General features: G+C 42.7%; 52 protein-coding genes, 4 tRNA genes and 1 pseudogene (1 of these 57 running past the window's edge). 13 read left to right on the top strand and 44 right to left on the bottom strand.

The annotated features are described in order from the left end of the window. Positions 1 to 1,040, bottom strand: partial view of a PTS transporter subunit EIIC gene (locus tag AC6CHU_RS11040; RefSeq protein WP_251283880.1) — the 5' portion only. Its footprint begins 544 nt before the window's first position; the window shows 1,040 of its 1,584 coding nt (coding positions 1-1,040); the start codon lies at positions 1,038 to 1,040; the stop codon falls past the left edge of the window. A 476-nt stretch (positions 1,041 to 1,516) separates the two neighbouring features. Between AC6CHU_RS11040 and AC6CHU_RS11035 the strand changes: the two genes are divergently transcribed. Beyond that, positions 1,517 to 1,837: a heme oxygenase gene (locus AC6CHU_RS11035; protein ID WP_251283881.1), complete on the top strand. Its 321-nt coding sequence runs from the start codon at positions 1,517 to 1,519 to the stop codon at positions 1,835 to 1,837. Between the two features lie 192 nt (positions 1,838 to 2,029). On the opposite strand, the gene AC6CHU_RS11030 is transcribed toward AC6CHU_RS11035, so the two are convergent. Beyond that, positions 2,030 to 2,800 carry a class I SAM-dependent methyltransferase gene (locus AC6CHU_RS11030; protein ID WP_251283882.1) on the bottom strand — a complete coding sequence of 257 codons (771 nt, stop codon included), beginning with the start codon at positions 2,798 to 2,800 and terminating at the stop codon, positions 2,030 to 2,032. 52 nt (positions 2,801 to 2,852) lie between these two features. Then, positions 2,853 to 3,230 (bottom strand): MarR family winged helix-turn-helix transcriptional regulator, encoded by a 378-nt coding sequence (locus tag AC6CHU_RS11025; protein WP_498121633.1) that lies wholly within the window; start codon positions 3,228 to 3,230, stop codon positions 2,853 to 2,855. Between the two features lie 202 nt (positions 3,231 to 3,432). On the opposite strand from AC6CHU_RS11025, the gene AC6CHU_RS11020 reads away from it, so the two are divergent. After that, the gene (locus AC6CHU_RS11020; protein WP_251283884.1) at positions 3,433 to 3,975 is read left to right on the top strand and encodes a hypothetical protein; all 543 of its coding nucleotides are present in this window, start codon (positions 3,433 to 3,435) and stop codon (positions 3,973 to 3,975) included. 734 nt (positions 3,976 to 4,709) lie between these two features. Then, on the top strand, positions 4,710 to 6,119 hold the full coding sequence (locus AC6CHU_RS11015) for a PQQ-dependent sugar dehydrogenase (RefSeq protein ID WP_498121631.1): 1,410 nt from the start codon (positions 4,710 to 4,712) through the stop codon (positions 6,117 to 6,119). Between the two features lie 33 nt (positions 6,120 to 6,152). Here the strand turns inward: AC6CHU_RS11015 and AC6CHU_RS11010 are convergent, their stop codons facing one another. Further along, the gene (locus AC6CHU_RS11010) at positions 6,153 to 7,739 is read right to left on the bottom strand and encodes an acetolactate synthase large subunit (protein WP_498121629.1); all 1,587 of its coding nucleotides are present in this window, start codon (positions 7,737 to 7,739) and stop codon (positions 6,153 to 6,155) included. 155 nt (positions 7,740 to 7,894) lie between these two features. Here AC6CHU_RS11010 and AC6CHU_RS11005 point away from each other — a divergent pair, with 155 nt between their 5' ends. Then, positions 7,895 to 8,443, top strand: a complete 549-nt coding sequence (locus tag AC6CHU_RS11005; protein WP_498121627.1) for a hypothetical protein — start codon at positions 7,895 to 7,897, stop codon at positions 8,441 to 8,443. A gap of 150 nt (positions 8,444 to 8,593) precedes the next feature. Here AC6CHU_RS11005 and AC6CHU_RS11000 read toward each other — a convergent pair. The 29 genes and pseudogenes from AC6CHU_RS11000 to AC6CHU_RS10860 form a co-directional block, all read right to left on the bottom strand. Beyond that, positions 8,594 to 8,921: pseudogene (locus AC6CHU_RS11000) on the bottom strand (tRNA-Val4); the annotation flags it as partial. Between the two features lie 21 nt (positions 8,922 to 8,942). Further along, positions 8,943 to 9,080: an EndoU domain-containing protein gene (locus AC6CHU_RS10995; protein WP_311315922.1), complete on the bottom strand. Its 138-nt coding sequence runs from the start codon at positions 9,078 to 9,080 to the stop codon at positions 8,943 to 8,945. 219 nt (positions 9,081 to 9,299) lie between these two features. Further along, a complete protein-coding gene (locus tag AC6CHU_RS10990; RefSeq protein WP_251283890.1) occupies positions 9,300 to 9,728 on the bottom strand; it encodes an SMI1/KNR4 family protein in 429 nt (142 codons plus the stop codon). Between the two features lies 1 nt (position 9,729). Then, a complete protein-coding gene (locus AC6CHU_RS10985; RefSeq protein WP_251283891.1) occupies positions 9,730 to 10,221 on the bottom strand; it encodes an HNH/ENDO VII family nuclease in 492 nt (163 codons plus the stop codon). A gap of 351 nt (positions 10,222 to 10,572) precedes the next feature. Further along, complete coding sequence (gene rlmH, locus AC6CHU_RS10980) at positions 10,573 to 11,052, bottom strand: 23S rRNA (pseudouridine(1915)-N(3))-methyltransferase RlmH (RefSeq protein ID WP_159863605.1); 480 nt, start codon at positions 11,050 to 11,052, stop codon at positions 10,573 to 10,575. A gap of 80 nt (positions 11,053 to 11,132) precedes the next feature. Further along, positions 11,133 to 11,294 (bottom strand): CxxH/CxxC protein, encoded by a 162-nt coding sequence (locus AC6CHU_RS10975; RefSeq protein ID WP_082804532.1) that lies wholly within the window; start codon positions 11,292 to 11,294, stop codon positions 11,133 to 11,135. 192 nt (positions 11,295 to 11,486) lie between these two features. Continuing rightward, on the bottom strand, positions 11,487 to 12,713 hold the full coding sequence (locus tag AC6CHU_RS10970) for a S1C family serine protease (RefSeq protein ID WP_159863606.1): 1,227 nt from the start codon (positions 12,711 to 12,713) through the stop codon (positions 11,487 to 11,489). Positions 12,714 to 12,953: 240 nt separating this feature from the next. Beyond that, positions 12,954 to 13,748: an exodeoxyribonuclease YycJ gene (gene yycJ, locus AC6CHU_RS10965; protein WP_159863607.1), complete on the bottom strand. Its 795-nt coding sequence runs from the start codon at positions 13,746 to 13,748 to the stop codon at positions 12,954 to 12,956. Positions 13,749 to 13,755: 7 nt separating this feature from the next. Further along, positions 13,756 to 14,568, bottom strand: a complete 813-nt coding sequence (locus tag AC6CHU_RS10960) for a two-component system regulatory protein YycI (protein ID WP_159863608.1) — start codon at positions 14,566 to 14,568, stop codon at positions 13,756 to 13,758. Beyond that, positions 14,555 to 15,895: a YycH family regulatory protein gene (locus tag AC6CHU_RS10955; protein WP_159863609.1), complete on the bottom strand. Its 1,341-nt coding sequence runs from the start codon at positions 15,893 to 15,895 to the stop codon at positions 14,555 to 14,557. Before AC6CHU_RS10955 ends, AC6CHU_RS10960 begins: the two co-directional genes overlap by 14 nt. Beyond that, positions 15,892 to 17,724 (bottom strand): cell wall metabolism sensor histidine kinase WalK, encoded by a 1,833-nt coding sequence (gene walK / locus AC6CHU_RS10950; RefSeq protein ID WP_159863610.1) that lies wholly within the window; start codon positions 17,722 to 17,724, stop codon positions 15,892 to 15,894. Before walK ends, AC6CHU_RS10955 begins: the two co-directional genes overlap by 4 nt. Positions 17,725 to 17,732: 8 nt before the next feature. Next, positions 17,733 to 18,440, bottom strand: coding sequence for a response regulator YycF (yycF, locus tag AC6CHU_RS10945; RefSeq protein WP_048010220.1), 708 nt, complete (start codon positions 18,438 to 18,440; stop codon positions 17,733 to 17,735). A gap of 244 nt (positions 18,441 to 18,684) precedes the next feature. After that, positions 18,685 to 20,163, bottom strand: a complete 1,479-nt coding sequence (locus AC6CHU_RS10940; protein WP_159863611.1) for a peptidoglycan DD-metalloendopeptidase family protein — start codon at positions 20,161 to 20,163, stop codon at positions 18,685 to 18,687. Positions 20,164 to 20,529: 366 nt separating this feature from the next. Beyond that, a tRNA-Phe gene (locus AC6CHU_RS10935) sits at positions 20,530 to 20,602 on the bottom strand. Positions 20,603 to 20,924: 322 nt separating this feature from the next. Further along, a tRNA-Asp gene (locus AC6CHU_RS10930) sits at positions 20,925 to 21,001 on the bottom strand. A gap of 61 nt (positions 21,002 to 21,062) precedes the next feature. Beyond that, positions 21,063 to 21,134 (bottom strand) — tRNA-Glu (locus tag AC6CHU_RS10925). A 14-nt stretch (positions 21,135 to 21,148) separates the two neighbouring features. After that, a tRNA-Lys gene (locus tag AC6CHU_RS10920) sits at positions 21,149 to 21,224 on the bottom strand. A gap of 584 nt (positions 21,225 to 21,808) precedes the next feature. Beyond that, a complete protein-coding gene (locus AC6CHU_RS10915; protein WP_159863612.1) occupies positions 21,809 to 23,101 on the bottom strand; it encodes an adenylosuccinate synthase in 1,293 nt (430 codons plus the stop codon). 261 nt (positions 23,102 to 23,362) lie between these two features. Further along, complete coding sequence (gene dnaB / locus AC6CHU_RS10910; RefSeq protein ID WP_159863613.1) at positions 23,363 to 24,727, bottom strand: replicative DNA helicase; 1,365 nt, start codon at positions 24,725 to 24,727, stop codon at positions 23,363 to 23,365. A 188-nt stretch (positions 24,728 to 24,915) separates the two neighbouring features. Next, positions 24,916 to 25,362 (bottom strand): 50S ribosomal protein L9, encoded by a 447-nt coding sequence (gene rplI / locus AC6CHU_RS10905; RefSeq protein WP_159863614.1) that lies wholly within the window; start codon positions 25,360 to 25,362, stop codon positions 24,916 to 24,918. After that, complete coding sequence (locus AC6CHU_RS10900; protein WP_159863615.1) at positions 25,359 to 27,332, bottom strand: DHH family phosphoesterase; 1,974 nt, start codon at positions 27,330 to 27,332, stop codon at positions 25,359 to 25,361. The genes rplI and AC6CHU_RS10900 overlap by 4 nt, the downstream gene beginning before the upstream one ends. A gap of 31 nt (positions 27,333 to 27,363) precedes the next feature. Then, positions 27,364 to 28,299, bottom strand: coding sequence for a YybS family protein (locus AC6CHU_RS10895; protein WP_159863616.1), 936 nt, complete (start codon positions 28,297 to 28,299; stop codon positions 27,364 to 27,366). Positions 28,300 to 28,499: 200 nt separating this feature from the next. After that, positions 28,500 to 28,739 carry a 30S ribosomal protein S18 gene (gene rpsR / locus AC6CHU_RS10890; RefSeq protein WP_159863617.1) on the bottom strand — a complete coding sequence of 80 codons (240 nt, stop codon included), beginning with the start codon at positions 28,737 to 28,739 and terminating at the stop codon, positions 28,500 to 28,502. Between the two features lie 58 nt (positions 28,740 to 28,797). Then, the gene (gene ssb, locus AC6CHU_RS10885; RefSeq protein ID WP_009332473.1) at positions 28,798 to 29,307 is read right to left on the bottom strand and encodes a single-stranded DNA-binding protein; all 510 of its coding nucleotides are present in this window, start codon (positions 29,305 to 29,307) and stop codon (positions 28,798 to 28,800) included. A 35-nt stretch (positions 29,308 to 29,342) separates the two neighbouring features. Next, the gene (gene rpsF, locus AC6CHU_RS10880; RefSeq protein WP_159863618.1) at positions 29,343 to 29,630 is read right to left on the bottom strand and encodes a 30S ribosomal protein S6; all 288 of its coding nucleotides are present in this window, start codon (positions 29,628 to 29,630) and stop codon (positions 29,343 to 29,345) included. A gap of 222 nt (positions 29,631 to 29,852) precedes the next feature. Continuing rightward, the gene (gene ychF / locus AC6CHU_RS10875; RefSeq protein WP_159863619.1) at positions 29,853 to 30,953 is read right to left on the bottom strand and encodes a redox-regulated ATPase YchF; all 1,101 of its coding nucleotides are present in this window, start codon (positions 30,951 to 30,953) and stop codon (positions 29,853 to 29,855) included. A 163-nt stretch (positions 30,954 to 31,116) separates the two neighbouring features. Beyond that, positions 31,117 to 33,111 (bottom strand): molybdopterin-dependent oxidoreductase, encoded by a 1,995-nt coding sequence (locus tag AC6CHU_RS10870; RefSeq protein ID WP_498121622.1) that lies wholly within the window; start codon positions 33,109 to 33,111, stop codon positions 31,117 to 31,119. 27 nt (positions 33,112 to 33,138) lie between these two features. Continuing rightward, complete coding sequence (locus AC6CHU_RS10865; RefSeq protein WP_159863621.1) at positions 33,139 to 33,336, bottom strand: DUF951 domain-containing protein; 198 nt, start codon at positions 33,334 to 33,336, stop codon at positions 33,139 to 33,141. Positions 33,337 to 33,338: 2 nt separating this feature from the next. Beyond that, positions 33,339 to 34,229: a mechanosensitive ion channel family protein gene (locus AC6CHU_RS10860; protein WP_159863622.1), complete on the bottom strand. Its 891-nt coding sequence runs from the start codon at positions 34,227 to 34,229 to the stop codon at positions 33,339 to 33,341. Positions 34,230 to 34,586: 357 nt separating this feature from the next. On the opposite strand from AC6CHU_RS10860, the gene yyaC reads away from it, so the two are divergent. Then, positions 34,587 to 35,216 (top strand): spore protease YyaC, encoded by a 630-nt coding sequence (gene yyaC / locus AC6CHU_RS10855; protein WP_159863623.1) that lies wholly within the window; start codon positions 34,587 to 34,589, stop codon positions 35,214 to 35,216. Between the two features lie 345 nt (positions 35,217 to 35,561). Here the strand turns inward: yyaC and AC6CHU_RS10850 are convergent, their stop codons facing one another. The 11 genes from AC6CHU_RS10850 to rpmH form a co-directional block, all read right to left on the bottom strand. After that, complete coding sequence (locus AC6CHU_RS10850; protein ID WP_159863624.1) at positions 35,562 to 36,275, bottom strand: DUF554 domain-containing protein; 714 nt, start codon at positions 36,273 to 36,275, stop codon at positions 35,562 to 35,564. 118 nt (positions 36,276 to 36,393) lie between these two features. Next, on the bottom strand, positions 36,394 to 37,239 hold the full coding sequence (locus AC6CHU_RS10845) for a ParB/RepB/Spo0J family partition protein (protein ID WP_159863625.1): 846 nt from the start codon (positions 37,237 to 37,239) through the stop codon (positions 36,394 to 36,396). Continuing rightward, complete coding sequence (locus tag AC6CHU_RS10840) at positions 37,232 to 37,993, bottom strand: AAA family ATPase (RefSeq protein ID WP_159863626.1); 762 nt, start codon at positions 37,991 to 37,993, stop codon at positions 37,232 to 37,234. The genes AC6CHU_RS10845 and AC6CHU_RS10840 overlap by 8 nt, the downstream gene beginning before the upstream one ends. Before the next feature lie 212 nt (positions 37,994 to 38,205). Beyond that, positions 38,206 to 39,087: a nucleoid occlusion protein gene (gene noc / locus AC6CHU_RS10835; protein WP_076262924.1), complete on the bottom strand. Its 882-nt coding sequence runs from the start codon at positions 39,085 to 39,087 to the stop codon at positions 38,206 to 38,208. Between the two features lie 140 nt (positions 39,088 to 39,227). Continuing rightward, positions 39,228 to 39,944 carry a 16S rRNA (guanine(527)-N(7))-methyltransferase RsmG gene (gene rsmG / locus AC6CHU_RS10830; protein ID WP_251283894.1) on the bottom strand — a complete coding sequence of 239 codons (717 nt, stop codon included), beginning with the start codon at positions 39,942 to 39,944 and terminating at the stop codon, positions 39,228 to 39,230. A 42-nt stretch (positions 39,945 to 39,986) separates the two neighbouring features. Next, the gene (gene mnmG, locus AC6CHU_RS10825; protein ID WP_498121617.1) at positions 39,987 to 41,876 is read right to left on the bottom strand and encodes a tRNA uridine-5-carboxymethylaminomethyl(34) synthesis enzyme MnmG; all 1,890 of its coding nucleotides are present in this window, start codon (positions 41,874 to 41,876) and stop codon (positions 39,987 to 39,989) included. A gap of 75 nt (positions 41,877 to 41,951) precedes the next feature. Continuing rightward, positions 41,952 to 43,337 carry a tRNA uridine-5-carboxymethylaminomethyl(34) synthesis GTPase MnmE gene (mnmE, locus tag AC6CHU_RS10820; RefSeq protein WP_159863629.1) on the bottom strand — a complete coding sequence of 462 codons (1,386 nt, stop codon included), beginning with the start codon at positions 43,335 to 43,337 and terminating at the stop codon, positions 41,952 to 41,954. A gap of 338 nt (positions 43,338 to 43,675) precedes the next feature. Then, positions 43,676 to 44,302: an RNA-binding cell elongation regulator Jag/EloR gene (gene jag / locus AC6CHU_RS10815; protein ID WP_159863630.1), complete on the bottom strand. Its 627-nt coding sequence runs from the start codon at positions 44,300 to 44,302 to the stop codon at positions 43,676 to 43,678. Then, a complete protein-coding gene (spoIIIJ, locus tag AC6CHU_RS10810) occupies positions 44,299 to 45,084 on the bottom strand; it encodes a YidC family membrane integrase SpoIIIJ (protein WP_159863631.1) in 786 nt (261 codons plus the stop codon). The genes jag and spoIIIJ overlap by 4 nt, the downstream gene beginning before the upstream one ends. Positions 45,085 to 45,222: 138 nt before the next feature. Next, on the bottom strand, positions 45,223 to 45,591 hold the full coding sequence (rnpA, locus tag AC6CHU_RS10805; protein ID WP_159863632.1) for a ribonuclease P protein component: 369 nt from the start codon (positions 45,589 to 45,591) through the stop codon (positions 45,223 to 45,225). Positions 45,592 to 45,727: 136 nt separating this feature from the next. Next, positions 45,728 to 45,862, bottom strand: coding sequence for a 50S ribosomal protein L34 (gene rpmH / locus AC6CHU_RS10800; RefSeq protein WP_019382473.1), 135 nt, complete (start codon positions 45,860 to 45,862; stop codon positions 45,728 to 45,730). A gap of 1,045 nt (positions 45,863 to 46,907) precedes the next feature. Here rpmH and dnaA point away from each other — a divergent pair. From dnaA to AC6CHU_RS10760, 8 genes are all read left to right on the top strand, one after another. After that, a complete protein-coding gene (gene dnaA / locus AC6CHU_RS10795) occupies positions 46,908 to 48,254 on the top strand; it encodes a chromosomal replication initiator protein DnaA (RefSeq protein ID WP_159863633.1) in 1,347 nt (448 codons plus the stop codon). 175 nt (positions 48,255 to 48,429) lie between these two features. Next, entirely contained in the window at positions 48,430 to 49,566 is a 1,137-nt protein-coding gene (gene dnaN / locus AC6CHU_RS10790) for a DNA polymerase III subunit beta (protein ID WP_251283896.1), read from the top strand. Positions 49,567 to 49,881: 315 nt separating this feature from the next. Then, positions 49,882 to 50,091 (top strand): ribosome maturation protein RlbA, encoded by a 210-nt coding sequence (gene rlbA, locus AC6CHU_RS10785; protein ID WP_159863644.1) that lies wholly within the window; start codon positions 49,882 to 49,884, stop codon positions 50,089 to 50,091. A 41-nt stretch (positions 50,092 to 50,132) separates the two neighbouring features. Next, the gene (recF, locus tag AC6CHU_RS10780) at positions 50,133 to 51,251 is read left to right on the top strand and encodes a DNA replication/repair protein RecF (protein ID WP_159863635.1); all 1,119 of its coding nucleotides are present in this window, start codon (positions 50,133 to 50,135) and stop codon (positions 51,249 to 51,251) included. Positions 51,252 to 51,260: 9 nt separating this feature from the next. Then, positions 51,261 to 51,509 carry an extracellular matrix regulator RemB gene (remB, locus tag AC6CHU_RS10775; protein ID WP_159863636.1) on the top strand — a complete coding sequence of 83 codons (249 nt, stop codon included), beginning with the start codon at positions 51,261 to 51,263 and terminating at the stop codon, positions 51,507 to 51,509. Positions 51,510 to 51,628: 119 nt separating this feature from the next. Next, the gene (gyrB, locus tag AC6CHU_RS10770; protein ID WP_159863637.1) at positions 51,629 to 53,551 is read left to right on the top strand and encodes a DNA topoisomerase (ATP-hydrolyzing) subunit B; all 1,923 of its coding nucleotides are present in this window, start codon (positions 51,629 to 51,631) and stop codon (positions 53,549 to 53,551) included. A 138-nt stretch (positions 53,552 to 53,689) separates the two neighbouring features. Beyond that, a complete protein-coding gene (gene gyrA / locus AC6CHU_RS10765) occupies positions 53,690 to 56,215 on the top strand; it encodes a DNA gyrase subunit A (protein ID WP_159863638.1) in 2,526 nt (841 codons plus the stop codon). A gap of 105 nt (positions 56,216 to 56,320) precedes the next feature. Further along, the gene (locus AC6CHU_RS10760; RefSeq protein WP_251283897.1) at positions 56,321 to 57,391 is read left to right on the top strand and encodes an HD-GYP domain-containing protein; all 1,071 of its coding nucleotides are present in this window, start codon (positions 56,321 to 56,323) and stop codon (positions 57,389 to 57,391) included. Positions 57,392 to 57,671 lie beyond the last annotated feature (280 nt).

The raw sequence follows: 57,671 nt of genomic DNA, 5'->3' as shown, positions 1-57,671 counted from the left end.
AATAATGGTGCGATAAATACGAAAGTGAATTCTAATGGTTCGGTTACATTCCCTAATAGAGCAGTTAATACCATTGTCACCAGCATCGATTTAACATATGGTTTATTATCCTTATGTGCCGCTTTATACATAGCAAATGCAATGGCCGGGAATAAAAACATTGTGACCAGCATTTGCTGCTGTGCCATAAACCTGGTTAACTGAGGCATCATGCTCCAATATTCGCTGTCAGGCCCTTGATTAAAGAGAACTTCGGTCAGAGCAGGAAGAACCCCCACATAAGTTTTTCCATCTATAACATAGGTTCCGCCAGCTTCTGTAAATCGAAATAAAGCATTCCACACATGGTGTAGCCCAAACGGAATAAATAACCTCTCACCCGCAGCTGTAAAAAATGGCCCTGCAACACTTAAGAATACGACTGATAATTTCATTAACACTCCGACCATGAATTCCCAAATGAACGGAAGCAAAAGGCCTACTGCCGTCATAATTCCTATCGTGATAATAGGCACTGATTTTTTCCCGGAAAAGAAGGCCAATGCCGTTGGCAGCTCTAAATTAATATATTTGTCAGTTGCCCAGGCAGCCACCAGACCTGTGATGATTCCTCCAGCAGCACTAATATTCATTGTTTGAATTCCTAAAACGCTAATTTGCCCATACTGGGTCATAACCTCAGGATCTGCCATTTTTCCTGTTATGGTCAGCCATACATTCATCGCAACAATTAAGGTTAAATACCCAGCAGTTGCGGCAAAAACGGAGATCCCCTTGTCTTTTTTGCTCATGCCATAAGCTACACCCATCGCAAATAGTAGAGGAATATTATCAAAGATTATACTGGCAATCGTACGAATACTGACTAAAGCAGTATGGATTCCTTCATTCCCTAGAAACGGGAATCTTTCGATCATATATGATTGAACTAAAGCGCCACTTATACCCAAAATCATCCCAATTGGTGCTAATACCCCAATAGGCAGGAGAAGGGTTCTGCCAAATGTCTGAATTGAGCTGCTGACTTTTCTCTTACTCACCGAGCTGCCTCCTTTAAATTTTATATGGCAATCTTAACAAGAGGGAATGACATTTGAAAGCGCTTTTGATTATTACTTCATGACTTAGGTCACCAAATCTGACTTAGGTCATTTTTAGGCATTTAACCTCCTATCGGCTTAGAAACCAAAACTTTATTGGATTAACTAAAGGTTGCGTAAAAAGAAGCGAATTAACCAAGTTTTTTGAGTTCCAAGCGCGACTCAAATTTTGTTATCCTGCTTATTAAAGTTAATATTATTCATTCAACTTCCAATTAGTCACGTTTGACTAATCAACTATAAAATAATATAATTTTATTAAATTAGTCACACATGACTAATCAAGCAAATCTAAAGGAGTATTTCATTGTATCAGGCTTTGAACAGTGATTTTCTCTTTCCGTGGAACAAAGGGAGTTTGTACTTTTCTTCATTAGCAGTTCTCATTAAAAAATTTTAAGCAGGGGGAATATGAAATGATTATCGTAACAAACCGAATTAAGTTGAAGTCAGGATTTGCAGAAAAAATGGCGCCCATGTTTACAAGACCAGGTGCCCTGCAGAAAATGGATGGCTTTGTAAAAGTCGAAGTATTAGTGACTAAAAATCTTCCTGAATATGACGAACTCAATGTAAATATGTATTGGGACACAATGGAAGACTTTACTCAATGGAAAAACAGCGATGCTTTCAAAGAAGCCCATACAGGCCCAGGTAATGGAGGTCAGGATTCACCTCTTATGGGAAGCGAAATCATTATTTCTGAAGTGGCTTCAACTTTAGAGGCCATTAAATAAGAACTTGTATTAGGGGTTTTTCATTCGTTCACTTTTGCGCTATGCCCCTTCTTCTGGGCTCTAACTGGTATAATGACCATAGCCCTGATGAAAAGAATCTAATTAAATCTGCACCCCTAAAAAGGAGCCAAAATAAGCAATGGATTACTTGCTATTTTTGGCTCTTATACTTTAGCGTATTATGCAGACAAACTATTTTCTGCCGCTCAACATCATTGCATTTCCCAATACCTTTTTATTCAATAAGAGTTTTGGCAATTGAATTACTTCCGAAAGGCTGCATCTATTTAATTCTGATATACCATGCTCCTTTAAGGCTTTCAAAAGCTCCTCTTCATCCCCAAATATCTTCTCATCCTTAAACAAGTCCAAGAAAACAAATTGACCGCCAGGCTTTAGCACTCTTAGTGCCTCTGTCATCACTTCTATTTTATTTTTTCTATCTTTTACTTCATGAAATGTCAGGCAGCTGACAATGATATCAAATTCACCATCATGAAGAGGGAGTTCTGCAGCGCTGGCTTTTGTGAACTGAACCCTATCATGAACGCCTTCTATTTCAGCATTCAGCTGGCATTGCGTTTTCGAGTATTCCCAATTCCCGCCCCAATAATCAATCCCAGTTAAAGAAGACTCAGGAAATTTCTTTGCGAGTTTAATGATCAGCGAACCACTGCCAGTTCCTATATCCAGTACCTTTTCTTCGCCCACCCCATTGAGCTGGGCAACCATTACATCATGTATCTTTGACTGATAATTTCCCCCAAATGCTGCAAATTGATAAACAGAGTAAGAAAGGATGAATGCTATATAAATAAAAGGCAGGGATAGGATCCCTGAAAGAACTCGAAGATATGAATTAACAGGCAGTAATGTAACTAAGAGGAGAATGAGTGAAATACCCAAGAATATAAAAAGTTTGTGAATTCGAATCCACGTCTGATATTTAGGATATGATTTCAAGTTATCCGCCGTCCTATACTAATCTATTTTTACCTATGAGTAAATTCCCCTGTTATTTCTCTTTTATTTTTTCCATTTCCCGTTTAAATACTTCTATGCTTTTGCTCATATAATCATTGATGATTTTAAACTCTTCAGGAGTATAATTTGAGGTGACTTTCCCCATTTCCTGCCCAAACGAGTGAAAATAAGGGCCTATTTCAAAGGCAACCTTTTCAAAATTTGCTTTAATGTTTACTTTTCTCCTATCATTACTATCTCTTTCCCTATAGACAAAGTCTTTTTTTTCAAGCCGGTCGACAACCGTAGTCACCATTCCTGTTGACAAACCCGTAATAGATGCTATCTGTCCAGCAGTGAGTCCTTCGAATGGAATGATCCCCAAGACTTTATAATCGGTTAAATTTAAGCCCGCTTTTTCTGCGATCATTTGGTGAAACATGATTAAGGCCAAGCTGAACTCTTGTCCCAAATTAGTTGGTTCCTGTTCTCGCGAATCATGATTTGCAGTTGACAATTTCATCAGACCCTTCTAATATAAAATTAACTCTAAATTAGAGATACTTTATTTTGGAGATACTTTATTTTTGAGTATAAATAAATTATAAGAAAATAATGAGGAGGTGACAATAATGCCAGAGGATTATATAAATATCTTTTCCTATAGCATTCTGCTGCCTATGAAGGAAGGATTTCAAGTATTTGTTTGGTCCAATAAATTTTATTTTACCCACCATTTGCTTTTACTTCTTTCAATACCCCTTTCAATTACGCGATTCTACCAGGTAATAAATAAACGAAGCATCAAATATTATGGGCTTCTCGAAATAGGAGTGTGGTTATTTAGACTGCTGCAATATTCATTAATCGTGTTTATTGGCAATGACTTGTCTATGGAGAATATATTTTCTAAACATGTGTGGAGTAACATCATTCAGGGCTTCCATTTTATTGATTCAGATCAACTAATCTGGGATCTTATTGGATATGCCATCATCTTTGGAATGTATAACATTCTATTGCTTCTAGTTATATCGAAAAAATGGACAAAAAAAGCATTTCCTCATCATACCCACAGGGAGACTATTCACTCCGCAATAATATTAGGCTTTAATAATTTATTCCTGATCCCTGTTGGAGTAATTTATCTATTAAACATTATTAAAATTATCTAATTACCTTAAAGAAAGGACCTGATATTATTAGACCCTTAGAATTTTGGCGCTTTGGAAAAATAGGGATAGAAACTTTCCTATCCTCTATTCTCTTTTTCTACAGCCATTTAGCTTTAGTGATAGTTTCGCTTATTCCCTCTATCATCCGTGCATATCAAATGTGGACTTCAGATACACACTTTTGGTTAGAAGGGATTGTTGGAATTACGAGGGCCTTTCTCTTCCTGCTGATTATCAGCATCATGACAGGGGCTAATATAAGAGAACTCCAACATAAGAGTTTTTGGGAAAAGCTCGCCAATTCGTGTTCCAATACTTTTAATAAGAACTGGCCATATGGTTTTATTGCTCAAATCACAGCCTTCATCGTTCTGTTATATGGATTAGGAAATGGAATAATCATCATAATCAGCGCACTTTTTATACCCTTCATCACATGGATGGGCATAAGCCCGCAGGATCCTAATGCCGCCTATAATGCCTGTGTATACTTTCTAAAAAACCTGAGTGTTATTCCTCTGGCTATGGTTTATATACTCAACATATGCGGAGTAAGATCCACGAACTAGTAATGTGAAAGCTCCGTCAATTAACAAAAAAATGCGGACTTCACTGTTTCCACCAAGAAATTGAGCAATGCCCTTTCCCCTTCACCTCGGAATAGGTCGGTAATAACAGATCACGTCGATTCATAATATTTTTATAAGAAGGTAAATACAAGGAGCGTGAAGCTGTTGAAAAAAGTAAGGGTTCGTTTACGGCCCATTGTCAGCAGGATTAATTTGCCTACCGTTTTAAGAACAGCTAAACTTCCGGGAGACTCTGTTGAAAGATTGTTTATTGCAACCCAGGTGGGGGAGATCTTTTACATAGGAAACGGAGATATTCGAACTTTTTTAGATATTCGGCCGAACGTAATCGAACTGGGAGCTTCAGGTGGGGGGTATGATGAACGGGGATTGCTGGGGCTGGCATTTCACCCGGATTTTTATTATAACGGTTTGTTTTATCTTCATTATTCCGTAAAGGGGACACAAGGACCTGGTGCATTGCAGGATTCCTTTAAACCTGACCCGTGTGATCCTAAAACGTTAAACCTGAGGTGGGAAAATAGAAAAACTCAATTTGATCATATTGATACAGTTGAAGAATGGATTTTACAATCAAACGGTCCCCAAAAACGGCGGACCTTGCTTAACTTAAGAAGACCTTTTGCCAATCATAATGGGGTCAATAGCTTAAACTTTTCACCTGAATCGGGAAAACTTGTTTTAACAACCGGTGATGGCGGATCAGGCTATGATCCTTTTAATTTAAGTCAGGATCTTATGGAGATTGCAGGTAAAATCATTGAAATTGACGTATCTCAGAATATTTTTATCGCTAACCCACCCGCTGTCACACGTTTTGATGAGCTGCCTGTTCTTATTCAGGAGTCCCTTTCGGTAATGGCCAAAGGGGTTCGCAATATTCCTGGCATTTCATTTCAAAGAATTAATTATCAATATATAAAATACGCAGGAAATGTCGGACAGGATTTAGTAGAATCCATTTTTTCATTTATTCATTATAAACCCATACCTGTTACCCAGCTCACTCAAGCTTCTTTACAGAACACTGAACCTAACCAAAGGGCATTGATTAACTTTGGCTGGCGGGGATGGGAAGGTGCACTTCCCACTTCGTTTATAAGGGGCTGCGCTAATGATTCAAGTCTGGATGAGAAAACACTGGCTTTTTACAATGAAGCCATCAAAACTTCAGTGCTTCGTCTTCCGCCATTAACCTGTTATTATCACCAGGATCCCAGACCCGATAAGTTTGAAGGAACTGCCCTTACAGGAGTCGTGCCTTATATGGGGTATGATATCCCTGATTTAACGGGAGCTGTTTTGTTTACCGATCTTGTTCGAAAAGGAGCTCAGCCTCCTGCTAGAGGAGTTTTAGCTTATACCAGAGTAAGAACAGATGGCGTACTGAATGATTACAGTATGATTGATATCGATGATCCATTTGGCTCCCAGCCTGCTTTTTATGTTAGTCTGGGATCTAATCAGGATCAAACCAGATTATTTTTAGGGATAAATGGTTCTATGAGGGTGACTGACTTTAACCAAGGGACTGTTTTTGAAATTGTTCCATAGTCCTGAAAAAAAGGGGAGCTAATCGTCCCCTTCTTATCCATCCATTTGAACATCAATCAAGGTTATGTCACTTGTCTGCTTTATAGCTTCCTCTAATACGTGTTGTAATTCATTCAATTTCTTTGGCCGTATGCCCTTCACGCCAAAACTGCTAGCCAATTGTACAAAATCAGGGTTGCCAAAAGCAGTTCCAAAGCTGCTATTGAATTTTGCCTGCATCATTTGTTTTTCTAATTGTAATTCACCGTTATTTAACACAATGATGACAAACGATAGGCCTAATCGTTTAGCGGTTTCCAATTCGGTTATATTCATCAGGGCCCCTCCATCTCCAGTGATACAAATCACCGGTGCATCCGGGCAAGCTAATTTGGCACCAATGGCACCTGGAATGGCAACTCCCATTGAGGCTAATCCATTGGATATAATCAGCCGGCCTGCTTGTTTAGGCTGGAAAGTGCGGGCAATAGATATCTTGTGGGCACCTACATCAGAAAGGATTATGGTTTGTTCTGTTGAGATTGTTTCAATAACCTTTAAGACATTACTTATCGTTAAAAATTGATTTTTTTGGAAATGTGTATCAATTTGGTAAGCAGATTTAATCTGTTCTTTTACATTCCCGGCCGGAACCCATGGCTTTGACGGAATATCCAGTTTATTGAGTTCCTGTAAAGTCTGATACAAATCACCAGCCAATTCTCCTTTTAAAGGATAGTATTCATCCATTTCGGCAGGAAGTGAATCGATATGTAAAACGGGACGCTGCTTTTTATTCCAATCCTTTGGAGGTTTTTCAACAAAGTCATACCCTATGACAATTAACAGATCCGCTTCCTCTATAATTGGTAATACTTCATCCTGTTCACTGAATCCAAAAGTAAAAAAGTTTTGCGGATGATCTTTAGGTAACACCCCTTTTGCCATAAAGCTATGGATAACAGGTGATTTTAGCTTTTCCGCAAATGCAGCGAGTTCTTTTATCGCTCCCTGCCTGATCACCCCATTGCCTGCGATGATCAGCGGTTTTTGATATTGCCCTAATAAAGAGCAAACACTGTCCAGAGCTTGTGAATCAGGGGTACTTGTTGGAATAGGGGTAACAGGAAGTGGGCGATTAGGTACCATTTGTGCGGCTAAATTCTCTGGTAACTCAATCAAAACAGCTCCTTTTTTCTCCATTTGTGACACTCTAAATGCCCTTCGGATGACATTTGGGATCGTTTGAGGATCCTTTATTTGTACACTCCACTTTGTGGCTGGTTCAAATACTTTAACGATATCAATATATTGATGGGATTCCTGATGCTGTTTTTCAAAGCCCGCTTGTCCTGTAATGGCTACAACTGGAGAATGGTCCAATTGGGCACTTGAAATTCCAGTCAGCAGGTTTGCAGCACCAGGTCCTAATGTTGCTGTGCAGACACCGGTCTTTTTCGATAATCGGCCATAGATATCAGCCATAAAAGCGGCACCCTGTTCATGACGGACATTTACAAACTTAATTTTTGACTTTGACAATGAATGAACCAGGTCCAGAGTTTCCTTCCCCACCATTCCAAAAATGTATTCGACTCCCTCATTCTCTAAACATTGAACAAGTAAATCTGTTGCTTTCATACAACTCCTCTTTTCCAGAACAGAATTTTACTTATTTTTCCCATTACATAGTAAAATAACCCTTTAATCCTGGATGGAAAGGGCGTTCGAAAATCTGTAAAGAGAGCCTAGGGTGTCCCTTTGCCAAGTATTAAAGGATAAAAGAGGTGAAGCCCATGTCTGTTTCCATAGACGTCAAATCTCTTCATCGTACTTTCAAAGACATGCCTAAAATAAAACAAATAGTCTTCGGCTCCATTCTTAGCAGTTTGGCAACAATCTTTCACATAGCAGGGGGTGCTGTTCCGATTATTGGCTATTTTTTGAGCCCATTGGCAACTGCTCCTATTATTTTTTGTACTATCTTTTCAAAATCTCTCGGACTTGCTGCTTATATGGTGACGATTATATCCTTATTTATACTTATGCCAAGTGAGCTTATTATTTTTCCATTCACTACCGGCTTGTTAGGATTGGGAATTGGGCTAGCGTTTCACTTTATTGAAAGAAAAATAAACATAATCATAAGTGGAGCCTTTTTTTTATCCATGGGGATTCTAATTTTATTATACGGAATACAATTTCCTGTATTAGGGCCTGGCATTTCTCAAACATTCCATTTTCCAACGGTTGTTTTGATCTTCCTATTTTCTTTTTTTTATAGCTGGATTTGGGTTGGTATTAGCTGGGCATCTCTTAGAAGATTAGCAGATATATTTAGGTAAGCGTAGCTAATTAATAAAAAGTGGCCTGACCCTCAGCCCTTTAATGCATTAGTATAGTTGGGGTCAGGCACCTGTTATCTAAAAACAGACCTTGAATCGCAGATGGCCATTCAAGGTCTGTTTATGTTGATCTCTACTCCCTATTAAACCTTTGAATATTTCTGAAATCTTCTCTCTCCATATCAATAACAGCTCTATAAATTCCTCCGTTTCAATTTTATTTTCAAGAGGTTCATCAATCCGATAATGATGTTCCGCTACTGTCACATCTTTCTTGATATTCACTCGTAGCATTCAAAGTAATTTCAAAGTCTTCCTATACCCCTTCTAAAACTTTCTTAATGTATCCTATATACTCATCCACTTCTTCTTCTTTTGAAATATCCTGAATAAAATCCGAGAAAATACTTATTTCTTCCGGCAAACCTATTCCTAAATCACCAAATGGGTCTTTCTTAATTTCAAATGGATATCTCATATCCCTGAATCACCTTCTATATTATTTTTTATATAATGGATATGCCGTTGCTATTGTGCCATCTTTATTCAAGTACATTTCTATTTTAATCCCTGATGATGTTACGCCTTTATACTTGCCTAAACCTATCTGTATTTTATTCTGATAGGCTTCATCAATAGCTTTTACTCATCAATCCAGGATTCAAGGAATTGCAAATAAAAAAAAGCCTGGACCCCCTACACTAGTATAGTTGGGGGTTGTCAGGCACCTGTATCCGAGTTTTCACAATAGTGATATTGCTTTTAACCATAAAGTTCTTAGAGTTTAAAAACCTTGAAGGGCATATTACCAATCAAAGTTTTAGGTAACTTTGAATTATCTTTTATTGAATCATAATTAACAATTAAAATATGCCTTCAAGAAATCAAAAAACGATGACCAAGTTTCCTTTAACTCTCCTTTTAGAAGCAGTTCGTCTCCACCCTCAAAATTAACTATATAAACTTTATCTGTTACAGTATCCAGCACTAATACAGCATTTGCCGACATTTCACTTAAAACCAGATATTGCTTCGGAAAATCATGTTCTTTTCTAGTAATAAGTGTGTATGATTCAATATTATTTTCATCGTCAGCTATATCTAGTAATTCAAAGGGTACATGCTCTTCCCAAAAAGGTCCTGCATACTGGATATAAAATTCTTGGAAAGTATCTGAAACCTTTACACCCAGCCTTATTATAGCATCTTGTACTAGATTACTATCTTCACGTTTATATATTTCTTCACCCAGAACTTCATCTAGTCTTTCAGGCAAAATACTCATATTATTTTCCTCCTAAAGCTTCTTCTCCTCGTATTTTCCAATAATTAATAGAATCAACTTTTTGAAATGCTCCTCTAGTTGTCTCATCCATTGGATAGAATGGGTTTAACTTTCCTTTATAAGGATGTAGTGGAGCTCTCTTAGCATTACTGATATTATGATACCTAGTTGAAGCTTCATATAATGGTCCAACACCTTTTTGTTGTGAATGATGCAATGTTGCAACACTACCTGCATCATCAAGAATAGGAGCAAGTCCATATTTCGCTGATGCTTCAGCATTTGTTAACCCGCGACCTTTTTTAGCACCTTTTGTTCGGACCATATCCCAATTTATATCTCCTCTTTGATATACTTTATAGGTAAATCCCGTGCCATCTTTACCTGCATTATACTCTACACTTCGAGTAAAATATTTATTATTTTTATAGTCCTTTAGATGTTGATAGGTTTCTTTGCCCGTACCCTTAACCCCAAACACATCATCAGTCACCGTCTTAATCTTCGTCAACGGATCATTAAGATGCTTACTTTGAAGAACGGCTGCAGCGAGCAAGGACTTATAATGATGTTTCTCCTGAAAATGCGTTGAGAGTGGCCGAGAATCGAGAGGTTTATTAGATAGAGAAATAAAAGTGCCTTTTCCCTTTATTGAATCGGGGTTGGGCACTTTTTTACTTTTGTATAGTTCATCAGATTTATCAATTCTTCAGCCATTTATATTCGTTATTATATCGGTGCGGAGGAAACAACGGCTTGGTCGGCCTTCACATAATTAATTACAACAACCAGGACACTCCTAATGGCTTTCATTTTATTTTGAACTTCTAGCTGTCGTTCGTTTCTACTTATGATAAGGTTCCCCCCGATTAATCCGAAAAGCCCGATAAACCTGCTCCAGCAAAATCAACTTCATCAATTGATGAGGAAATGTCATCTTCGAAAAAGAAAGCTTTTCATCCGCACGCAGCAAAACCTCCTGGCTCAGCCCAAGAGACCCGCCAATTACAAACGCAATCTTGCTCTTTCCGTATGTAGCCAGTTTATCAAGAGTATCCGCGAGTTCTTCCGACGATTTCATCTTTCCTTCAATCGCCAAAGCAATGACATGGGCATCCGGATGTATCTTCGCCAAAATCCGCTCGCCTTCCTTTTGCTTCACTTGAATCATTTCCGTTTCGCTTAATTCTTCGGGAGCTTTTTCGTCGGGAACCTCGATGATGTCCATTTTGGCGTAGGCTGACAGCCTTTTTAAATATTCGTCAATTCCCTGCTTTAGGTATTTTTCTTTTAGCTTTCCGACTGTAATAATTGAGATATTCACAGTATGTCCTCACTTTACAAACAAGATATCCACAGAAGTTATCCACATGTCCACATTTTTCATCCACATGTTGTATGAGATCATTCGTTCGCTACAACATATATTGCGGTATTTTGACAATATTCACAGGTTGTTGATAACTTTTTATCCTCTTCTAGTTTTGTTAATTGCGGGAATGTTTCGTACTCATCGACCACTATATCTATTGCCAGATCAACGTGTTCGTCACAGCAGTAAATCATTTTCAGCATGCTCCTTTTTAGGCCGGCAGCCTGTTTTTTTATCCGATCTGTGGATAAATTCTTTTTCTACCTATGGTTATAAGTTATCCACATCTCATCTTATCAAAACAATAAAAAACAGGAAAGCGATTACCGCTTTCCCGTTTAGTTATTCTACTATGCTGGTCGGTTGCTTTCCACTGCATCCTTCCATTACAATGTCTCGCCGCTCAGCTTCATCGTTACTTCCTTGATTTTGCCGTCACGGTAAAATTTAATTTTCATCTGTTCGCCTACGGCTTTCTTCGTATAGAGATGCTGGCGCAGTTCAATGATGTCTCTGATTTCCTGTCCATCCATCTCCACAATGACATCCATTTCCTTCAGTCCTGCCTGTGCAGCTGGAGAGTTAGGTTCTACTGATGTGATAGCCACGCCTGATTTTACATCCTTCGGCAGTTTCAGTGCTTCCTGCTGGTAGTATCCAGGAATCTCATTAACCGATGCCAGCTGTACTCCCATATATGGACGTTTCACCTCTCCAAACTTTTCGAGGTCATCAATGACTGGTCTTGCATAGTTAATGGGGATTGCCAATCCGATTCCTTCAACAGCGCTCTCTGCAATTTTCATGGAATTGATGCCGATGAGCTGGCCGCTGATATTAACCAAAGCGCCGCCGCTGTTACCCGGGTTGATGGCTGCATCTGTCTGCAGAACCTCTGCCTGCCAGTCTACTGTTCCATTCTGGTCAATATCAACCGGTATGGCACGCTCCAAACCTGAGATAATTCCCTGTGTAACAGAGCCGGAGAACTGGCCAAGAGGATTCCCAATGGCAATGACAGGCTCGCCTGGCTTCAGTTTGTCTGAATCGCCGAACTCGGCAACCGTTTTAATTTCCTTTGCTTCTACCTCAATCACGGCAAGATCCGTCCAGATATCGCTGCCAACCAGTCTTGCCGGGAGCTTGGTGCCATCCTCCAGGCTAACTTCCAATTCCTGAGCACCCTCTACCACATGGTGGTTTGTGACGATGAAGGCTGTATTTCCTTCCTTCTTATAAATAACGCCTGAACCGGTGCCGGCAGGCTGTCCGCCTCCGTTATTCCCTTCATTGGACCAGAATCCGGCTGTCTGGATGTTCGTAATGCTTACAACCGCATCCCCGGCTTTGTCGACTGCCTTGGTTACATCGGTTGTCACATCGACAGAGACATTCTGAGTCCTGACATTATTGTTATCCCCTGCTTCATCCTGCAGCTTTTCATCCGGTTCAACCGTATAAGGGAGCACGTCGTAGTCAGCCAGCTTTGGCACTGCAACCACGACCAGGATGGCTCCTAATATGATGCCAACAAGACTGGCCAGAAAGTATCCGCCCTTGTTGCCCTTTTGCCCTTTATAACGGTTCTGATGATCTTGATCATAATAGCCCAAACTGCACCCATCCTTTCTTTCTTTTGCAAATAAAAAGGTTGTTTTTAATATGAATGCTAAAACTTAGTCTTCCTTTATATCCATTATTATACTCTTCTGTTTTTAGAAATCTAACAAAAACGCACTAGCCACAGCAATCTTACGACTTTGTTCATACTTTATTAAAATTTCCTCAAAAAAGAAAAAGAGGAACACACGTAGGACAGCTGTCTCTCTGTGTATTCCTCTTCTAATTTATGTTTAAACAGCAGTTAAAATCGTCGGTACCTTAGGATCGGTATCAAAAAGCTCGAATTGTTCGCCGACAATGATTCCTCGGCTTTCCAGTGTCTGGGCAACAGACATCCTCGCCAAATCCTTAATATTGTTATCCTGGCTTAAATGGGCGAGATAGAAGCTTTTCGTCCTGTCACCGGCCACTTCGCTCATCGCCAGCGCTGCATCTTCATTGGATACATGTCCGACATCGCTTAAGATCCTTCGTTTAATATTCCACGGGTAGCGGCCCATGCGAAGCATCTGAACATCATGATTGCTTTCAAATACGTAAGCCTCTGCATTGGAAATCAGGCCTTTCATACGGTCACTGACGTAGCCTGTATCGGTGATCAGGACAAGTTTTTTCCCGTTATGGTGGAACACATAAAACATTGGGTCGGCTGCATCATGGGAAACCCCGAAGGATTGAATATCCAGGGATCCGAATGTCTTCACGGCTTCCATATCAAAATGAAACTTCTGGTCAACCGGGACTTGTCCAATTAGTCCGTCCATAGCCAGCCATGTTTTTTCATTGGCATAGATCGGGAGGTTATACTTGCGGGCAAGAATCCCGACACCTTTGATATGGTCGCTATGCTCATGGGTCACCAGTATACCTGAAAGCTTGCCGATGTCCCTTCCTATATGCTGAAATAATCCTTCCATTTGCTTCCCGCTTAAACCGGCATCAACCAGAAAGGAATGTTCCTCCGTCTCGACAAAGATCGCATTCCCAGTACTGCCGCTCGCGAGAACGCTGAATTGTAAAGACATGTTCTCCTCACTCCACTATTTTTTTCTCTTCGTTATTCAGCTGAATAATTTTTCCTTCAAAGGCATCTACAAATAAATTCTCCTCACCATTAATGACAAATCGCCAGGCAGGCGTCAATAATTGTGATGAGCTTAAATGCACGAAAGTAAAATAACCCAGCTCTACATCGGTAATTTTCGACTTAGGCAAAAGCGAACCATTTTTGTAAAGAGTCTCCACAGCCTTTATCGGCTGGATGACTTTTTCACTTTCTTCCTTCGATTCAATCTTTTCCAGAAGCGTCTGCTTATAAGAGACGATTTCATTTTCATCATTTAAATAAAAGGTGAGCTCGCCATTTAAATTCATATAAAACATCTTGTCTTCGAACTCCTGATAATACGTGATTTTATTGCTGTCACGAGGCTTATCCCAGAAGCGGTACTGATCCCCGAATAACACCCTGTTTTTGATAAAAGCGGATAATTCGGACGGACTGAACTTGTCACTGATCTTTATTGGCTCATCCAGAACTGAATTCAGGGTGGTTCCTTCTGTGATTGTAATTTCCTGGCCTTCAAGCTTTGTTTCTTTCACACCCTCAAGATTTTCAATATCAAATTCCATCGGCTTAGCCCTCAAGTAACGATCTTTCGGGTTGCTTTTCGGAAGGGGTGACTCAAATGTGATCTCGGCACTCTTAAGCTGTTTTTCCAGGGATGCCTGGGCAATCGGTTCAAATTCACTGGCTTCCTTTAATTTGAAAAACTCGTACATCAAGTAAATATCAAGCACCAGGAAGGTTAAAATAAAGATTGTTTTGATCTTACTCCAATCCATTATTCATGCCCCCTGTCTCATCAAGCGAAATGCTTTTCCACATTCCTTCATAACGGTAAAACCAGGAAGGCTCCAGACGGATAAAAGTAGTCTGCGCTTCCTTGACAAGCGCCATTTGATACCCCAGCCTTACATCCTCCAGCAATTCCGGTTCAAATCCGTTCAAGGATAACAGGTACTCCATTACCCGATTCCCGGGACTAAGAGATACTTCTGTTGGCGTTTCCGTGATTAGGCCGAGCTGGAAGTTGCTTCGAACATACTCATAAATTTCTTTTTGTCCCCAAATGTGGCGGATTTCGGATAGTTTCGGATCATCGCTGAAAATGGGATAACCTGAAGATTCATACATCCGAAATGCAACCCGATGATTCACTTCATCAATTTCGGCAAATTGATAATTATCTGTCCAGCCCGAATGTCCATTAATGAATTCAATGCTCCTTTTCAGGAGGTCATCTGACGGAAAAACCGGGTTATCTCCGGCAGCCGGTTTAATATAACGAAGAGTATTTTTATCAGAATTCACCCTCAATAAGCTTAAGGTATCATTGTATTCATCCTCTGACTGCTGAAAGCTTTTCTGGACGACACTTGGATCACTGAACAAAGCATTTTTATATTGTTCAGAGTCCAATTTTTTCTCCAAATACTGATATCTCAGCATTTTGGTATCCTTCGCGGGCAAGTAGATGGTTCTTTTTTCAGATGGCGTATAAGCAAGGTAGGCTCTATATTCCGGATTATACTCCGACAGATTGAAGTATTGGCTTTTGAAATTCTGAATAAAGGAAACAGGTACATGGCTTCGATAGACCTGCCGGTTATCCAATGAGACAAAATCAACAATTCCTTCTTTTTTACCTGTTTGCTTCGTATCAATGACAATATGATCAAATTGAAAATCAGCGAGGTTTTTATCGCCAATTTTGATGACGGATTTGTATAAGTCAATCGGAACAGAATCAGGAAACACGAGAACCGCTTTTCCTTCTTTATGGACAAACGATGGAAAAGTGTCTGCTTCCTCTGTAATATTTTCAAAGTCAGCAAAATTCCAATCACTGATTTCTGTTATCACCTTATCAATCTCACTGGGGCTGACTGTCCCGAAGGTCTGTTTTTCCCCGAGATGGAATAAAAGGGTGTCCGGTCTAACAATCTGATTTACTTCTTTTTTCTCCTCAATTGTCACTTCCTGAACGGTATTCGCTTCTTTCTCAATCCGTTCAAAGTTTGGCTGATAGGTCCAGAGATTCCAGGTCAGGAGGACGCTTGTCACGACTAGAATGGTCAGTATGATGGTTTTTATATTTTCATATCTCATTCCCAATCATCCTCTTCCGAGCGAACATATGGAAGGCTGAATGAAATCGTTGTCCCTTTCCCTTCTTTACTCGCTGCCCAAATTTTCCCGCCATGCGCCTCGACCATTTCTTTTGCAATGGCAAGGCCGAGGCCTGTTCCGCCAAGCTTTCTTGTTCGGGCTTTATCCACCCGGTAAAAACGCTCAAAAATCTGATCAATATTTTCTTTTGGTATTCCTACACCTTGGTCTGAAACGCTGACGATAATAAATTCATCTTTTTCCTCAATGCTGAACGTCACCTTTCCGCCTTCCGGAGAGTATTTCAGCGCATTGGAGATAATATTGTCCAGAACCTGGGTGAGCTTATCTTCATCTATTTCCACAAAAGCTGAATGGTCCGGAAGCCTTCTTTCAAATGTAACATTCTGCTCCTTCGTCATTTCAAAACGATCTATAATTCTATTATAGAAGAAAATGAAATCAATCCAGTCCTTGCTTAAACGGTAATCCTTGCTGTCCATTTTAGAAAGCTGCAGCAGATCATTAACAAGGCGGATCATCCGCTCTGTTTCATTTTGGGTGACCTCCAGGAAGTTCGGCGCAATCTCCTCATCTTTCCATGCGCCATCCGCCAGAGCCTCCAGATAGCTTCTCATCGTCGTAAGCGGTGTTCTGAGCTCATGAGATACATTTGCCACAAATTCGCGGCGCTCCATGTCAATTTTCTCCTGCTCGGTGATATCATGCAAAACGGTAATTAAACCGTTCACAAATCCGGTTTCTTTTTGGATAACTGAGAAATTCGCACGGAGAATCAGCGTTTTCTTTTTGGTGCTGTAATCCAGGATTACTGAATCCCGCTCATTTAACATTTCTTCAAAGGTATACTCCTCTTCAAGGCCTAAGAGGGATACAATCGGTGATGACAGAACCGTTTCACGTGAAACATTCAGCATTTTTGCAGCAGGCTCATTAATGAGGATGACACGCCCTTTGCGGTCGGTTGCAATGACTCCGTCCGTCATATAGGAAAGAACAGAAGATAATTTCCGCCGCTCGCCTTCCGTTGTGGCGTGGGCTTCCTGAAGCTTCTTTGTTAAGCTGTTAAAGGTAATGGCCAGCTGGCCAATTTCGTCATAACCGTACACCTTAACCTTGCGGGAGAAGTTCCCTTTTGCCATGGCCAGCGCCTGTTTCCGCATATCAGAAATCGGGCGTGTTACCGTCTGTGCAAGAAGTATCCCCAGAATCGCTGTGATGGCTAACGCAATCGCGATGCCGGATGTAAAAATACTATTTATTTCCCTCATCTGTTCATAGATATTTTCTATTTTAGCAACCAGATAGATGGCCCCATTGACTTCCCCATTATTATTTTTAATAGGGGTGACGAGAACCCACATCCGCTGTCCCTGGTCAACGAAATCCTCCGTTACCTGCTGATTAGTAGCGATGGCCATTTTGATCAGATTATCTGTAGACCTCCCCCCGACAAGCCCCTGATTATCGGGATCGGAGGTTCCAAGGATCCGTAGTGTTGATTCTCCTTCGATGACACGGACTTCGGATATGTCCTCAGAATTGTAATCACTTAACAGTCTTCTGATATCCTCTTCGAGGGACGGTCCCTCCTCATCAGGAAGCCTTACCTTAGCCATCTGTTCCTCCACATAATAGCTAAGCAGATTGACCCTCTCCTGAATGGCATCCTTAAAGTTTTCCTGTAAGGTCGATTCCAGCTGTCTGACAAAGTAGACCCCGATAATCTGCATTGCTACCAGGATGAGAAGAACATAAATGATTACGAACTTCAAATGAATGGACCGAAAAAAACCCACCTTTTCCATTTACCCTGTTACTCCTGCTCGGGATTCCGCAAGTAATAACCGACTCCTCTTCTTGTCACGATCCATGTCGGGTGGCTTGGATTATCCTCAATTTTCTCCCGCAGTCTCCTGACAGTTACGTCAACTGTACGGACATCACCATAATAATCATAGCCCCATACGGTTTGAAGGAGATGCTCCCTCGTCATGACTTGTCCAATATGCTTGGCCAAATAATGAAGCAGCTCAAACTCGCGATGTGTTAATTCAATCGTCTCACCGCGCTTGGAAACCACGTAGGCATCCGGATGGATAATCAATGAACCCACTTCGATTTCGTTTGATTCATCTTCTTCCTCCGCCTTGGCTACCTGCTGATGGCGCCTCATATTAGCCTTCACACGGGCAATAAGTTCTCTAGTGCTGAACGGCTTTGTCACATAATCATCTGCACCCAGTTCGAGACCCAGTACTTTATCAATTTCAGAATCCTTCGCTGTCAGCATAATAATTGGCATATCGTATTTCTTGCGCACCTCGCGGCAAACCTCAATGCCATCCCTCTGCGGAAGCATGATATCAAGCAAAATCAAATCCGGCTTGATTTCTTCCACCTTTTCAAGGGCGTCATTGCCGTCGTAGGCACACACCACTTCATAGCCTTCTTTTTTTAAATTGAACTGCAGAATATCTGCAATTGGTTTCTCATCGTCTACAACCAGAATCTTTTTATCCATACCTATCTCCTTTTTCTTGCTCATTTATTTATTTTTGGAGCAGTAGAAGTCAGTTTCATGCATATGTTCTCTATTTTACTTTACCATGTTAACAGTGAGAATTCACCTATTACGAAAAGCAGGAGCGCCTTTCCTGCCTCAGCACCTGAAGAGGCGGGTCCTGAAGCCGGACAGTTTGTTATTTATTTCTTATTCTTAACCACAAAAGTCTCTAGCATGAAAACTAGAGACTTTTTAGCGTGTATTATTTATTTACATATTTCAGCGGGTCCTGTCTTTTACCGTCTTTGTATACTTCGAAGTGCAGATGGACACCGGTGGAATCACCAGTGGATCCCATTATGCCAATCTTTGAACCTTTCGAGACGGTTTGGCCAACGCTGACACTGATGGAATCAAGATGGGCATATATCGTGCGGAATCCATTGTTATGGTCGATGACGATTTTATTTCCATAGCCGCCATCCATTCCTGCAGATACAACTGTTCCATTGTCAGCTGCTTTGATCGTGCGGTCGCTCGGTCTTGCAATGTCAATTCCCTTATGCAATTTCCCCCAGCGGTATCCCATTTTACTGGAGATATAGCCGCCGACTGCCGGATAAGCTAAGCTGCCTTCACCGCGGGATGGAATCACCTTTGTTCCCTTGATGACAATTTGCTTCACAGGCTCTTCAAGAACTTTTTCTTCTTTGACTGCTTTTTTGACCGTTTGGCCATTTTCTTCCGTAATCAGATAAGTTGCAGCGCGAACGCCTTCCTTGCCTTCCTGCTTCACTTTCGTTTCGCCTTTAGGCATGCTGCTGTCTTCGATTACTTCTTTTGCATAATCGATTTTTTCTTTCTTGAAAACTTCCATATCTGCTATTACTTTGACATACGGATTATAGACGGTCACATTTAATTCCTGTCCTGACTTAATGACAGAATCCGTTTTGAGTCCACTGTTGAGTTCAATCAGCTGTTTCATATCGAGGTCATGCGCGCTGGCAATATTGCTGAGTGCATCGCCCTCTTTCACCACATATTTCTTTTCTTCAAGGGTTCCTTTTTGCAGAAGCTTCACAGCCTCATCTGCACTGATAAGCTTTTCCGGTTCCACGGTTGCTTCAGAGATGGATACATCTTCAGTAAAGCGGACATCTAAAAGACGCGTTTCATCTTCCTTCAGCTTTGACAGCGGGTCCGCAGAAGATACTTTTCTATCTTCTAGTGCCTTTAAATCTTTTTCTGATACATAGGACGTCTTGATTTTCTGGAGGGCCGCTTTAGCCTCCTCCTCATCTTCCACATAAGCGATTTCCTTGCCGTCAATCACTAAGGCAGCTGCTTCGGCATGAATTTCCATCTTGTCTTTGAGGCCCTTGACGGCTTCAGATTCATTCACATCTGAGCTGGATTCAAAAACCTGCTCAGGAACGAAGGAAAGCTTCGATGCCAGCGCCAGCTTTAATCCCTTGTGGGAATCTTCGGCCTCACTGATCTTTTTATCAGCCAAATCTTCGATGACTTTTTTGTCCGACACCGTTCCAATATATTCGTCACCCATATAGACATAATAAACTGTCACAAGTTTATCATCATTGGCAGAAGCAGAAATGCCTCCTGCAAAGGTTAATGCCGCCGCTGCAAAGCCGGCTGCAATCGTTCTATTTATCGTTTTCTTAAAGCTTTTCGCTGTAAATTCTGATGATGAGGTATCTTTTTTCATCCATTTGAACATGGTTACATCCCCCTAGACTGCGGTAACAAAGAACACTTCCATATAGTGCTATGTAACTACGAATTTGCGAGTCTGATTTTTTCACAATAATTACTTTACCATACAGCAACGCAAATAGATTACGAGACTCGGGAATGTAAAGAAAATGTATAATAGCTGACAATTTATGACTATAAATGGCAAAGCATAAGGATGATTTTGTCGAATGAAGGATAGGAAATAGTCCCTAGCGGCAAGGGTTTATTAGGGATACGAAAAATGAAGGAAAGCGTGTCTCTAAATTACACAGGCTTTTTGCAGAAAAGAGATTATATTACAGAAATATAACAAAAAGGAGCATGATTGGTTACATACTCCTTCTTGGGATGGCTCAGGACGGAATCGAACCGCCGACACAAGGATTTTCAGTCCTTTGCTCTACCGACTGAGCTACTGAGCCTTATTAAATTATTTTTGCCTAAATATTTTTTGGTTTCGTCCTTCGTCCCGATTTGGCAATCGGTACGCTGAAGTGATTCAAGGAAGCTTATTCGGTCGTGCTCTACCGACTGAGCTACTGAGCCTTATTAAATTATTTTTGCCTAAATATTGTTTGGCTTCGTCCTTCGTCCCGATTTGACAATCGGTACGCTGAAGAGATTCAAGGAAGCTTATTCGATCGTGCTCTACCGACTGAGCTACTGAGCATTATTAGATTATCTGGTTTTGTGCTTCAAGCCGATTTGACAATCGGTACACTGTTATGAAGCAGATTATGTAAATGGCGGTCCGGACGGGACTCGAACCCGCGACCTCCTGCGTGACAGGCAGGCATTCTAACCAACTGAACTACCGGACCAAATAATAACCGCCAGCAAGTAAGCTGGGCTTGCCAGCCGTTTGCTGACGGTTATTTGCCATGACCCCTACGGGATTCGAACCCGTGTTACCGCCGTGAAAGGGCGGTGTCTTAACCGCTTGACCAAGGGGCCATAAAAAGTATAAATGGTGAGCCATGAAGGACTCGAACCTTCGACCCTCTGATTAAAAGTCAGATGCTCTACCGACTGAGCTAATGGCTCATACTATGATCATGTTGCCTAAAGCCTAATTCTGCTAAGTCAGATGTTCCAAAGCCCTGCGTGCTTTGTCACAGATTGCGATTCGGATGAAGCAATTCAATGATGCTGCAATCTGCTCTACCGACTGAGCTAATGGCTCATACTATGAGTGTTTCCAAGGTTGCTACCTTGGCGACGCTTTTTATAATATCATAGAGTTTTATATAAGCGCAATAACTTTTTTATAAAAAAATCTTTTTTTCTGGAAGACGGTTTAAATACTAGATTGCAGCTGGTTGCTGGGATGGGTTTTCCCTAAAAAAGGTATCCTTTTCCCCGGATTATGGATTCTTTTCCCTAATTCCCGTTATTTATTCCCCTATTTTAAATTTTTTTCTATTAATAACAGCTGTGATATATTCGGACTCAGCGCTGCTTTTTTTTCACTTTTTCTATCTGAACCTGACCCAACTTCGGACTCTGCATCGACTTTTTACGCTTTCTCTGTCCGAACCTGCTCCAACCTCGGTCTCGGCACCGGCCATTGCCTTTCTCCCCAAAAAAAAGAAAAGCCCCAATCATATCAGGGCTTTTCCAATCAAGTATTAGTTTTGTCTCCAAGGGCTTAGGACTACGTTTGTCTGTGTGCGGTCCGGGCCAACTGAGAAGATGGATAATGGAATTCCTGTCAGCTGTGAAACGCGCTCCAGGTAGTGGCGGGCATTGGCAGGAAGCTCATCAAGTGATTTGCAGCCTGTGATGTCTTCTGTCCAGCCTGGAAGCTCTTCATATACAGGCTCACATTCAGCCAGTACTTTCAGGCTTGCAGGGAATTCTTCAATTACTTCTCCGTTATACCGGTAAGCTGTACAGATTTTTAATGTCTCAATTCCAGTTAATACATCAATGGAGTTAAGAGAAAGATCTGTGATGCCGCTGACACGGCGGGCATGGCGTACAACCACGCTGTCGAACCAGCCGACACGGCGGGCACGGCCAGTTGTTGTACCGTATTCACGGCCAACTTCACGGATTTGGTTGCCGATTTCATTATCAAGTTCAGTCGGGAATGGGCCGTCACCTACACGAGTCGTATAGGCCTTAGAAACACCGACAACATGCTTGATTTTTGTAGGACCTACGCCAGAACCGATTGTTACACCGCCGGCTACCGGGTTAGAAGATGTAACGAATGGGTATGTACCCTGGTCGATATCAAGCATAACTCCCTGTGCACCTTCGAAAAGCACGCGGCGGCCTTCATCTAATGCATCGTTCAGTACGACAGACGTGTCGCAGACATAGTGCTTGATCTGCTGGCCGTATTCGTAGTATTCATCAAGGATGTCTTCGATTTTGAATCCTTCTGTTTCATAGAAGCGCTCAAGCAGGCGGTTCTTTTCTTCCAGGTTGCGCGCAAGCTTTTCTTCAAACACTTCACGGTCAAGAAGGTCCGCGATGCGGATTCCGTTGCGGGCTGCTTTATCCATGTAAGCAGGGCCGATGCCTTTTTTCGTTGTACCGATCTTGTTTGCACCTTTGCGCTCTTCTTCCACTTCATCAAGCTTCAGGTGGTAAGGAAGGATGACATGTGCACGATTTGAAATGCGCAGGTTGTCTGTTGTAATGCCTTTGTCGTGAAGGTACGCCAATTCTTTTACAAGCGCTTTAGGATCGACAACCATTCCGTTACCGATTGTACAGATTTTATCGCTATAGAATATTCCAGATGGAATTAAATGAAGCTTATATGTTTCACCATTGAATTTGATTGTATGTCCTGCATTGTTTCCGCCTTGGTAACGTGCGATCACTTCTGCATTTTCTGAAAGGAAGTCTGTAATCTTTCCTTTCCCTTCATCTCCCCACTGTGTTCCAACTACTACTACTGATGACATTAAAAAAGCACCTCCGGGAATTTCACTGTTTTAATTTCTATATCATATTTTATTTAAGTAACTTATTTCAACCATCTTAGTTTAACAAGGTGATGTGTGATAGTCAACAAAACACGAACAATTTAAACAAAAATATGAAAATATGTTCGTAAAACAATGAAAATATTAAAAATATAAGTGGAAACGGGAAAGCTGACACTCGAGAGAGCGGCTGCTTACACAAAACAATAAAAAAGAGGACTTGCTGTAGGCAGGTCCTCTTTATGCACCAGGCGGCGCAAAGGAATCATCAAAGCGTTTCTCTAAGTTTACGAATTTATTATACTCTTTTACGAATGCAAGCTGAACGGTTCCAACCGGGCCGTTACGCTGCTTGGCGATGATGATTTCGATGATGTTTTTGTCTTCGGATTCTTTGTCATAGTAGTCATCACGGTATAGGAATGCCACGATATCGGCATCCTGCTCAATACTTCCCGATTCACGGATGTCAGACATCATTGGACGTTTATCTTGTCGCTGTTCCACACCACGGGAAAGCTGGGACAGTGCGATTACAGGGACCTGAAGCTCACGGGCCAATTGTTTAAGGGAACGTGAAATTTCAGATACTTCCTGCTGACGGTTTTCTCCTGAACGTCCACTTCCGAGGATTAATTGCAGGTAGTCGATCAGAATCATGCCAAGTCCATGCTCCTGTTTGAGGCGGCGGCATTTGGAACGGATATCCTGGATGCGGACACCAGGTGTGTCATCGATGAAAATTCCCGCGTTTGACAGGCTTCCCATCGCCATCGTCAGTTTTCCCCAGTCTTCATCTGTCAGTGAGCCGGTACGAAGCCTCTGGGCATCAATATTCCCTTCAGCACAGAGAATACGCATGACCAGCTGTTCTGCACCCATCTCCAGGCTGAAAATCGCCACGTTTTCCCCGGTTTTTGTTGCCACATTTTGCGCGATATTCAAGGCAAAGGCAGTTTTACCTACGGAAGGACGGGCACCGACAATGATGAGGTCATTTCGCTGGAAGCCGGCTGTCATGCGGTCAAGCTCGGTAAATCCAGTCGCAATCCCTGTAATATCCCCTTTACGGTTATGCATTTCCTCGATATTATCGTAGGTCCGGACGAGAACATCCTTAATATTATGAAAGGCACCGGCGTTTTTGCGCTGTGCAACCTCCATGATATTTTTCTCGGCTTCCCCAAGAAGCACTTCCACTTCATCCTCACGCGTATAGCCATCCTGGGCAATGCCTGTCGCCGTCCGGATCAGCCTGCGAAGCAATGACTTTTCTTCCACAATCTTTGCATAGTACTCGATATTCGCCGCTGTTGGAACAGATCCGGCCAGTTCACTTAAATAACTGACGCCTCCGGTATCCTCGAGCAGTTTTGCTGCACTGAGCTCTTCTGTCACAGTCACTAAGTCGACTGCTTTTCCCAGGTCGCTCAGCTTCAGCATTACATTGAAGATTTTCTGGTGGGCTGCACGGTAGAAGTCTTCAGGTATTAAAATTTCAGATGCTTGTGTAAGAGAGGAGGGTTCAAGAAAGATTGCCCCAAGCACAGCCTGTTCCGCTTCAATATTTTGAGGCGGGAGCCGATCCGCGAATAAATCACTCATCTCATTAAACCTCCTTAAAATAAAAGCGTTAAGCAAATCTATATTTATATAAAAAATCCTTATAATTACTTTAAAAAATGTGACCAGCAAAAACTGATCACATTTTTAATCAACCCTTTTATTTTAACATGTTTATCGGCAAAAGCCACTTCCAATATTAGTTTATCCCACTAATGCAGTGCTTGCCTTTATGCTTCTTTTACATGCACGTTTAATGTTGCTGATACTTCAGTATGAAGCTTGACTGGCACCTTTGTGTATCCGAGTGTGCGGATCGCATCTTCCATTTCGATTTTGCGTTTGTCGATTTTGATGCTGTGCTTCTTTTGAAGTTCTTCAGCAATTTGTTTGCTTGTAATGGAACCGAATAGGCGGCCGCCTTCACCTGATTTCGCAGTGAATTCGACTGTCAGCTTTTCAAGTGTTTCTTTCAGCTCCTTAGCCTCTGCCAATTCTTCTTCTGCAAGCTTTGCTTCTTTTTTCTTCTGGGCGTTCAGGCTGCTGACATTGGCCTGGTTTGCTTCGACAGCAAGCCCTTGCTTAATTAAAAAGTTATGTGCATAGCCATCTGCTACATTTTTTACTTCGCCTTTTTTCCCCTTGCCTTTAACGTCTTTTAAAAAGATTACTTTCATTCCTTTTTTCTCCCTTCAAAGTATTCATCTATAGCCTCTTTTAATCGGATCTCAACATCATCAAGTGTTGCATCCTGAAGCTGTGTGGCAGCATTTGTTAAGTGCCCGCCGCCTTCGAGGTTCTCCATAATCACCTGGACATTGATATCCCCGAGGGAGCGTGCGCTGACCCCTATCATGTTTTCAGAGCGGTTTGAGATGACAAATGAAGCAACCACGCCATCCATCGTCAGCAGGGTATCAGCTGTCTGGGCTATCAGTACCTGATCAAATATTTGGTCCGGCTGCCCCTTGGCAATAGCGATGCCCTCTTTGTAAAATTGAACGGTTTCGATCAGCTTCGCCCGCTTGATATAGGTATCTACGTCCTCTTTTAAGAACTTTTGGACGAGCACGGTATCTGCGCCCTGTCCGCGCAGATAGGAAGCCGCATCGAACGTTCTCGACCCTGTACGCAGTGAGAAGCTCTTCGTATCCACAATGATGCCCGCAAGAAGGGCCGTTGCTTCGAGCATTTCAATTCTGCCGTTTTTCGGCTGATACTCCAGAAGCTCTGTCACCAGTTCTGCTGTAGAGGAGGCGTACGGCTCCATGTACACCAGCAGCGGATTATGGATGAACTCTTCAGCACGGCGGTGATGGTCGATAACGACAACATGTTCAATCGCATGAAGAAGCTTTTCCTCTATCACCATGGATGGCTTGTGGGTATCAACAACTACGAGCAGGGTATCGTCTGTGGCAATTTCCATCGCCTGTTCCGGTGTGATGAATTTGGAAAAGAGCTCTTCGTTCTTTTCAATTTCCTTCATCATCCTTCTGACGCCTGTATCAAGTTCATTGAAATTCACCACTACATAGCCTTCACGCTGGTTCAGGCGGGCCACCTTCTGAATGCCGATGGCTGCCCCAATTGCATCCATATCCGGGCTTTTGTGGCCCATGATAATGACTTTATCGCTTTCAGAGATCAATTCCTTCAGCGCATGGGAAATGACGCGTGCACGGACCCGGGTCCTTTTTTCAACAGGATTGGTTTTTCCCCCGAAGAATTTAACTTTCCCATTCGTCTGCTTGATGGCCACCTGGTCTCCCCCGCGGCCTAATGCCAGGTCTAAGCTGGACTGGGCCAGTGAACCAAGCTCAGGAAGAGAAGAGACCCCTGTGCCGACGCCTACGCTTAACGTAAGCGGAACATTTTGCTTGGAAGTGGTTTCCCGGACATCATCAAGAATCGTGAATTTCCCTTTTTCAAGAAGCTGCAGAATATGTTCATTAAATACAGCGATAAAGCGCTCAGATGACACCCTCTTCAGGAAGACACCATTGTCCTGTGCCCATTTATTCAATATCTGGGTCACCAGGCTGTTCAGGCTGCTCTTCGTCTGGTCATCCATCGCCTGGGTGAGCTCATCATAATTATCAAGGAAGATAATGGCGATCACAGTCCGTTCTTCCTGATACATTTTTTCAATTTCTGTTTGTTCCGTGACATCAAAAAAGTACAATAGGCGCTCTTCCGGTTTATGGATTACCCGGAATTTGCGGTCATGAAGGGTAATAATTTCGGTTTCCACTTCTTGCTTGATCAGTGGAACAAGCGAATCCGCGACATCATAAAGCGATCTTCCCACTAGCGTATCTTCATCAAAGCATGATGCTAAAAAGGGATTGGTCCATTCAATGTAATAATCATCATTAATCAGCATGATTCCGATCGGCATTTCCATCAGAGCTTCTTCGCCGACTTTTTTCACCCTGTAGGAAAGGGTTGAGATGTATTCTTCCGTCTCCTTCCGGTGCTTTTGATTGAGCTGAAAAAGGTAGTAGAAAGGAAGGATGGCCAGAAACAGCCCAATTAATGCAAAAATCCAATTGTAGTACGCTATTATACCGAGAAGCACCACTGTTATGCCCATCAATCCAATAATCGGATAGCGTATGGACCGCTTTTCTAAATACGAAGGCATGTTTTCAGCTCCTAAACAGTAGTGTTGTTCATCACTTTTTTCCTAATCTTTGCCTTAAATCAAATCCTAAGTCAATTATACCTAATATCCTCACAATATAAAGGAGAAATGGCATAAGAAATGTAAATACAGCAGCAAGTACAGGCACAGCTTTCGGCCATCCTTTTAAATGGCTGAAAAAGAAAATAAGGGACAGGCCTTGAATGACCATGAATATCTGCAAAATGAAGGCAACATTGACAAGAGCCATAAACCAGTAGCTTCCTTCTGCAGGATTAAAAAGGAAGGAAGCGATTATGGTAACGAGATAGTACCATAATATGCTTTTCGGCAGGTTCAATTCCCTGAACGGCTTAAAGCCTTCAATCTTAATACCGAATCGTTTGGCGATCGGAAACGAAATAAGCTGAATGATAAAAACAGAAATGACCGATGTCATGACAAATAAACTCGGCGTTAATGTCTCAAGCATTTTCAAGCCTGCTGTAAGCTGCTCGATTGCTTTATCCGCGTTCTGTCCGAAGCCTTCAAGCACTCCTTTTGAAGTTTCGAGGGACTCCTCCATCATGCCGATGCTTTTTTTAATGAAATTGAAATCAAATAGAGCAACTGCTGCAGCATATTGAAGCAAAAGAGCTGCAAGAAATACGAGCGTGCCCGCAATAAAAGAAGAAGCCCGTCCTTTATTTTCCCTGATGCAAATCCCGATTACCGTGCCGGTCACTCCAAATATCAGAGCAATGAAAATTCCCATAATGGATCCGATAATCAGGGAAAGCAGGATGCCTCCCGTCATAAAGGCCATCGCCATCATCCGGCTATTTTTTGCCGCAAACATAATAAACGGAAGAGCCAGGAAGAAAGTTGAAACGACACTGATAACTGGCAAATAGAGCGATATCAGAAGCAGCACGGCAAAAATAGCGAGCAGCACGGCACCTTCTGTTAATTTATGTACATTATTCATTGATACACCCCTCAAACTGTGTATCCAAAAAGAAGGAAATCTGTTTCCGCTTTTTGAACCCATATAAGCTATATTGTAGCTAGTATTAAATGCAGGTTCAACCTTCGTGATTTCAGAAAGGTTTTCAGCTTTAACACACCCCAGTGCTAAAGGAGAACATAATAAAAAAGACGCCGGATACCAGCGTCTTTTTCTAGTTATTATTCACCTGAAACGTATGGCAGTAATGCCATTTGGCGCGCACGCTTAATAGCAATCGTTAATTTACGTTGGTATTTAGCGTTAGTGCCAGTTACACGACGTGGTAAAATCTTACCGCGCTCAGAGATGAATTTTTTTAGAAGATCCACATCTTTGAAGTCGATGTGAGTGATTCCGTTTGCAGTGAAAAAGCAAACCTTACGACGCTTAGCGCGTCCTCCTCTGCGTCCTCCAGCCATGGTCAGTTACCTCCTTTAGCTTTTTATTTTATATATTTCCGTTCATAATCGGGCACTATTAGAATGGCAGGTCGTCATCAGAAATGTCGATTTGGCCGTCATTTGCGAATGGGTCCTGATCCACGCGAGTATAGCCGCCCTGATTACGATTATCCTGGCGTTGATTCTGATTGCTGTTATTTCCAAATGGGAAATCCTGATCTCTTGGACCGCCATAGTTCGGATTGCCGCCCTGGCCGCCAGAACTATTCTTCGGCTCAAGGAATTGCACACTTTCAGCCTGGACTTCAGTCACGTAAACGCGCTTTCCATCCTGGCCTTCATAGCTGCGGGATTGAATGCGGCCATCTACGCCTGCAAGACTTCCTTTTTTAAGGAAATTCGCTACGTTTTCAGCTGGCTTTCTCCATACCACACAGTTGATAAAGTCTGCCTCCCGCTCACCTTGCTGATTCGTAAAAGTACGATTCACGGCAAGTGTGAATGAAGCGACAGGAACTCCGTTCGGCGTATACCGCAAATCAGGATCCTTTGTCAAACGTCCGACAAGAACAACTCGGTTCATCATCAGAATCAACTCCTCTCGGTAAAATGCTATATCTATTATTTTTCGTCTTTAACAACGATGTAACGGATGATGTCTTCGCTGATTTTAGCTAAACGAGTGAACTCGTCAACTGCTTTTGCTTCAGCACTAATGTTCATAAGCTGGTAGTAGCCATCGCGGAAATCATTGATTTCGTATGCAAGACGACGCTTACCCCAATCCTTTGATTCAGCAACCTCCGCACCATTATCAGTTAAGATTGTGTTGAAACGCTCAACTAGGGCTTTTTTAGCCTCATCTTCAATGTTTGGGCGGATGATGTACATAACTTCGTACTTTCTCATCACTTTCACCTCCTTTTGGTCTAACGGCCCTTTAAAGGGCAAGGAGCAATATATTCATTACTCACAAGTTGAAATTATAGCACATTAATTATGCAAATGCAATAACACTAGGGTGAATTGAAAGATGGAAGATTATTTTGAGAGAGTTACGGTATGGATGCTGTTCCGGACAGCCTTCCTCCATTAAAAGGAACCCCTAAAAAAATAGAGGTTCCAAAATAATTAAACGTTAAAGCGGAAGTGCATGACATCTCCGTCTTTAACAATGTATTCTTTTCCTTCAAGGCGAACTTTTCCTGCTTCCTTCGCAGCTGTCATGCTTCCTGCAGCGACAAGGTCGTCATAGGAAACCGTTTCTGCACGGATGAATCCTTTTTCAAAGTCAGAGTGAATAACTCCTGCACATTGAGGAGCCTTCATGCCTTTGCGGAATGTCCAGGCGCGGACTTCCTGTACACCTGCAGTGAAGTAAGTTGCCAGTCCAAGCAGGTTGTAGGCAGCTCTGATCAGCTGATCAAGACCGGATTCTTCAATGCCAAGCTCCTGAAGGAACATTTCTTTTTCTTCCCCGTCAAGCTCTGCAATTTCAGATTCGATTTTTGCACAGATAACGATAACTTCCGCATTATCCTTTGCAGCAAATTCTCTTACCTGCTGCACATACTCGTTAGAAGAAGGATCTGCTACATCATCCTCGCTTACGTTTGCAACGTAAAGCACTGGCTTAATTGTCAGCAGGTGAAGACCTTTTACAATTTTCATTTGCTCGTCTGTAAACTCAACAGTACGGGCAGGCTTATCGTTTTCGAACGCTTCCTTCAATTTTTCCAGAATTTCAAGCTCAATCACAGAATCTTTATCCTTCTGCTTAGCCAGCTTGCTCACACGGCCGATTCGCTTGTCAACCGATTCAAGATCAGCCAGAATCAATTCCAGGTTGATGACTTCGATATCATCGATCGGGTCCACTTTCCCGGCAACGTGTGTGATATTGTCATCCGCAAAACAGCGGACAACCTGACAGATTGCATCCACTTCACGGATATGAGAAAGGAATTTATTTCCAAGACCTTCCCCTTTGCTTGCACCCTTAACGATTCCGGCAATATCTGTAAATTCGAAAGCTGTTGGCACAGTCTTTTTCGGCTGAACCAATTCTGTTAATTTATTCAAACGGTGATCAGGCACTTCCACAATTCCCACATTCGGGTCGATTGTACAGAACGGATAGTTTGCAGACTCTGCTCCCGCCTGGGTAATTGCATTAAACAATGTAGACTTTCCGACGTTCGGCAAACCTACAATTCCAGCTGTTAAAGCCATCCAAGTCACTCCTCAGTCTAATTTCATCTATTAAAAATACGATTGATTCTCATTTAAACAAGCCTCTAACAATTATAGATAGTTGCCGGAGAAATGTAAAGAAAAGGTGACAGGTACCTATACCACTTTGACAAACTGGTATAGGTGCCTGTCACCGCTGCTATTAAACCTTCTCTATATTCACAAGGCAGTCATACAAGGTGCTGCCAAGACCGTTGTCCGATTCGCGGCTCGAGGTAAGATGATTAACGGGTCCGCCGAATTTGGCCCAGATGCCTTCATCAATATTGATGGTATCAGGGTGGGCTTTTTTCATAATATGGACAAAGCCCTTCATTTCTCCGCGGTCATTCCACACTTTGACATAATCATTCTCCTGCAGGCCAAGCTTCTCCGCAATATTATCGGCTATTTCCACCTTTGCCTTTGGCTCCGGCTTTAATAGATGATAATGCTGCGAATGATTGGAGCGGAGAGGATGAATCGTCAGCAGGGTAAAAGGAAACTGTTCCGCCCTCTCTCTGTCCGTCCACTTAGTTTCCCGCGGAAGAGCAAGTGTCAGCCTGCTTTCGGAACCCTTTCGGAACGATGTAAATTCATACTTGCCGCTTGGCGTTTTGAACTGGCGGTCTGCCCAGGGTACCGTATCAACTGGAAGCTCCATATGATGGGATTTCCGTATGTTATCAAGCGTAATCCCTTGCTCTTTTAGCGTCCCAAGGCCCATGCGGATGAATTCTTCTCTTGTAAAATCGAAATCGGCTCCGAATCCAAGCCGTTTGGCAAGCTCAGTCCATACCCATAAATCCGGCTTCGCTTCGCCTGGCGGTTCAGCCAGCTTCGGGCCATGATTGACATAATGATGGTACATCGAAGAATAATAGACATCCTCCTGTTCAAATACCGTGGCAACCGGAAGCACATAATCCGCCATTTTTGCTGTATCTGTCATAAACTGCTCCATCACGACAACAGTCTCAACAGATGCAAAAGCTTCCCGGACCCTTGAAGAGTCAGGCACCTGGGTTAAAGGATTCCCGCACGTAACGAAGACCATCTTAATCTCAGGATCCTTCGCTGCTAAAATCCCCTCTGCCTGCCGCATCATCGTAAACTGCCTGAAGGCTGTTTTCCGCTCAGGGAGGGTGAGGGCAGCCGCATCAAAGCTCTGCCCTACCTGTCTGTTAGCATAGTTTGCACCGCCGCCGGGAATCCCGATATTGCCGCTCAAGGCAATCAAAGCATCCATCAATCTGATCGTGTTCCCGCCGTTTTCGTATCGCTGCATGCCCAGCCCAAAGAAAGTGGATACAGGGCGATCGCCATACACCACTGCAAGCTCAGTCATAACCTCTGCAGGCACTTCCGTTTTCTCTGCGATTTCCTCAAGCGTTACACTTTCGAGAAGTTGATTCAGATCCTCAAAACCAACTGAATAGGTATCTATGAAACTTCTATCTTCCAATCCCAGACGAAGCATTTCCTTCATGATGCCGGCCGCAAGCCAGCCATCCATTCCCGGCTTAATGGAAAAATAATGGTCTGCCATTTTAGCCGTCGCATTAAAAATGGGATCAATCACATACAGTTTGGCACCCTGTTTCTTTGCCTCCTGGAGCCTTTGATACAAGTGCATATTGGTGCGGGCAACATTTCTTCCCCAAACGACAATATGCCTGCTGTTCAAAATATCCTCAGGCCCATGGCTGTAGGAGTCACCAAAATCCTGGCTTTGAGCCTCGATGCCTGCTCCCCAGCAGATGGACCCCACTAGCTCAGTCACACCGCCATAGCAGTTGAAAAAGCGCTGATCCAGGTTCGTCAGCAAGCCGCCATTGGCATAATCATGACTATGAAGAATCGAAGTGGTGCCATCCGTATCTTTTAGCTCCTTCATTTTCAGGGAAATATCGTGCAAAGCCTGTTCCCAGGAAATGGGCACAAATTCTCCATTTACCTTTTTCAGCGGACGATGCAGGCGAGCCGGAGAATTGGTTCTGCTTTCAAGCATTCTGCCGCGGCCGCAAATCTTCCCCTTTGTGATCGGATGATCTGGGTCGCCATCTACCTTTGTCACCTTACCGTCTTCAACTGTTACCTGAAAGCCGCAGCTGTCCCAGCAGTTCAGGGGACAGGCTGATTTGAATGTTTGTGCCATGAACCTCATCTCCCTGCAGTTTGTCTCTTACTCCTCATGCTTAACAAGAATTTTCTTCATTTTGCGGGTGAATTCTCTTCTCGGGATCATCACGCTGTGTCCGCAGCCTTCGCATTTAATGCGGATATCCGCTCCCATACGGATGATTTTCCATTTGTTTGCCCCGCACGGGTGAGGCTTTTTCATTTCCACCACATCATGTAAATCAAATTCTTTTTGCTCCATGTTTATCCCTCCGCATTCAGTTTTGGATTATCCTGTTCATTCCTTGTGTACATAACAAGACGCGGGAACGGTATTTCAATGCCATGCTCATCTAAACATAGCTTAATTTCCTTCCGCAGCTGGCGCGCAATGTAGAAGTGCCTCATTGGCAGTGTTTCCGAAACCACTCTCAGAACCACTTCCGAAGCTGCAAGGTTCTGAACCCCGAGGATTTCCGGTGTTTTCACCATATCCTCATATTTTTCAGGAAGCTTCTCAAATAACTCCTGCAATACTTTTTCAGCCTTAACGATATCGCCTTCATATGAAATCTTGACATCCACAAATGCCACACTATTATTTAATGAAAAATTAGTAACCTGCATAATGCTTCCGTTCGGAAGGATATGAACCTCGCCCGTCCAGTTTTTAATCTTAGTCGTCCGAAGTCCGATTTCTTCCACGGTTCCTTCAAATTGATCAATCCGGATATAATCACCAACCGAAAACTGATCTTCAAAAATAATGAAAAATCCGGTAATGATGTCCTTCACGAGGCTCTGCGCTCCAAACCCGACAGCCAATCCAACGATTCCGGCACCGGCCAAAAGGGCCTTCACATCAATCGTCAGCACCGATAATATCATGATTGCCGCAACAAAAAACACCACATAGGTGAGCATATTCTCCAGCAGCTTCAGAAGGGTAGCTTCCCTGCGCTCTGAAATTCGGAGCCTGGATGGTGTCCTCACTTTAAAAATATTGCGGATGGCCAGCTTTCCGATCCTGATCAGAATGCTCGTCACTATCAAAATCGCAATAACCTTAAAGATGCCTTCCCCGATGGCTATCCACGTTTTTTCATTCGAAATCTTATCTATCATGCCATTTATCATTGTTTCAATAGGACTCATGGTTTCACCTGCTTTATTTTAGTAAAAATATTGAAAAGCGGAAGGCGGCTTATGTTCTAAAGTCAACAATAGCTAAACTCGGGAGCCGCTGGAGATTGACAGTCAATTATCGCATTCAACATTTCAAGCCCAATGCTTGAGTGAAATTATACTGCATCTTGCCCTTCAGTGCGAATCCCTCTGTAAAACAACATTATTTTATCAATTTTTCTCAGGGCTTTACAGTGAAAAACCCGATTGTTTAACGATTAAATAATACAGGTATGTATAGATTACACAAAAATTCCGTATACTGTTAAAAACGTATAAATACTTGTGTTTCGGGCATGGCAAGGATAAAAGAGGGAGTGGACCTATATGAACTTCAAACCAAACTTGTTTGACAAAAAAGGCGGGGCTTCTGCCAGAATCTCACATGAAGAAACAAACTCTGCAGAAAAATTGGCTGCTGAACTGAAGAATATTCTGCCTGCGGGCATTGGCTGCCGTCCCATCGTTTTTGTCTGCATTGGCACAGACCGCTCTACAGGCGATTCATTAGGTCCGCTGGTCGGCACACTCCTTGAGGAAAAATCCATGTCATCTTTCCATGTGTACGGAACACTGGAGGACCCGATCCATGCCGTCAACCTGGAAGATAAATTGAACGAAATCAAAAAGAAGCATTTTAATCCCTTTATCATCGGAATCGACGCCTGTCTCGGCCGCCTGAAAAGTGTCGGAGTTATTCAAATAGGGGAAGGTCCGGTCAAGCCGGGCGCCGGAGTCAATAAAGATCTGCCGGAAGTAGGGGACATGCACATCACTGGCATTGTCAACGTCAGCGGATTCATGGAATTCTTCGTCCTCCAGAACACCAGACTCAATCTCGTCCTAAAAATGGCCAAAACCATCGCAAGCGGCATCTATGAAGTCAGCCTGACCCACCAGACAGCGCCGGCTTGGCCTGCCTTTAAATGGGAACTGAACCGTGAACAAACACCTTAATGGATAGGGAAACCGCAGGGGAGCTGCGGTTTTTTTTATTGAGCAGGGGAGCGAAGGGGGAAAGCGTATATATCGTTTTGTACGGAGCTCTGTCATGACTGTTCGAAATGTGAGATAAACTTTGAGACTTGTTAGATAAACCTTGAAACATGCTAGATAAATTAGAAGTTCTGTTAGATAAATTCACAAACATGTTAGATATAATCCCAAACATGCTCTTTCCCCAAAAAAACTGATTGGCGCTCCGGTCTCTTTTCGCACATAAGGTACTATAGCAGTACTCCAAAATAAAAAAATGCACCGCAGACACACTATCCAGCGTGCCTGCGATGCACATCCCATCATCTAAAAATAAATCCCGCTAAAATAAACAACCGAAACAATTATTCCCGTTACCACAATTCCCGGAAGCAGATTCGCCACCCGGATTTTTGTAATGCCTGTTAAATTCAGACCGATGGCAAAGATCATAATTCCGCCTGTTGCGGTCATTTCCTTAATAAAACTGTCCATCAGAAGCTGGGGGACAAACCGGTCGATTTGTGTGGCGAAAAGGGCAATGAGTCCTTCATACAGCATGACCGGAAAAGCTGAAAAGATTACACCGATCCCTAATGTAGTCGTCAAAATGAGGGAAGTGAAGCCGTCAATGATCGACTTGGTATAAAGCACCGAATGATCGCCGCGGATTCCGCTGTCAAGTGCGCCGATAATGGCCATAGCCCCGATGACAAAAATCAGTGTAGCGGTTACGAAGCCCTGCGAAATGCTTCCCTGGCCTTTCGAGCCAATTTTGCTTTCGAGCCAATCACCAAGCTTGTTCAGCTTATCTTCGAGTGCAAAATACTCTCCAATCACCGTTCCGAACACAAGGCTTAAAATCACCACGAGGAAATTCTCACTTTTAAAGCCCATTTGCAGGCCGAGCACCATGACTGCAAGGCCGATTGCATGCATGACTGTGCCCTTCATGTTTTCGGGAATGCGATGGAGCAATTTCCCCAGCAGCGTTCCAATAATGATCAATAATCCATTTACAAGTGTACCCAGCAGAAACATACTCTTCACCTTATTATTTCGCATCGCGAATTATTTTCATTTAAATTACCACGATAGATCTTAACCGACAATCCTTTTTGCAAAATACTGTAAAAAAATAAACCATCTTATAGATGGCTTATGAATGAGTTTCTAAAAGCTCCATAATGCGTTCTAAATCTTCTTTTGAGAAAAATTCAATCTCGATTTTCCCTTTGTTTTTGGTCTGTTTAATATGGACGGTGGTTCCGAATCGTTCCCGGAGGGAGGATTCGCGTTCCTTAATAAAGATATCCTTAGGAGCTGTCCGCTTCTTCGTTTCACGTGAAACATCGTTCAGCTGCTGAATCAGCTGTTCAAGCTGGCGGACATTTAAGCCGTCTTTAACCGTTTTTTCAACGAGTGCCTGCAGCTTTTCTTTTTTTCGCAGCCCCAGTAAGGCTCTTCCATGTCCCATGGAAATTTTCCCTTCTGAAATCAGTCCTTGAATGGTCGGAGGCAGGGATAGAAGCCTGATGTGATTCGCAATATGCGGCCTGCTTTTTCCCAGGCGCTTGGCTAATTCCTCCTGTGTCACCTTGAGCTTCTCCATCAGCAGCTGGTAGGCAGCCGCTTCTTCAATCGGAGTTAAGTCTTCACGCTGCAGATTCTCAAGAACAGCGAGCTCCATCATCTGCTGTTCAGTCAGTTCTCTTACAACGACCGGAACTCTCTCAAGGTTCGCTTCTTTTGCTGCCCGGTAGCGGCGCTCCCCGACTACAATTTCATAGCCTTTGATGCTTTTGCGGACGATAATTGGCTGAAGTATTCCATGCTCAAGGATGGATTGCTTCAGCTCCTCGATGGCTTCCTTTTCAAACACCTTGCGCGGCTGATAGGGGTTTGGGCGAATGTCTTTTATTTTTACTTCCTGTACAGCTTCCTCTTTTTCGGTTTCAATATTATTGAAAAAAGCATTCAGACCTTTTCCTAAACCTTTAGCCATTTGAAACCACTTCCTTTGCCAGTTCTAAATATACTTCAGCTCCGCGAGACTTCGGATCATAAGTAATGATAGGTTCTCCATGGCTCGGAGCCTCTCCCAGCCGCACATTGCGGGGAATAATCGTTTTATAGACTTTATCCTGAAAATACTTTTTCACTTCTTCAATGACCTGAATGCCGAGATTTGTACGGGCATCCAGCATCGTCAACAGAACGCCTTCAATTTTTAAATCATTGTTCAAATGCTTCTGCACAAGGCGGACCGTATTCAGAAGCTGACTCAGACCCTCAAGCGCATAGTACTCGCACTGCACGGGTATGATTACGGCATCCGAAGCAGTCAGCGAGTTAATGGTCAGTAAACCGAGGGAAGGAGGGCAGTCAATAATCACATAATCAAAGTTTGCCTTTACTTCCTCAAGGGCTCTCTTTAATCTTACTTCCCTTGAAATCGTCGGCACCAGTTCAATTTCTGCGCCTGCCAGCTGAATGGTTGCCGGGATGGCGTATAAATTCTCTACCGAAGTGGATTTTATGACCTTTGATGCTTCCACATCATCCACAAGGACATCATAAATGCAATGATCGACATCCGCTTTTTCAATGCCGATTCCGCTTGTGGCATTGCCCTGCGGATCAATGTCGACCAGCAGCACTTTCTTGCCTATGTATGCCAGGCATGCGCCAAGATTGACGGAAGTGGTTGTTTTGCCAACTCCGCCCTTCTGGTTCGCAATGGCTAAAATCTTGCCCACAGTGTCACCTGCTTTCATCTATCAATATTCCAATTTATCTATCTGCGAATCTATTCATATCGTTAAATCACGTAGTCTATTTTATCACGAAAAACAGGGCAGAATAATTTTTTTGTAAAAAATAAGAAGATTCTAATAGTCTTTTTAGCGCCCTTCAAAAAAAACGCGAAAAATAAAACAGGGAGCCCCCGCTTTATCTTTCGCGTAAGAAATTATTTCTTTTTAGGAATCTTGATTGTGATTTGATAAAATTCATCAAATTCTTCTTCTTCCGAATCAAGATTAATGCCGCTGTCAGAAACCATGGAAAGAGACTGCCTGATCGTGTTGACCGCTATTCTCATATCCTTGCTGAAAGCCTTGCGTTTCGGTTTCGGCTTTGGATTTTTCTGCTCGAGAATTTTAACAACCCGGTCTTCTGTCTGCTTCACATTCAGATTCTTCTCCACTATCTCCTGAAGCAGGGCGACCTGCTTTTCCGGATCCTTCAGCGGGATGAGCGAACGGGCATGCCGCTCTGTGATTGATTTGTTTAACAGTGCATCCTGGACAGGCTGCGGCAATTTCAGCAGCCGAAGCTTGTTGGCAACAGTTGACTGGCCTTTCCCAAGACGCTGTGCCAATGCCTCCTGTGTCAGGCTATGCAGCTCTAAAAGTTTTCCGTAGGCAACAGCTTCTTCAATCGGTGACAACTCTTCCCTTTGAAGGTTTTCAATTAAAGCTACTGAAGCCGTTTCGGTATCGCTAAGATTCTTGACAATAGCAGGAGCTTCTTCCCAGCCCAGTTTTTTCATGGCCCGATATCTGCGTTCACCGGCTATGATTTCAAACTGGCCATCCTCAAATTCCCTTACGACAATCGGCTGGATGATTCCATGCGTATGGATAGTCCGGGAAAGCTCTTCTATTTTTTCATCATCAAATACCGTTCTTGGCTGGAAACGGTTGGGGACGATTTGATCAATAGGAATTTTCTTAACTTCTTCTCTATCGCTTAAGTCTTCAATATCCAGCTGTTCTTCTGCTGGTTTTTCCGCTGTAACTTGTTCTCCCTTTTCGCCTAGGCCAAAAAAGCGTGAGAAAGAATGCTTCATCACCCTGCACCACCTTTACGAAACTCCCTATAACATATTCTCTATCATCATGACAAATCCTGCCGGATATCAGCAATATTAATATCTGGAAAAATCGAAACGTTTACACTATTATGTCATACAATGGCAAATTGCGCACCCTATTCAATTGGTGTTTTATTGGGTGTCCCCGGCTTCCGCGGGTACTTTTTAGGAGTGTTCTTTTCTTTTTTTATGATTAAGATATTGCGCTCACTTTCTTCCTCAGGAAGAGTGAACGTGTGGGAATCCACGAGTTTTCCGCCCAGAACCGAGACGGCCTTTTTGCCGGCATCCAGTTCTTCCTTTGCACTGGCGCCCTTCATGGCCACAAATGTGCCGCCTGTTTTCGCAAGAGGCAGACATAGCTCGCTTAAAACGGATAATCTGGCAACAGCTCTTGCTGTCACCACATCAAAAGACTCACGGTATTCTTTATTCTGGCCAAAGGTTTCCGCACGGTCATGGATAAAGCGGACATTCTCAAGCTCCAGCTTCTTCGCCAAATGCTCCAGAAAACCGATGCGTTTATTAAGTGAGTCAACAATCGTAATATGTAAGCCCGGAAAAGCAATTTTAATCGGTATGCTCGGGAATCCTGCCCCCGCACCGACATCACAGACCTTTAGCGGCTGGCTGAAATCAAAGTAAAAAGCCGCGCTGATGGAGTCATAGAAGTGCTTTAAATAAACATCTTCCTTTTCCGTGATGGCTGTTAAATTCATTTTTTCATTCCATTCCACCAGAGTGGAATAATAGGTCTCATATTGCTGTAATTGCTGTGGCGAAAGGGCAATCCCCTTCGCCGCCAGCATTTCAGTAAATTGTTCGGTATTCATTTATAAATCCTTTCCGTTCTCTGACATAATCGGATTTTTCTCTTACTCAGCTGATACTCGTGCAATTCTCCCCTGCTCTAAATAAACGAGCAAAATGGAGATATCTGCAGGATTAACTCCGGAAATTCGCGAAGCCTGCGCAAGAGATAACGGTCTTACTTCCTTCAGCTTTTGTCTTGCTTCGGAAGCCAGTCCGTTAATATCATCATAATCGATGTTTTCAGGAATCTTCTTGTTCTCCATCTTCTTCAGGCGCTCTACCTGCTGTAGGGACTTTTCAATATAGCCCTCATACTTGATCTGGATCTCCACCTGCTCTGTTACATCAGGATCAAGTGCCTGTTCAGCCGGAGCCAGCAGTTTAATATGCTCATAAGTCATTTCCGGCCGCTTCAGCAGATCTGAAGCACGGATGCCGTCTTTAAGCTCGCTTCCGCCCTGGCTTTTGATCAGCTCCTGCACGTCAGAAGTCGGCTTGATAATAATGCTTTGCAGACGTGCTTTCTCATCTTCAATTGCCTGCTTTTTCAGGAGGAATTTTTCATAGCGTTCTTCACTGATCAGACCGACTTTGCGGCCAAGCTCTGTTAAGCGCAGATCGGCATTATCATGGCGAAGCAGAAGACGGTATTCCGCTCTTGAAGTCAATAGACGGTAAGGCTCGTTTGTTCCTTTGGTTACAAGGTCATCAATCAGGACGCCAATATAAGCATCTGAACGGCTTAAAATGACTTCTTCCTTATCCAGTGATTTCAATCCGGCATTCATGCCTGCCATTAACCCCTGGCCGGCCGCTTCTTCATAGCCGGATGTCCCGTTAATCTGGCCGGCTGTATACAAATTTTTCACCTTTTTAGTTTCCAGTGTCGGCCATAATTGCGTTGGGACGATGGAATCATATTCAATCGCATAGCCGGCACGCATCATCTGCACCTTTTCAAGCCCCGGTATCGTTCTCAGAATCTGCTGCTGCACATCTTCAGGCAAGCTTGTTGAAAGCCCCTGCACGTATACTTCCTGAGTATTGCGGCCTTCAGGCTCCAGGAAGATCTGATGGCGCGGCTTATCATTAAAGCGGACCACTTTATCTTCAATGGATGGGCAATAGCGCGGACCCGTTCCTTTGATCATGCCGGAGTACATTGGCGAGCGATGAAGATTATTGTCGATCAATGTATGCGTTTCTTCATTGGTGTATGTCAGCCAGCAAGGGAGCTGATCTGTAATATACTTGGTCGTTTCATAGGAAAAAGCTCTTGGCACATCATCGCCAGGCTGTATTTCCGTTTTACTGTAATCAATGGTTTGGCTGTTAACGCGCGGCGGTGTTCCTGTTTTAAACCGGACGAGATCAAAGCCAAGCTCCTGCAGATGCTCTGAGAGCTTTATGGATGGCTGCTGGTTATTAGGGCCGCTCGAGTATTTCAGTTCACCAAGGATGATTTCCCCTCTTAAGAAGGTTCCTGTCGTAATGACGACCGCTTTTGAAGGATACACGGCACCTGTCTGGGTGACAACGCCTCTGCATTCTCCGTCTTCGACAATCAGGCGTTCAACCATTCCCTGAATCAGTGTCAGATTCCGTTCATTTTCCAATGTTTTTTTCATTTCATGCTGATATGTGAATTTATCGGCCTGCGCCCTTAAAGCACGGACGGCAGGGCCCTTTCCTGTGTTCAGCATACGCATCTGAATATGGGTTTTATCAATATTCTTGCCCATTTCTCCGCCAAGGGCATCGATTTCCCTTACGACGATCCCTTTTGCAGGTCCCCCGACTGATGGGTTGCAGGGCATAAAGGCTACCATATCCAGGTTGATTGTGATCATTAATGTCTTTGCGCCGAGGCGGGCCGAAGCAAGGCCTGCTTCTACACCCGCGTGTCCGGCTCCGACTACTATGACATCATAACTTCCAGCTTCATATGTCATGGTGCGGCCTCCTTTGCTGCAATCAGAAGAGCATAGCCAGGGGCTTTAGCCCGTAAGATTGCTAAAGTAAAATATCTATTTTCCTAAACAGAACTGCGAGAATAATTGGTCGATCAGGCTTTCATGGACGCTGTCGCCGATGATTTCACCAAGCAGCTCCCATGTTCTCGTCAAATCAATCTGCACAATGTCAATAGGCGTTCCCATTTCAACACCCTGCATCGCTTCATCAATGGCATTTTGCGCCTGGTTCAAGAGGGCAATATGGCGGGTATTGGATACATACGTCATATCCCCGGCTTCGATGGAGCCTGCAAAGAATAAAGAAGCAATGGCTTCCTCAAGATCGTCGACACCCTGGTCCTCCAATAAAGAGGTTGTAACTAGTTTATGATGCTTTGAAAGCTCGCGGACGCGATCCATGTCGATTTTTTGATCAAGATCGGTTTTATTGACAATCACAATGACATCCATGCCTTCGACCGCTTTAAAAATATTTTCATCCTCAGACGTCAATTCATCCGAGTAATTGAGCACAAGCAAAATTAAATCTGCTTCCTTTAATACCTGCCTCGATTTCTCGACACCGATCCGTTCGACAATATCTTCCGTTTCGCGAATGCCAGCTGTATCCACCAGACGGAGCGGCACTCCCCTGACATTCACGTACTCTTCTATGACATCACGGGTGGTGCCCGGTATATCCGTCACAATCGCTTTATTTTCGTGAACAAGGCTATTCAATAAAGAAGATTTCCCGACGTTCGGCCGTCCGACGATGACTGTAGAAAGCCCTTCACGCAGTATTTTCCCCTGCTGTGAGGTCTGAAGGAGCTTTTCGATTTCTTTTTTTACATAAGAAGCCTTCTCCATCAGCATGTGATGGGTCATTTCCTCGACATCATCGTATTCCGGATAGTCAATATTGACTTCGACGTGAGCCAGAATCTCCAGAATTTCCTGCCGAAGCTTCTGAATAAGCTTTGACAGCCTTCCTTCCATTTGGCCAAGTGCCATGTTCATAGCCCGGTCTGTTTTGGCGCGAATTAGGTCCATAACGGCTTCTGCCTGTGATAAATCAATCCGTCCATTTAAGAAAGCACGCTTTGTAAATTCACCCGGCTCTGCCAGACGTGCGCCATTATTCAGCAGAAGCTGCAGCACGCGATTCACGGAAACCAGTCCGCCATGGCAATTAATTTCGATGACATCTTCCTTTGTAAAAGTTTTCGGTCCCTTCATAGCCGAAACCATCACTTCTTCAGCAATCTGCTCGGTTTTCGGGTCAACAATATGCCCATAATGAATGGTATGGGATGCCACATTCTTTAGCCGCTTGCCTCCTACCCCTCTGAAAAGAAGGTCTGCAATGTCAAATGCCCGATCCCCGCTCAGGCGGACAATGGCAATGGCTCCTTCTCCCATTGGAGTAGATATTGCAGCGATTGTATCGAATTCCACTTCATTCACCTCTCTTTTCTTTCTTATTCCATCTATATAAAAAATGAAAACTGTTTTCGATTCCCCAAATTAATAGAATATCACATGGCTTTTTTTAAGAAAAGCATATCAGTCCGCTTTCCCGCCTTGTCCATCCGTTCAGCAAGACAGTTATCAACATCTCGCTTTCCTTCAATCAGCAAAAAAATTATCCACACGTCTCACAAATTAATATGCTCTATTTTAACTTATCCACATGTGAATAACAATAAAACCAATTGAGATTTAATAATTTGCGGGGCTTAGACAAAGAACGACAAAAAAATCCCAATCCGGAATGGATTGGGATTTTTTTCTAGTTATCTCGTTCTGGCTGGTGCAATGACGATATGGCGGTGCGGGTCATTGCCGTCAGAATAGGTCCTGATTCGCTTATTGTTTACGAGAGCGGTATGGATCACTTTGCGTTCATAGGAAGGCATCGGTTCCAGCGCAATTTCTTTTCCCGTCTTCAAAGCTTTTTGAGCAAGCCTTTCAGCCAGTTGAATCAGGGTATCCTGGCGTCTTTTCCGGTAATCCTCTGCATCGAGCACCACATTTAAGTACTGCTCGGAATAGCGATTAATGACAAGCTGTGTCAAATACTGGAGAGAATTGAGCGTTTGTCCTCTTTTTCCGATTAAAAGAGCAATCTTTTCGCCGGATAAGATAAATTGAACATTCTTTCCTTCCCGTATTGTTTCAATTTCAATGGGTACGCCCATTTCCCTGCTGACGTCTTTGAGGAATTTTTCTGCTTCCTCAATCGGATCAGGCTTTTTCACAGCTTTCACTACAGCCGGGCGGGATCCGAAAATCCCAAAAACGCCTTTTTTACCTTCATCAACTATAGTAATCTCTAAGCGGTCTTCTGTTGTGTTTAATTGAGCTAAAGCTGACTCTACTGCTTCCTTGACGGTTTGTCCTGTAGCAGTTATTTGTTTCACTTTTTGGCTCCTCCTGCATTTCCGGCCGCTGCAGCTTTCAGGTCCGGACCTTTAATGAAATACGTTTGAATGATCATGAAGATATTACCCACTACCCAGTATAAAGAAAGTGCTGCCGGGAAGTTAATGGCAAAAACAACGATCATGATCGGCATTAGATAAAGCATCATTTTCATTTGTGCAGCCATTTGCCCTGTCTGCTGAGTGCCGGCCATCATCAGTTTCTGCTGAATGAAAGTGGTCACACCTGCAATTAAAGGCAATAAGTAAATTGGATCCGGAGAACCAAGGTCAAACCAAAGGAAATTATGGTTTGCAATTTCGCGCGTACGTGTAATCGCATGGTAGAAGCCGATGAGAATCGGCATTTGAATCACTAGCGGGAAACATCCTGCAAGCGGGTTAACGCCGTGCTTTTGGAATAAAGCCATAGTTTCCTGCTGCAGCTTCTGCTGGGTTTTCTGGTCTTTCGAGCTGTATTTTTCACGAAGCTTCTGCATTTCCGGCTGAATCGCCTGCATTGCTTTTGAACTTCTCGTTTGTTTAATCATCAACGGCAGGATAACCAGACGGATAATGATCGTTACAATAATGATCGATAGTCCATAGCTGCCGCCTGCGAATTCTGCTACCTTAATAATAAACAGCGAAAGCGGATAGACAATATACTCGTTCCAAAAGCCTTTGCTTTCAGACGTAATCGGCTGGTTGATTTCTGTACAGCCCGATAAAAGAGCCATCACAAACACTAGACCGATTAATAGAAATATTCGTTTCTTCAACCGTTTTTTCCTCCTTAATTGCTCCTGATAATAGTATGAATTTCATTTGCTCATCCCCCGGCCAGAGGGACACGCTCATATGTATCTTATTTTAACATCTTTTAAAATGAAGTGCTTCATATTAAAGATAGATAGCGATTATTGATTTTTAGTATTTCCAAGTCCCGGTTTATTCAAAACCCGAGAAACCTTCAATACATGGATCAGGCTCTTTTTCACTTCATGAAAATCCATTTCTGCCACCGGTTTCCTCGCAATGACGATCAGATCATATTGCGGCTTTATTTCTTCCTCCAGTTCTAAAAATGCCTGGCGGATATACCTTTTGATCTGGTTTCTCATCACGGCATTGCCGATTTTTTTGCTGACAGAAAGGCCAATGCGAAAATGATTCTGCTCGTCTTTTTTCAAGATGTATACGACAAATTGGCGGTTGGCGAATGACTTTCCTTTTTTAAAGGCCTCTTGAAATTCTTTATTCTTTTTTACACGGAACTCTTTTTTCATGTCATCACCTACTTAGAAAAGCGCAAGCGCCTTGTCACCCCCTGCATCTTGAGGGGGCCGGCACTGGAGCTAGACAATTATCTAACCTGTATATTTATCTTTACATGGAAAAAAAGACCACTGACGTTTCAGTGGCCTAAGCAGATAATACTTTTCTTCCTTTGCGGCGGCGGCGAGCTAGAACGTTACGTCCGTTCGGAGAGCTCATGCGGCTGCGGAAACCATGAACCTTGCTTCTTTTACGCTTGTTTGGTTGATAAGTTCTTTTCATATATGACACCTCCCTGAGGAATTGCTGTTAAAGACAGTCTTTCTAATTATATAGATGTAACTAGAAAATTGTCAACTATTCATATAAGTCAATCTGCCTTCAATGGCAAAAAAATAGATACGGTTCTTTCATTCATAAATGTTTTCTTAAAGATAGTCCGTTGATTTCCGCTGCGGGCACTTGCTTTCTGCGGGGAGGAACGGGAGCCTCCTCGGCTTCGCCTGCGGGGTCTCCCGCTCCCTCTCCTCCCGCAGGAGTCAAGTGCCCTCCGCTCCAATCAACTCAGCAGTTGAGATTTATTAAAAAACAACTTACGACAATATAAATAAGATTCTATTTGCTGCTCTTTCTCTATTTGCATACCTGAAAGAACCCACTCAGAAAGTTTACCTTCTTTTCGCCTGAATGTCATCCTAAAATTTCATATTTCCACGTTTTTCTCATTTATTCATTGTAAAAGCTTTTATGTAAGACTGCAAATTTTCCCGTGCCAGGCGATCCGGCCATTACTTAGGTTGCCTCTAATATGTCCAGGTCCATTTGAATAATATCCCCTCAAAAAAGGGCTGTGGATAAATTTTCGACAAGTTTTTTATTATCCACATCACATATTGACAGGTTTTGCACACAACCAGAGGCTGTGGACAATTTTTATGAACAGGGATGGGCATGTTGTGGATAAGGGTTTAAAAACCATTGCAGTCAAAAGCATTATCTGTTATCATAATTGTGTTTTCACACTTAATAAATCATTGTGCATATCTTCATTATCCACAGATTGTGGATAACATGTGGACAGGTTATCCAAGGGGTTTGTAAAAGTTTGTCCACAGACAGTGGATACTGTCGAAATTCCACTTTACTTCCTTATTATATGATTTTCCACATAAACAGTTTCGTATATTTATAAAATTAGGGTTATACAGCGTGTATAACCTATCGTTTTTGTGGCGCGAAACAAAGAAAAAGCAGCGGTGATCACCGAAAGGCATCGGTGCTTGAACGTATTTAAATATTAAATTTAGATGGAAAAGGAGGGATATCATTGGAAAATATTGCGGATCTTTGGAATAACGCTCTGGCCAATATCGAGAAAAAAATCAGCAAGCCCAGTTTTGATACATGGCTGAAATCGACAAAGGCGCATTCTCTGCAGGGAGATACTTTAGTCGTTAAGGCACCGAATGAGTTTGCCCGTGACTGGCTTGAAGAGCGCTATTCCCAGCTGATCTCCGGAATTCTTTATGACATAACCGGTGAAGAATTAGGAGTGAAATTCATCATTCCGCAAAATCAAAGCGAAGAAGAAGTCGATCTTCCTCTTCCTCCAAAAAAGAAAAAACCGGCGGAAGAACAGCAGGAACTGCCTTTAACGATGCTAAACCCAAAGTATACATTCGACACGTTTGTCATCGGATCCGGAAACCGCTTCGCCCATGCAGCTTCACTTGCTGTAGCAGAGGCACCTGCTAAGGCATACAATCCTTTATTTATTTACGGGGGAGTAGGACTCGGAAAAACTCACCTTATGCACGCAATCGGCCATTATGTTTTAGATCATAATCCATCAGCTAAAGTCGTATACTTATCTTCCGAGAAATTTACAAATGAATTTATTAACTCGATCCGAGATAACAAAGCGGGCGATTTCCGCGATAAATATCGAAATGTGGATGTTCTTCTTATCGATGATATTCAGTTTTTGGCTGGAAAAGAACAGACACAGGAGGAATTTTTCCATACTTTTAATACATTGCATGAAGAAAGCAAGCAGATCATTATCTCAAGTGACCGTCCTCCAAAGGAAATACCGACACTTGAAGACAGGCTTCGCTCCAGATTTGAATGGGGCCTGATTACTGATATCACTCCGCCGGACCTGGAAACGCGTATTGCCATTCTGCGCAAAAAAGCCAAAGCGGAGGGACTTGATATTCCTAATGAGGTTATGCTTTACATTGCCAATCAGATTGACTCCAACATCCGTGAGCTTGAGGGTGCTCTGATTCGTGTAGTAGCGTACTCTTCTTTAATAAATAAAGATATTAATGCCGACCTTGCGGCAGAAGCATTAAAGGATATTATTCCAAGCTCCAAGCCAAAGGTCATTACCATCCATGAAATTCAAAGGGTGGTAGGGGAACATTTTAATGTAAAGCTTGAGGACTTTAAGGCGAAGAAACGTACAAAATCTGTCGCATTCCCCCGTCAGATCGCCATGTACCTGTCCAGGGAATTAACCGACTTTTCTCTGCCAAAAATAGGAGAGGAATTTGGCGGGCGAGACCATACGACTGTCATTCATGCGCATGAAAAAATATCAAAGATGCTTCAGTCTGATTCACAATTTGAAAAGCAGCTGAAAGAAATCAATGAAATGCTTAAGGTATAATGTGTATAACTTGACCTAACTTACGCACAGTCTGTCCACATGTGGATAGGCTGTGTTTCCTTTCAAAAAATGCAGTTATCCACATACTAACAGGCCCTACTAGTACTTCTACTATTTTTTTATAAAAAATATATATATTCAATACGCCATTAAAATATGCTTGGAGGATTTAAAAATGAAATTTATAATCCAGCGCGACCATCTGGTCCAAAGCGTCCAGGATGTTATGAAAGCTGTAACGAGCAGAACGACTATTCCCATCTTAACGGGGATTAAAATCGTTGCTTCTGAAGAAGGGGTTACATTAACAGGAAGCGACTCTGATATTTCTATTGAATCTTTTATTCCTAAAGAAGAAGACGGAAATGAAATTGTTGAGATCAAACAGCCTGGTGCCATCGTGCTCCAAGCTAAGTTCTTCAGTGAAATTGTTAAAAAACTTCCAACTGACAGCGTGGAAATAAGCGTTGAAAATCATTTGCAGACAGTCATCCGCTCTGGTAAATCAGAATTCAATCTTAATGGCCTGGATGCTGAGGAATATCCGCACTTGCCTCAAATTGAGGAAGAAAAAATGTTCAAAATTCCTACAGACCTGTTAAAAGCAATGGTTCGCCAAACCGTTTTCGCAGTGTCCACCTCAGAAACACGCCCTATCTTGACAGGTGTAAACTGGAAGGTGGAAAACGGGACATTAACCTGTATTGCAACAGATAGCCACAGATTAGCTTTACGAAGAGCGCAGATCGAAACAACTGCCAGCGAAAACTACAATGTGGTCATTCCGGGAAAGAGCTTAAGTGAATTAAGCAAAATCCTTGATGACAATAATGATTTAATCGATATCGTTATTACTGAAAACCAGGTTCTCTTTAAAGCCGAACATCTGCTGTTCTTCTCAAGGCTGCTTGAAGGAAATTATCCGGATACATCCAGATTGATCCCTTCAGACAGCAAAACAGATGTGGTCGTCAATACAAAGGAATTCCTGCAGGCTATTGACCGTGCCTCTTTACTTGCAAAAGAAGGCCGTAACAATGTGGTCAAGCTTTCTACAATTGATGGCGGAGTAATCGAAATTTCATCCAACACGCCTGAAGTCGGAAAAGTAGTCGAAGAAGTGCAGAGCAAATCTGTAGAAGGGGAAGAATTAAAAATCTCCTTCAGCGCGAAATTTATGATGGATGCCCTAAAAGCACTTGAGGGCTCTGAAATTACTATCAGCTTCACCGGCGCGATGAGACCATTCATCATCAAACCATTAAACGATGAATCTATCCTGCAACTGATTCTGCCAGTCAGAACATATTAAGAAAAAGCTGCCGGCTGTGCCGGCGGCTTACTTTTTTATTGCAGATGAACCAGGTCCTATGGATATGGTGAGTGTCTGGGACTGAAATCAGCAGGGAAAAAGCCAAAGAATACACTAGTATCATTAGCTTAAAACCCCCGGAATATTGGCCAATAGCAGGGGAATAATGAAAATAACCAGCTGCAGGCGACTTTTCTTTGTGTATCTGAGGTTTATTTAGTAAAATAGAATATTAGATACCATTCTGAAATTGTTTTGCCGAGGTGCAGGAAAAACTGCAGCACTGGAAGTCGGACAATGGGAAAGAGTGAAAAAATGACGGAAATACAAATTGATACAGAATATATTACGCTGGGCCAATTTTTAAAAGCCGCGGATGTGATTCAAACGGGCGGAATGGCCAAATGGTTCCTGAGTGAGTACGAAGTCTTCGTCAATGGGGAACAGGATCAAAGACGAGGAAGAAAGCTGAGAACCGGGGATAAAATCGAGATTCCGGATGTCGGTGAATTTGCGATCGTCTAAACGCCGTTTTTAGCGTTAATATTTTAAAGGATGTAGCGTCTATGCATATAGAGCAGTTGCTGTTAAAGAATTACCGGAATTATGAAGAGCTTGAAGTCAATTTCGAAAATAAAGTGAATGTAATTTTGGGAGAGAATGCCCAGGGAAAGACAAATGTCATGGAATCGATCTATGTGCTGGCAATGGCAAAGTCCCATCGGACATCAAATGACAAAGATCTTATTCGCTGGGATCAGGAATATGCTAAAATAGAGGGAAGGGTCCAAAAAAGGCAAGGATCCCTGCCCATGCAATTAGTTATCAGCAAAAAAGGCAAAAAAGCTAAATGCAATCATATAGAGCAGCAAAAATTAAGCCAGTATGTCGGCAATATGAATGTTGTGATGTTCGCGCCTGAAGATCTCCATCTTGTGAAAGGGAGCCCTCAAGTAAGGCGTCGTTTTATTGATATGGAGATTGGGCAGGTTTCACCTGTCTATTTGCATGATATCAGCCAGTATCAGAAAATCCTCCAGCAGCGTAACCACTATCTGAAAATGCTCCAGATCAAAAAGCAGACCGACCATACCATGCTTGAGATTTTAACTGAGCAATTCATTGAGATGGCTGCCAAGATTGTATCAAAGCGCTACGAGTTCCTCAGACTCCTCGAAAATTGGGCACAGCCGATTCATGAAGGGATTTCAAGAGGGCTTGAGACCTTGAAAATTGAGTACAAGCCTTCTGCAGAGGTATCAGAAGAACAAGATTTGTCGAAAATGGTTAAAGTATACCAAGAGAAATTCGAAAAGGTAAAAAACAGGGAAATCGATCGTGGCGTCACTATGTTTGGGCCGCATCGCGATGACCTGATTTTTCATGTGAATGGGCGCGATGTTCAGACATTCGGTTCACAGGGCCAGCAAAGGACAACAGCTCTTTCGGTTAAGCTTGCTGAAATCGAACTGATCCATTCTGAAATTGGAGAATATCCCATCCTGCTATTGGATGATGTCCTCTCAGAATTGGATGATTACCGCCAATCCCATTTATTGAATACTATTCAAGGAAAAGTGCAGACGTTTGTTACGACTACAAGTGTTGATGGAATAGACCACCAGACACTTAAAGAAGCAGCAGCGTTCAGTGTTGAGTCAGGGAGAATCAAGAAGATTCAGTGAGGTGATCGCATGTACATCCATATAGGTGAAGATGTGCTGGTCCGGGCAAGAGATATTGTCGCTATAATTGATAAAGAAACAGTCCTTTCCTCCGAGTATGCAAAAGAGCATAAGGAGCGCCTGGAGGAGTCAGTTGTGAACCTCGCAAAGGGTTCCTATAAATCTGTGGTCGTTACAACAGAAAAGATTTATTTTTCTCCGCTATCCTCAGGTACGTTAAAAAAACGATCCCATAAATTAAGTGTTCATGAATTTTAAAGACATGCCGGATCCAAAACGGAAAGGTACAAGTCAAGGAAAATTACAGTTTGGCTCATTTTCATGCCAGGCTTTTTTATAGATTAGTGAAATAGAAAGTGCAGGTGACCGATGTGGCAATGGAGCAAAAGGCAGTGCAGGAACAATCCTATGATGAGAATCAGATACAGGTACTGGAAGGTCTGGAAGCGGTTCGGAAGCGTCCGGGAATGTATATCGGTTCAACAAGTGCCAAAGGGCTTCACCATCTTGTTTGGGAAATAGTCGATAATAGTATTGATGAAGCATTGGCAGGCTATTGTACTGAAATCAATGTGATTATCGAGAAAGATAATAGTATTACCGTAGTGGATAACGGACGTGGTATACCAGTCGGAATCCATGAAAAAATGGGACGCCCGGCCGTTGAAGTCATTATGACGGTTCTTCATGCAGGCGGTAAGTTCGGAGGCGGCGGATACAAGGTTTCCGGAGGCTTGCATGGTGTTGGTGCTTCTGTAGTTAATGCCCTTTCAACTGAACTTGAAGTATTTGTTCATCGTGATGGCAAAAAATATTATCAGAAATTTGAGCGCGGCGTTCCGAGTGCGGATCTTGAAGTGATTGGGGAAACCGATCACACAGGAACAACCATTCACTTTAAGCCGGACAGTGAAATCTTTACTGAAACGCTTGAATATGATTACGAAACACTTGCGACTCGCATTCGTGAGCTGGCCTTCCTGAATAGAGGATTGGCCATTACGATTGAGGATAAACGCGAGGAAAATAAGAAAAATGAATACATGTACGAAGGCGGAATTAAATCGTACGTTGAGCATTTGAATAGAACGAAGGAAGTTCTCCATGAAGAACCAATTTATATTGATGGAGAACGTGAGGGCATCACAGTTGAAGTCTCCATTCAGTATAATGATGGCTACACAAGCAATATTTACTCTTTTGCCAATAACATTCATACGTATGAAGGCGGAACACATGAATCTGGGTTCAAAACTGCTTTAACAAGAGTCATTAATGATTACGCCAGAAAAAGCGGCGTATTCAAAGAGAGTGATGCAAATCTTTCAGGGGAAGATGTCCGTGAAGGTTTAACAGCGATTGTATCTGTTAAGCATCCAGACCCGCAGTTTGAAGGACAGACCAAAACGAAGCTTGGCAATTCAGAGGTGCGAACGGCAACAGATACGATTTTTGCAGAAGCTCTTGAGAAGTTCCTGCTGGAAAATCCATCTGTAGCGAAGAAAATTGTTGAAAAGGGATTAATGGCTGCACGTGCCAGACTTGCAGCTAAGAAAGCCCGTGAACTGACCAGAAGAAAGAGTGCTTTAGAAGTATCAAGCCTGCCGGGGAAACTGGCCGATTGCTCTTCTAAAGATGCGTCAATATCAGAACTTTACATTGTTGAGGGTGACTCTGCCGGAGGTTCAGCCAAACAGGGACGTGACCGTCACTTCCAGGCAATCCTTCCGTTAAGAGGGAAAATCCTTAATGTTGAAAAAGCCCGTTTGGATCGAATTCTTTCAAACAATGAAGTGCGGGCTATGATTACAGCAGCCGGTACAGGAATTGGCGAAGATTTTGATATTTCAAAAGCCAGATATCATAAGATTGTGATCATGACGGATGCCGATGTGGATGGCGCCCATATTCGAACATTATTATTAACCTTCTTTTACCGTTATATGAGACAAATTTTAGAAGCGGGCTATATTTACATTGCACAGCCGCCGCTGTATAAAATACAGCAGGGCAAAAGAATTGAATATGCCTATAATGATCGCCAGCTTGAAGAAATCATGAGCACCCTGCCAAACCAGCCTAAGCCGAACGTTCAGCGCTATAAAGGTCTGGGCGAAATGAATCCGGGACAGCTGTGGGAGACAACGATGAATCCTGAAACAAGAACACTGCTGCAGGTGAGCCTGGAAGATGCCATTGAGGCAGATGAAACGTTTGAAATTTTAATGGGTGATAAAGTCGAACCACGCCGAAACTTTATCGAAGAAAACGCCCAATATGTAAAAAACTTGGATATATGATCAAAAGCCAGGATAGGATGACTATCCTGCTTTTACATAAGGAAGCGTCACTTTCATTTTGCGATAATCTACTAAATGTTTTACAAATTAAGAGGCTATGGGTGAATTCCAAGTCCCTTAAAAAGGGAGGTTCTTTATATGGCTGATACGCCAAGGTCCCAAATAAAAGAAATTAACATTAGCCAGGAAATGCGTTCATCCTTCCTGGACTATGCAATGAGTGTAATTGTTTCACGTGCCCTTCCGGATGTGCGTGACGGCTTAAAGCCGGTGCATCGCCGTATCCTGTATGCGATGCATGATCTCGGCATGCATTCAGATAAGCCTTATAAAAAATCAGCACGTATCGTCGGGGATGTAATTGGTAAGTATCATCCGCACGGAGATTCTGCTGTTTATGAAACAATGGTGCGTATGGCGCAGGACTTTAACTATCGATACATGCTGGTTGACGGACACGGAAACTTCGGTTCGGTGGATGGCGATTCTGCAGCTGCCATGCGTTATACAGAAGCACGTATGTCCAAAATATCAATGGAGCTTTTACGGGATATCAATAAAGATACCATTGATTATCAGGATAACTATGATGGGGAAGAAAAGGAGCCGGTTGTACTGCCTGCCCGTTTCCCTAATTTGCTGGTCAATGGAACTTCAGGAATCGCTGTCGGGATGGCTACGAATATTCCTCCCCACCAGCTTGGAGAAGTGATTGATGGGGTACTGGCTATAAGCAAAGACCCTGACATGACCATACCGGAACTGATGGATATTATCCCCGGGCCGGACTTTCCGACAGCCGGAATGATTTTAGGAAGAAGCGGAATCCGCAAAGCCTATGAAACCGGCCGCGGTTCGATTACTCTGCGGGCTAAAGTAGAGGTTGAAGAAAAGGCTAATGGCAAAGAGGTCATTATTGTCCATGAAATTCCGTATCAGGTGAACAAAGCAAAGCTGATTGAAAAAATTGCAGAACTGGTCAGAGATAAGAAAATTGACGGTATCACCGACCTGCGTGATGAATCTGACCGTAACGGAATGCGTATTGTCATTGAAGTCAGAAGAGATGCAAATGCAAGTGTATTATTGAATAATCTCTATAAACAAACAGCTCTTCAGACAAGCTTTGGGATTAATCTTCTGGCATTGGTGGATGGACAGCCTAAGGTTCTGAATTTAAAGCAGTGCCTTGAGCATTATTTAGAACATCAAAAGGTTGTTATTCGCCGGAGGACACAATTTGAATTAAGAAAAGCAGAAGCCCGCGCACATATTTTAGAAGGCTTGAGAATTGCTCTTGATCACCTTGATGAAGTTATTAATCTGATCCGCAGTTCTCAGACAACTGATATTGCACGAGAAGGCTTAATGACTAAATTCAATCTTTCTGAAAAACAGGCTCAAGCTATTCTTGATATGCGTCTGCAGCGTCTGACAGGCTTAGAACGTGAAAAGATTGAAGATGAATATTCAAATCTTGTGGCATTAATTGCCGAATTAAAAGCAATCTTAGCGGATGAAGAGAAGTTATTGGATATCATCCGAGAAGAATTAACTGAACTCAAAGAGAGATTCAACGATAAACGCCGGACAGAAATCGTTTCGGGCGGAATCGAACAAATTGAAGACGAAGACCTGATCCCGCGTGAGAATATTGTTCTTACACTGACACATAAGGGGTACATCAAGCGTCTTCCTGTCTCGACTTACCGTGCCCAAAAACGCGGAGGGCGTGGAATTCAGGGAATGGGAACCAATGAGGATGACTTTGTCGAACACCTCATTACCACTTCCACTCACGACACCATTCTGTTCTTTACGAACAAAGGAAAAGTGTATCGCGCCAAAGGATACGAAATTCCTGAATTCAGCCGTACGGCGAAAGGAATTCCTATTATCAACCTTCTTGGAGTGGACAAAGACGAATGGGTAAATGCGATCATTCCTGTTGAAGAATTTGCCGATGACTGGTTCCTGTTCTTCACTACTAAACAGGGAATTTCTAAGCGTTCACCATTATCATCCTTTGCCAATATCCGCAATAATGGCTTAATTGCTTTAAATCTGCGTGAAGATGATGAACTGATTTCAGTGCGTCTGACAGATGGCAGCAAGGAAATCATTATTGGAACGAGCCATGGCATGCTGATCCGATTCCCTGAAGAAGATGTTCGTTCGATGGGAAGAACGGCTACCGGTGTTAAGGGAATTAACTTAAGCAATGGTGATGAAGTCGTTGGCATGGAAGTGCTTGAGGATGACAGCCAAGTCCTGATTGTAACGAAAAACGGCTATGGTAAACGTACTCCGGCCGAAGAATACCGTGTTCAGGGCAGAGGCGGTAAAGGTATCAAGACCTGCAACATCACTGAAAAGAATGGAAGCCTTGTTTCAATGAAAGCTGTCACAGGGGAAGAAGACGTTATGCTTATCACAACAGGCGGCGTCCTGATCCGTATGGCAGTCAGTGATATTTCCACTATGGGAAGAAACACGCAGGGTGTTAGACTCATCCGCATAAATGAAGATGCAGGCGAGTCGGTTTCAACCGTTGCCCGAGTTGAAAAAGAAGAAGAAAAAAATGACGAGGAATTAACAAAGCCTCTTGAAGATGCTGATTCACTTCCAGAAGAAGAAGTAACTGGCGATAATAGCGAAGAGTAATGACAGACTGCGATAAATTTTGGGGAACACAGATTTGTGTTCCTTTTTTTTGTCTAAATAATGTAAAATAGTAAAAAAGACTCATTATATTTGGAGAGTGAAACGGTGCGTGTACCTATACAGGAATTAAGAGTAGGCTGTATTTTATCAGAAGATGTTTTCAGCTTGACAAATCGCCCTATAATCTGCCGTAAAACAGTGATCACAAAGGAACTGCTGGATATTATGAAAATATTTCTGATTGATGAAGCGGAAGTTGAAACGACCATGATTACTGGAAAGCCAATGTCTTCGTCCGAAAACATGGAGGAAGCAGAAGCGGAAATGGAACCTAGTTATATTGATACATTCCTAAAAGGTGTTCAAGAATTCAAAAGGGAATTTGTATCCTGGCAATCAGGCCTTCCGGTGGATATTGCGAAAATAAGAAACATAATGATTCCGCTGATTGAAGAAATGGAGAAAAACCTTACCGGCATCTTTTCCCTGCATCACCTTTCCACAAATGAAGATTATTTATATCAGCATTCAGTAGCAGTGGGAATGATCAGCGCCTTTATAGGAAAAAAACTGAATCTCAATAAGGGAGAAGTTGTACAGCTTGCCCTGGGAGGGTGCCTGGCTGATGCAGGCATGGCGAAAATAAACCCGGCCATTCTGCACAAAAGCACTTCATTAAACTCCGAAGAATTTGAAGAAATTAAAAAGCATTCGATCCTCAGCTTTAAAATGGTTCAGAATATCTCTTTGTTAAGAGAAAGCACTAAGATCGGTATTATTCAGCACCATGAACGGCTGGACGGCAGCGGTTACCCGTTTGGAGAACAAAGCAGTAAAATCAATCATGCTGGACGAATTATTGCTGCAGCGGATGCATTTCATGCTATGACTTCCCAAAGGCTCTACAGAAGGAAGCAATCTCCGTTTAAAGTGCTTGAAATGATGATGCAGGACAGTTTCGGCAAATTTGATATTCCATCCATCCAGGCACTGGGTTCCGGCATCATGACTTTTTCAATTGGCAGCCTGGTGAAGCTCTCTGATGGCCAGACTGCAGAAATTCTTTTTATAGAAGATAAATCACCCACTAGGCCCCTTGTGAAACTAAAAGATACCGGGGATATTATTCATTTAGAGAAAAACCGCCAGTTATTTATTGATGAAGTATTACTATGACTGCATTCTGCGGTCATTTTTTCATTGGCTGGCTTTTTTCGTATTAATTGTTGTTTTCAATAAAGATGCAGTTTATTTCCGTATTTTTTGCATGAGCAAACTTTACGAAAAGAATCCTATATAAAAAGATTAAGATTCTATTAAAAAGAACTTGCAATTAGTAGAGACTGTCTGATATACTTATTCAAGTCAGCAAGAGATGAACATCATTAATTGATAAAAAAACTTGTTGACATTGAGTATCAGAAATGATATATTAATTAAGTCGCCTCAAGCGGCG

It is taken from the genome of Cytobacillus sp. GQ23 (assembly GCF_059758675.1).
Note: the sequence above shows the minus strand (reverse complement) of the source record. Positions and strands in the feature narration are given on the sequence as shown.

Excerpts from the sequence above, each read along its gene's own strand:
- AC6CHU_RS11020 (WP_251283884.1), top strand. The coding sequence starts at position 3,433 with ATGCCAGAGGATTATATAAATATCTTTTCCTATAGCATTCTGCTGCCT.
- AC6CHU_RS10860 (WP_159863622.1), bottom strand. The coding sequence starts at position 34,229 with ATGAGTCCTATTGAAACAATGATAAATGGCATGATAGATAAGATTTCG.
- rnpA (WP_159863632.1), bottom strand. The coding sequence starts at position 45,591 with ATGAAAAAAGAGTTCCGTGTAAAAAAGAATAAAGAATTTCAAGAGGCC.
- rpsR (WP_159863617.1), bottom strand. The coding sequence starts at position 28,739 with ATGGCTGGAGGACGCAGAGGAGGACGCGCTAAGCGTCGTAAGGTTTGC.
- AC6CHU_RS10960 (WP_159863608.1), bottom strand. The coding sequence starts at position 14,568 with ATGGATTGGAGTAAGATCAAAACAATCTTTATTTTAACCTTCCTGGTG.
- AC6CHU_RS10845 (WP_159863625.1), bottom strand. The coding sequence starts at position 37,239 with ATGGCTAAAGGTTTAGGAAAAGGTCTGAATGCTTTTTTCAATAATATT.
- dnaN (WP_251283896.1), top strand. The coding sequence starts at position 48,430 with ATGAAATTTATAATCCAGCGCGACCATCTGGTCCAAAGCGTCCAGGAT.
- AC6CHU_RS10850 (WP_159863624.1), bottom strand. The coding sequence starts at position 36,275 with ATGTTTCTGCTGGGTACACTTGTAAATGGATTATTGATCATTATTGGA.
- AC6CHU_RS10990 (WP_251283890.1), bottom strand. The coding sequence starts at position 9,728 with ATGAGTATTTTGCCTGAAAGACTAGATGAAGTTCTGGGTGAAGAAATA.
- yyaC (WP_159863623.1), top strand. The coding sequence starts at position 34,587 with ATGAACTTCAAACCAAACTTGTTTGACAAAAAAGGCGGGGCTTCTGCC.
- walK (WP_159863610.1), bottom strand. The coding sequence starts at position 17,724 with ATGGAAAAGGTGGGTTTTTTTCGGTCCATTCATTTGAAGTTCGTAATC.
- AC6CHU_RS10915 (WP_159863612.1), bottom strand. The coding sequence starts at position 23,101 with ATGTCATCAGTAGTAGTAGTTGGAACACAGTGGGGAGATGAAGGGAAA.
- rpsF (WP_159863618.1), bottom strand. The coding sequence starts at position 29,630 with ATGAGAAAGTACGAAGTTATGTACATCATCCGCCCAAACATTGAAGAT.
- rsmG (WP_251283894.1), bottom strand. The coding sequence starts at position 39,944 with ATGAATACCGAACAATTTACTGAAATGCTGGCGGCGAAGGGGATTGCC.
- rpmH (WP_019382473.1), bottom strand. The coding sequence starts at position 45,862 with ATGAAAAGAACTTATCAACCAAACAAGCGTAAAAGAAGCAAGGTTCAT.
- AC6CHU_RS10975 (WP_082804532.1), bottom strand. The coding sequence starts at position 11,294 with ATGATTTACTGCTGTGACGAACACGTTGATCTGGCAATAGATATAGTG.
- ssb (WP_009332473.1), bottom strand. The coding sequence starts at position 29,307 with ATGATGAACCGAGTTGTTCTTGTCGGACGTTTGACAAAGGATCCTGAT.
- AC6CHU_RS10865 (WP_159863621.1), bottom strand. The coding sequence starts at position 33,336 with ATGGAGCAAAAAGAATTTGATTTACATGATGTGGTGGAAATGAAAAAG.
- AC6CHU_RS11025 (WP_498121633.1), bottom strand. The coding sequence starts at position 3,230 with ATGATCGCAGAAAAAGCGGGCTTAAATTTAACCGATTATAAAGTCTTG.
- AC6CHU_RS10895 (WP_159863616.1), bottom strand. The coding sequence starts at position 28,299 with ATGAATAATGTACATAAATTAACAGAAGGTGCCGTGCTGCTCGCTATT.
- gyrA (WP_159863638.1), top strand. The coding sequence starts at position 53,690 with ATGGCTGATACGCCAAGGTCCCAAATAAAAGAAATTAACATTAGCCAG.
- mnmG (WP_498121617.1), bottom strand. The coding sequence starts at position 41,876 with ATGACATATGAAGCTGGAAGTTATGATGTCATAGTAGTCGGAGCCGGA.
- gyrB (WP_159863637.1), top strand. The coding sequence starts at position 51,629 with ATGGAGCAAAAGGCAGTGCAGGAACAATCCTATGATGAGAATCAGATA.
- AC6CHU_RS11005 (WP_498121627.1), top strand. The coding sequence starts at position 7,895 with ATGTCTGTTTCCATAGACGTCAAATCTCTTCATCGTACTTTCAAAGAC.
- remB (WP_159863636.1), top strand. The coding sequence starts at position 51,261 with ATGTACATCCATATAGGTGAAGATGTGCTGGTCCGGGCAAGAGATATT.
- AC6CHU_RS10955 (WP_159863609.1), bottom strand. The coding sequence starts at position 15,895 with ATGAGATATGAAAATATAAAAACCATCATACTGACCATTCTAGTCGTG.
- noc (WP_076262924.1), bottom strand. The coding sequence starts at position 39,087 with ATGAAGCATTCTTTCTCACGCTTTTTTGGCCTAGGCGAAAAGGGAGAA.
- AC6CHU_RS10870 (WP_498121622.1), bottom strand. The coding sequence starts at position 33,111 with ATGGCACAAACATTCAAATCAGCCTGTCCCCTGAACTGCTGGGACAGC.
- recF (WP_159863635.1), top strand. The coding sequence starts at position 50,133 with ATGCATATAGAGCAGTTGCTGTTAAAGAATTACCGGAATTATGAAGAG.
- rlbA (WP_159863644.1), top strand. The coding sequence starts at position 49,882 with ATGACGGAAATACAAATTGATACAGAATATATTACGCTGGGCCAATTT.
- AC6CHU_RS11010 (WP_498121629.1), bottom strand. The coding sequence starts at position 7,739 with ATGAAAGCAACAGATTTACTTGTTCAATGTTTAGAGAATGAGGGAGTC.
- AC6CHU_RS11035 (WP_251283881.1), top strand. The coding sequence starts at position 1,517 with ATGATTATCGTAACAAACCGAATTAAGTTGAAGTCAGGATTTGCAGAA.
- AC6CHU_RS10900 (WP_159863615.1), bottom strand. The coding sequence starts at position 27,332 with ATGCCTTCGTATTTAGAAAAGCGGTCCATACGCTATCCGATTATTGGA.
- dnaB (WP_159863613.1), bottom strand. The coding sequence starts at position 24,727 with ATGAGTGATTTATTCGCGGATCGGCTCCCGCCTCAAAATATTGAAGCG.
- rplI (WP_159863614.1), bottom strand. The coding sequence starts at position 25,362 with ATGAAAGTAATCTTTTTAAAAGACGTTAAAGGCAAGGGGAAAAAAGGC.
- yycF (WP_048010220.1), bottom strand. The coding sequence starts at position 18,440 with ATGGATAAAAAGATTCTGGTTGTAGACGATGAGAAACCAATTGCAGAT.
- ychF (WP_159863619.1), bottom strand. The coding sequence starts at position 30,953 with ATGGCTTTAACAGCTGGAATTGTAGGTTTGCCGAACGTCGGAAAGTCT.
- AC6CHU_RS10940 (WP_159863611.1), bottom strand. The coding sequence starts at position 20,163 with ATGTTCAAATGGATGAAAAAAGATACCTCATCATCAGAATTTACAGCG.
- yycJ (WP_159863607.1), bottom strand. The coding sequence starts at position 13,748 with ATGTCTTTACAATTCAGCGTTCTCGCGAGCGGCAGTACTGGGAATGCG.